This window comes from Streptomyces sp. NPDC048516 (assembly GCF_043199875.1).
GTDB lineage: Bacteria > Actinomycetota > Actinomycetes > Streptomycetales > Streptomycetaceae > Streptomyces.
The window spans coordinates 1-51253 of record NZ_JBICWS010000025.1 but is presented as its reverse complement, the minus strand read 5'-3'; the positions used below and the strand labels follow the sequence as shown (position 1 = coordinate 51253).

General features: G+C 69.0%; 80 protein-coding genes, 1 tRNA gene and 1 pseudogene (1 of these 82 cut by a window edge). 47 read left to right on the top strand and 35 right to left on the bottom strand.

Going from position 1 to position 51253, the window contains the following annotated elements:
• From ACGFR7_RS33215 to ACGFR7_RS33100, 24 genes are all read left to right on the top strand, one after another.
• Positions 1-57, top strand: partial view of a ParB/RepB/Spo0J family partition protein gene (locus ACGFR7_RS33215; protein ID WP_393326465.1) — the final stretch only. Its footprint begins 1146 nt before the window's first position; only the last 57 of its 1203 coding nucleotides appear in the window; the start codon falls outside the window, past its left edge; it ends in the stop codon at positions 55-57.
• 593 nt (positions 58-650) lie between these two features.
• Positions 651-1031 (top strand): hypothetical protein, encoded by a 381-nt coding sequence (locus ACGFR7_RS33210; protein WP_393326462.1) that lies wholly within the window; start codon positions 651-653, stop codon positions 1029-1031.
• A gap of 231 nt (positions 1032-1262) precedes the next feature.
• Positions 1263-1802 carry a hypothetical protein gene (locus ACGFR7_RS33205; RefSeq protein ID WP_393326459.1) on the top strand — a complete coding sequence of 180 codons (540 nt, stop codon included), beginning with the start codon at positions 1263-1265 and terminating at the stop codon, positions 1800-1802.
• A gap of 111 nt (positions 1803-1913) precedes the next feature.
• A complete protein-coding gene (locus ACGFR7_RS33200; RefSeq protein ID WP_393326456.1) occupies positions 1914-2156 on the top strand; it encodes a hypothetical protein in 243 nt (80 codons plus the stop codon).
• 165 nt (positions 2157-2321) lie between these two features.
• Positions 2322-2684, top strand: coding sequence for a hypothetical protein (locus tag ACGFR7_RS33195; RefSeq protein ID WP_393326453.1), 363 nt, complete (start codon positions 2322-2324; stop codon positions 2682-2684).
• 123 nt (positions 2685-2807) lie between these two features.
• Positions 2808-3251 (top strand): hypothetical protein, encoded by a 444-nt coding sequence (locus ACGFR7_RS33190; RefSeq protein WP_393326451.1) that lies wholly within the window; start codon positions 2808-2810, stop codon positions 3249-3251.
• A 20-nt stretch (positions 3252-3271) separates the two neighbouring features.
• Complete coding sequence (locus ACGFR7_RS33185) at positions 3272-3580, top strand: hypothetical protein (protein WP_393326448.1); 309 nt, start codon at positions 3272-3274, stop codon at positions 3578-3580.
• Positions 3581-3628: 48 nt separating this feature from the next.
• Positions 3629-3835: a hypothetical protein gene (locus tag ACGFR7_RS33180; RefSeq protein WP_393326445.1), complete on the top strand. Its 207-nt coding sequence runs from the start codon at positions 3629-3631 to the stop codon at positions 3833-3835.
• A 64-nt stretch (positions 3836-3899) separates the two neighbouring features.
• Positions 3900-4247, top strand: a complete 348-nt coding sequence (locus tag ACGFR7_RS33175) for a hypothetical protein (RefSeq protein WP_393326442.1) — start codon at positions 3900-3902, stop codon at positions 4245-4247.
• On the top strand, positions 4240-4413 hold the full coding sequence (locus tag ACGFR7_RS33170; protein ID WP_393326439.1) for a hypothetical protein: 174 nt from the start codon (positions 4240-4242) through the stop codon (positions 4411-4413). The genes ACGFR7_RS33175 and ACGFR7_RS33170 overlap by 8 nt, the downstream gene beginning before the upstream one ends.
• Positions 4410-4643, top strand: a complete 234-nt coding sequence (locus tag ACGFR7_RS33165; protein WP_393326436.1) for a hypothetical protein — start codon at positions 4410-4412, stop codon at positions 4641-4643. The genes ACGFR7_RS33170 and ACGFR7_RS33165 overlap by 4 nt, the downstream gene beginning before the upstream one ends.
• Positions 4640-5035: a hypothetical protein gene (locus ACGFR7_RS33160; RefSeq protein WP_393326434.1), complete on the top strand. Its 396-nt coding sequence runs from the start codon at positions 4640-4642 to the stop codon at positions 5033-5035. Before ACGFR7_RS33165 ends, ACGFR7_RS33160 begins: the two co-directional genes overlap by 4 nt.
• A complete protein-coding gene (locus ACGFR7_RS33155) occupies positions 5032-5574 on the top strand; it encodes a RusA family crossover junction endodeoxyribonuclease (RefSeq protein WP_393326431.1) in 543 nt (180 codons plus the stop codon). Before ACGFR7_RS33160 ends, ACGFR7_RS33155 begins: the two co-directional genes overlap by 4 nt.
• On the top strand, positions 5571-6656 hold the full coding sequence (locus tag ACGFR7_RS33150; protein ID WP_393326428.1) for a helix-turn-helix domain-containing protein: 1086 nt from the start codon (positions 5571-5573) through the stop codon (positions 6654-6656). The genes ACGFR7_RS33155 and ACGFR7_RS33150 overlap by 4 nt, the downstream gene beginning before the upstream one ends.
• A 42-nt stretch (positions 6657-6698) precedes the next feature.
• A complete protein-coding gene (locus ACGFR7_RS33145; RefSeq protein WP_393326425.1) occupies positions 6699-7196 on the top strand; it encodes a single-stranded DNA-binding protein in 498 nt (165 codons plus the stop codon).
• A 152-nt stretch (positions 7197-7348) separates the two neighbouring features.
• On the top strand, positions 7349-7588 hold the full coding sequence (locus ACGFR7_RS33140; RefSeq protein WP_393326424.1) for a hypothetical protein: 240 nt from the start codon (positions 7349-7351) through the stop codon (positions 7586-7588).
• Positions 7589-7690: 102 nt separating this feature from the next.
• Positions 7691-8098, top strand: coding sequence for a hypothetical protein (locus ACGFR7_RS33135; protein WP_393326422.1), 408 nt, complete (start codon positions 7691-7693; stop codon positions 8096-8098).
• A 25-nt stretch (positions 8099-8123) separates the two neighbouring features.
• A complete protein-coding gene (locus ACGFR7_RS33130) occupies positions 8124-8543 on the top strand; it encodes a hypothetical protein (RefSeq protein WP_393326419.1) in 420 nt (139 codons plus the stop codon).
• 2 nt (positions 8544-8545) lie between these two features.
• Entirely contained in the window at positions 8546-8935 is a 390-nt protein-coding gene (locus tag ACGFR7_RS33125; protein ID WP_393326416.1) for a hypothetical protein, read from the top strand.
• Between the two features lie 133 nt (positions 8936-9068).
• The gene (locus tag ACGFR7_RS33120; RefSeq protein WP_393326413.1) at positions 9069-9407 is read left to right on the top strand and encodes a hypothetical protein; all 339 of its coding nucleotides are present in this window, start codon (positions 9069-9071) and stop codon (positions 9405-9407) included.
• Positions 9404-9913, top strand: coding sequence for a response regulator transcription factor (locus ACGFR7_RS33115; RefSeq protein WP_393326409.1), 510 nt, complete (start codon positions 9404-9406; stop codon positions 9911-9913). Before ACGFR7_RS33120 ends, ACGFR7_RS33115 begins: the two co-directional genes overlap by 4 nt.
• A 113-nt stretch (positions 9914-10026) precedes the next feature.
• The gene (locus ACGFR7_RS33110) at positions 10027-10245 is read left to right on the top strand and encodes a hypothetical protein (protein WP_393326407.1); all 219 of its coding nucleotides are present in this window, start codon (positions 10027-10029) and stop codon (positions 10243-10245) included.
• Positions 10242-10709, top strand: a complete 468-nt coding sequence (locus tag ACGFR7_RS33105) for a hypothetical protein (RefSeq protein ID WP_393326405.1) — start codon at positions 10242-10244, stop codon at positions 10707-10709. Before ACGFR7_RS33110 ends, ACGFR7_RS33105 begins: the two co-directional genes overlap by 4 nt.
• Positions 10706-11317, top strand: a complete 612-nt coding sequence (locus ACGFR7_RS33100) for a nuclease-related domain-containing protein (RefSeq protein WP_393326402.1) — start codon at positions 10706-10708, stop codon at positions 11315-11317. Before ACGFR7_RS33105 ends, ACGFR7_RS33100 begins: the two co-directional genes overlap by 4 nt.
• A 71-nt stretch (positions 11318-11388) precedes the next feature.
• On the opposite strand, the gene ACGFR7_RS33095 is transcribed toward ACGFR7_RS33100, so the two are convergent.
• From ACGFR7_RS33095 to ACGFR7_RS32935, 33 genes are all read right to left on the bottom strand, one after another.
• Positions 11389-11688, bottom strand: coding sequence for a hypothetical protein (locus ACGFR7_RS33095; protein ID WP_393326399.1), 300 nt, complete (start codon positions 11686-11688; stop codon positions 11389-11391).
• Between the two features lie 12 nt (positions 11689-11700).
• Positions 11701-12495, bottom strand: coding sequence for a hypothetical protein (locus ACGFR7_RS33090; protein WP_393326396.1), 795 nt, complete (start codon positions 12493-12495; stop codon positions 11701-11703).
• Between the two features lie 27 nt (positions 12496-12522).
• Positions 12523-12595 (bottom strand) — tRNA-Leu (locus ACGFR7_RS33085).
• 11 nt (positions 12596-12606) lie between these two features.
• Positions 12607-13923: an Eco57I restriction-modification methylase domain-containing protein gene (locus tag ACGFR7_RS33080; protein ID WP_393326393.1), complete on the bottom strand. Its 1317-nt coding sequence runs from the start codon at positions 13921-13923 to the stop codon at positions 12607-12609.
• 184 nt (positions 13924-14107) lie between these two features.
• Entirely contained in the window at positions 14108-14449 is a 342-nt protein-coding gene (locus ACGFR7_RS33075; protein ID WP_393326391.1) for a DUF6409 family protein, read from the bottom strand.
• A 316-nt stretch (positions 14450-14765) separates the two neighbouring features.
• Positions 14766-14891, bottom strand: coding sequence for a hypothetical protein (locus tag ACGFR7_RS33070; protein WP_393326388.1), 126 nt, complete (start codon positions 14889-14891; stop codon positions 14766-14768).
• Positions 14888-15175: a hypothetical protein gene (locus ACGFR7_RS33065; protein WP_393326385.1), complete on the bottom strand. Its 288-nt coding sequence runs from the start codon at positions 15173-15175 to the stop codon at positions 14888-14890. The genes ACGFR7_RS33070 and ACGFR7_RS33065 overlap by 4 nt, the downstream gene beginning before the upstream one ends.
• A 129-nt stretch (positions 15176-15304) precedes the next feature.
• Positions 15305-16354 (bottom strand): PhlD, encoded by a 1050-nt coding sequence (locus ACGFR7_RS33060; protein WP_393326382.1) that lies wholly within the window; start codon positions 16352-16354, stop codon positions 15305-15307.
• Between the two features lie 86 nt (positions 16355-16440).
• Positions 16441-17313, bottom strand: a complete 873-nt coding sequence (locus ACGFR7_RS33055; RefSeq protein WP_393326379.1) for a helix-turn-helix domain-containing protein — start codon at positions 17311-17313, stop codon at positions 16441-16443.
• A gap of 389 nt (positions 17314-17702) precedes the next feature.
• Positions 17703-18551 (bottom strand): hypothetical protein, encoded by an 849-nt coding sequence (locus ACGFR7_RS33050; RefSeq protein ID WP_393326377.1) that lies wholly within the window; start codon positions 18549-18551, stop codon positions 17703-17705.
• Positions 18551-19159, bottom strand: coding sequence for a hypothetical protein (locus ACGFR7_RS33045; protein WP_393326375.1), 609 nt, complete (start codon positions 19157-19159; stop codon positions 18551-18553). The genes ACGFR7_RS33050 and ACGFR7_RS33045 overlap by 1 nt, the downstream gene beginning before the upstream one ends.
• Positions 19156-19545 carry a hypothetical protein gene (locus tag ACGFR7_RS33040; protein WP_393326373.1) on the bottom strand — a complete coding sequence of 130 codons (390 nt, stop codon included), beginning with the start codon at positions 19543-19545 and terminating at the stop codon, positions 19156-19158. Before ACGFR7_RS33040 ends, ACGFR7_RS33045 begins: the two co-directional genes overlap by 4 nt.
• A gap of 106 nt (positions 19546-19651) precedes the next feature.
• Positions 19652-19837 (bottom strand): hypothetical protein, encoded by a 186-nt coding sequence (locus tag ACGFR7_RS33035; protein ID WP_393326370.1) that lies wholly within the window; start codon positions 19835-19837, stop codon positions 19652-19654.
• 177 nt (positions 19838-20014) lie between these two features.
• Positions 20015-20374 (bottom strand): hypothetical protein, encoded by a 360-nt coding sequence (locus ACGFR7_RS33030; protein ID WP_393326367.1) that lies wholly within the window; start codon positions 20372-20374, stop codon positions 20015-20017.
• Between the two features lie 104 nt (positions 20375-20478).
• Complete coding sequence (locus ACGFR7_RS33025; protein WP_393326364.1) at positions 20479-21216, bottom strand: hypothetical protein; 738 nt, start codon at positions 21214-21216, stop codon at positions 20479-20481.
• Positions 21217-21279: 63 nt separating this feature from the next.
• Positions 21280-21636, bottom strand: coding sequence for a hypothetical protein (locus ACGFR7_RS33020; RefSeq protein WP_393326361.1), 357 nt, complete (start codon positions 21634-21636; stop codon positions 21280-21282).
• Positions 21637-21685: 49 nt separating this feature from the next.
• The gene (locus ACGFR7_RS33015; protein WP_393326359.1) at positions 21686-21847 is read right to left on the bottom strand and encodes a hypothetical protein; all 162 of its coding nucleotides are present in this window, start codon (positions 21845-21847) and stop codon (positions 21686-21688) included.
• A gap of 189 nt (positions 21848-22036) precedes the next feature.
• The gene (locus ACGFR7_RS33010; protein WP_393326356.1) at positions 22037-22276 is read right to left on the bottom strand and encodes a hypothetical protein; all 240 of its coding nucleotides are present in this window, start codon (positions 22274-22276) and stop codon (positions 22037-22039) included.
• Positions 22277-22934: 658 nt separating this feature from the next.
• On the bottom strand, positions 22935-23204 hold the full coding sequence (locus ACGFR7_RS33005; protein WP_393326353.1) for a helix-turn-helix domain-containing protein: 270 nt from the start codon (positions 23202-23204) through the stop codon (positions 22935-22937).
• A 133-nt stretch (positions 23205-23337) separates the two neighbouring features.
• Positions 23338-23730, bottom strand: coding sequence for a toxin Doc (locus tag ACGFR7_RS33000; RefSeq protein WP_393326351.1), 393 nt, complete (start codon positions 23728-23730; stop codon positions 23338-23340).
• Between the two features lie 2 nt (positions 23731-23732).
• On the bottom strand, positions 23733-23978 hold the full coding sequence (locus ACGFR7_RS32995; RefSeq protein ID WP_393326349.1) for an antitoxin MazE7: 246 nt from the start codon (positions 23976-23978) through the stop codon (positions 23733-23735).
• Positions 23979-24056: 78 nt separating this feature from the next.
• Positions 24057-24428, bottom strand: a complete 372-nt coding sequence (locus tag ACGFR7_RS32990; protein ID WP_393326346.1) for a hypothetical protein — start codon at positions 24426-24428, stop codon at positions 24057-24059.
• Positions 24429-24489: 61 nt separating this feature from the next.
• Entirely contained in the window at positions 24490-24732 is a 243-nt protein-coding gene (locus ACGFR7_RS32985; RefSeq protein WP_393326345.1) for a hypothetical protein, read from the bottom strand.
• 666 nt (positions 24733-25398) lie between these two features.
• Positions 25399-25746, bottom strand: a complete 348-nt coding sequence (locus tag ACGFR7_RS32980; RefSeq protein WP_393326342.1) for a hypothetical protein — start codon at positions 25744-25746, stop codon at positions 25399-25401.
• A 94-nt stretch (positions 25747-25840) separates the two neighbouring features.
• Positions 25841-26395, bottom strand: coding sequence for a hypothetical protein (locus tag ACGFR7_RS32975; RefSeq protein ID WP_393326340.1), 555 nt, complete (start codon positions 26393-26395; stop codon positions 25841-25843).
• A gap of 148 nt (positions 26396-26543) precedes the next feature.
• A complete protein-coding gene (locus tag ACGFR7_RS32970; RefSeq protein ID WP_393326337.1) occupies positions 26544-26726 on the bottom strand; it encodes a hypothetical protein in 183 nt (60 codons plus the stop codon).
• A 192-nt stretch (positions 26727-26918) separates the two neighbouring features.
• Positions 26919-27896, bottom strand: coding sequence for an FAD-dependent oxidoreductase (locus ACGFR7_RS32965; protein WP_393326334.1), 978 nt, complete (start codon positions 27894-27896; stop codon positions 26919-26921).
• Entirely contained in the window at positions 27893-28456 is a 564-nt protein-coding gene (locus ACGFR7_RS32960; protein WP_393326332.1) for an isochorismatase family cysteine hydrolase, read from the bottom strand. Before ACGFR7_RS32960 ends, ACGFR7_RS32965 begins: the two co-directional genes overlap by 4 nt.
• A 23-nt stretch (positions 28457-28479) precedes the next feature.
• A complete protein-coding gene (locus ACGFR7_RS32955) occupies positions 28480-29643 on the bottom strand; it encodes an XRE family transcriptional regulator (RefSeq protein WP_393326329.1) in 1164 nt (387 codons plus the stop codon).
• Between the two features lie 266 nt (positions 29644-29909).
• Positions 29910-31151, bottom strand: coding sequence for a hypothetical protein (locus tag ACGFR7_RS32950; RefSeq protein ID WP_393326326.1), 1242 nt, complete (start codon positions 31149-31151; stop codon positions 29910-29912).
• A 177-nt stretch (positions 31152-31328) separates the two neighbouring features.
• Entirely contained in the window at positions 31329-31625 is a 297-nt protein-coding gene (locus ACGFR7_RS32945; protein WP_393326323.1) for a hypothetical protein, read from the bottom strand.
• Positions 31626-31826: 201 nt separating this feature from the next.
• The gene (locus ACGFR7_RS32940) at positions 31827-32225 is read right to left on the bottom strand and encodes a GIY-YIG nuclease family protein (RefSeq protein ID WP_190842865.1); all 399 of its coding nucleotides are present in this window, start codon (positions 32223-32225) and stop codon (positions 31827-31829) included.
• Positions 32226-32227: 2 nt separating this feature from the next.
• The gene (locus ACGFR7_RS32935; RefSeq protein WP_318298010.1) at positions 32228-32515 is read right to left on the bottom strand and encodes a hypothetical protein; all 288 of its coding nucleotides are present in this window, start codon (positions 32513-32515) and stop codon (positions 32228-32230) included.
• A 166-nt stretch (positions 32516-32681) separates the two neighbouring features.
• On the opposite strand from ACGFR7_RS32935, the gene ACGFR7_RS32930 reads away from it, so the two are divergent.
• The 17 genes from ACGFR7_RS32930 to ACGFR7_RS32850 all read left to right on the top strand — a co-directional run bounded on the left by ACGFR7_RS32930 (position 32682) and on the right by ACGFR7_RS32850 (position 43595).
• Complete coding sequence (locus ACGFR7_RS32930) at positions 32682-33062, top strand: hypothetical protein (RefSeq protein WP_393326319.1); 381 nt, start codon at positions 32682-32684, stop codon at positions 33060-33062.
• Positions 33062-33361: a hypothetical protein gene (locus ACGFR7_RS32925; RefSeq protein WP_393326316.1), complete on the top strand. Its 300-nt coding sequence runs from the start codon at positions 33062-33064 to the stop codon at positions 33359-33361. The genes ACGFR7_RS32930 and ACGFR7_RS32925 overlap by 1 nt, the downstream gene beginning before the upstream one ends.
• Positions 33358-33540, top strand: a complete 183-nt coding sequence (locus ACGFR7_RS32920) for a hypothetical protein (RefSeq protein WP_393326313.1) — start codon at positions 33358-33360, stop codon at positions 33538-33540. The genes ACGFR7_RS32925 and ACGFR7_RS32920 overlap by 4 nt, the downstream gene beginning before the upstream one ends.
• A complete protein-coding gene (locus ACGFR7_RS32915) occupies positions 33537-33899 on the top strand; it encodes a hypothetical protein (protein WP_393326310.1) in 363 nt (120 codons plus the stop codon). The genes ACGFR7_RS32920 and ACGFR7_RS32915 overlap by 4 nt, the downstream gene beginning before the upstream one ends.
• 10 nt (positions 33900-33909) lie before the next feature.
• Complete coding sequence (locus tag ACGFR7_RS32910; RefSeq protein ID WP_393326307.1) at positions 33910-34098, top strand: hypothetical protein; 189 nt, start codon at positions 33910-33912, stop codon at positions 34096-34098.
• A 65-nt stretch (positions 34099-34163) separates the two neighbouring features.
• Complete coding sequence (locus ACGFR7_RS32905) at positions 34164-34574, top strand: hypothetical protein (protein ID WP_393326305.1); 411 nt, start codon at positions 34164-34166, stop codon at positions 34572-34574.
• Positions 34575-34594: 20 nt separating this feature from the next.
• Positions 34595-34885, top strand: a complete 291-nt coding sequence (locus tag ACGFR7_RS32900; protein WP_393326302.1) for a hypothetical protein — start codon at positions 34595-34597, stop codon at positions 34883-34885.
• A gap of 73 nt (positions 34886-34958) precedes the next feature.
• Complete coding sequence (locus ACGFR7_RS32895) at positions 34959-35165, top strand: hypothetical protein (protein ID WP_393326300.1); 207 nt, start codon at positions 34959-34961, stop codon at positions 35163-35165.
• Positions 35166-35243: 78 nt separating this feature from the next.
• Positions 35244-36449 (top strand): hypothetical protein, encoded by a 1206-nt coding sequence (locus ACGFR7_RS32890; RefSeq protein WP_393326298.1) that lies wholly within the window; start codon positions 35244-35246, stop codon positions 36447-36449.
• 60 nt (positions 36450-36509) lie between these two features.
• Positions 36510-36986, top strand: coding sequence for a hypothetical protein (locus ACGFR7_RS32885; protein WP_393326296.1), 477 nt, complete (start codon positions 36510-36512; stop codon positions 36984-36986).
• 44 nt (positions 36987-37030) lie between these two features.
• Positions 37031-37537, top strand: a complete 507-nt coding sequence (locus ACGFR7_RS32880) for a hypothetical protein (protein ID WP_393326295.1) — start codon at positions 37031-37033, stop codon at positions 37535-37537.
• A gap of 1 nt (position 37538) precedes the next feature.
• Entirely contained in the window at positions 37539-38135 is a 597-nt protein-coding gene (locus ACGFR7_RS32875; RefSeq protein WP_393326293.1) for a hypothetical protein, read from the top strand.
• 127 nt (positions 38136-38262) lie between these two features.
• A complete protein-coding gene (locus ACGFR7_RS32870) occupies positions 38263-40170 on the top strand; it encodes a hypothetical protein (protein WP_393326291.1) in 1908 nt (635 codons plus the stop codon).
• Positions 40163-40540: a hypothetical protein gene (locus ACGFR7_RS32865; protein WP_393326289.1), complete on the top strand. Its 378-nt coding sequence runs from the start codon at positions 40163-40165 to the stop codon at positions 40538-40540. The genes ACGFR7_RS32870 and ACGFR7_RS32865 overlap by 8 nt, the downstream gene beginning before the upstream one ends.
• An 88-nt stretch (positions 40541-40628) precedes the next feature.
• Positions 40629-42899, top strand: coding sequence for a type IV secretory system conjugative DNA transfer family protein (locus tag ACGFR7_RS32860; protein WP_393326287.1), 2271 nt, complete (start codon positions 40629-40631; stop codon positions 42897-42899).
• A gap of 5 nt (positions 42900-42904) precedes the next feature.
• Positions 42905-43087 (top strand): hypothetical protein, encoded by a 183-nt coding sequence (locus ACGFR7_RS32855; protein ID WP_393326284.1) that lies wholly within the window; start codon positions 42905-42907, stop codon positions 43085-43087.
• Between the two features lie 34 nt (positions 43088-43121).
• Positions 43122-43595, top strand: a complete 474-nt coding sequence (locus ACGFR7_RS32850) for a hypothetical protein (RefSeq protein ID WP_393326282.1) — start codon at positions 43122-43124, stop codon at positions 43593-43595.
• A 245-nt stretch (positions 43596-43840) separates the two neighbouring features.
• Here the strand turns inward: ACGFR7_RS32850 and ACGFR7_RS32845 are convergent, their stop codons facing one another.
• Positions 43841-44272, bottom strand: a complete 432-nt coding sequence (locus ACGFR7_RS32845) for a hypothetical protein (RefSeq protein ID WP_393326280.1) — start codon at positions 44270-44272, stop codon at positions 43841-43843.
• 115 nt (positions 44273-44387) lie between these two features.
• Here ACGFR7_RS32845 and ACGFR7_RS32840 point away from each other — a divergent pair, with 115 nt between their 5' ends.
• Both ACGFR7_RS32840 and ACGFR7_RS32835 read left to right on the top strand, forming a co-directional pair.
• Entirely contained in the window at positions 44388-44921 is a 534-nt protein-coding gene (locus ACGFR7_RS32840; RefSeq protein ID WP_393326277.1) for a hypothetical protein, read from the top strand.
• Positions 44902-46467, top strand: a complete 1566-nt coding sequence (locus ACGFR7_RS32835) for a terminase large subunit domain-containing protein (RefSeq protein WP_393326275.1) — start codon at positions 44902-44904, stop codon at positions 46465-46467. Before ACGFR7_RS32840 ends, ACGFR7_RS32835 begins: the two co-directional genes overlap by 20 nt.
• On the opposite strand, the gene ACGFR7_RS32830 is transcribed toward ACGFR7_RS32835, so the two are convergent.
• A complete protein-coding gene (locus ACGFR7_RS32830; protein ID WP_393326272.1) occupies positions 46453-46674 on the bottom strand; it encodes a hypothetical protein in 222 nt (73 codons plus the stop codon). The genes ACGFR7_RS32835 and ACGFR7_RS32830 overlap by 15 nt on opposite strands.
• A 112-nt stretch (positions 46675-46786) precedes the next feature.
• On the opposite strand from ACGFR7_RS32830, the gene ACGFR7_RS32825 reads away from it, so the two are divergent.
• The 4 genes and pseudogenes from ACGFR7_RS32825 to ACGFR7_RS32810 form a co-directional block, all read left to right on the top strand.
• The gene (locus ACGFR7_RS32825) at positions 46787-47608 is read left to right on the top strand and encodes a hypothetical protein (protein ID WP_393326269.1); all 822 of its coding nucleotides are present in this window, start codon (positions 46787-46789) and stop codon (positions 47606-47608) included.
• Positions 47609-47797: 189 nt separating this feature from the next.
• The gene (locus ACGFR7_RS32820; protein WP_393326266.1) at positions 47798-49747 is read left to right on the top strand and encodes a hypothetical protein; all 1950 of its coding nucleotides are present in this window, start codon (positions 47798-47800) and stop codon (positions 49745-49747) included.
• Between the two features lie 65 nt (positions 49748-49812).
• Positions 49813-50559, top strand: coding sequence for a hypothetical protein (locus ACGFR7_RS32815; RefSeq protein ID WP_393326264.1), 747 nt, complete (start codon positions 49813-49815; stop codon positions 50557-50559).
• 106 nt (positions 50560-50665) lie between these two features.
• Positions 50666-51253: pseudogene (locus ACGFR7_RS32810) on the top strand (hypothetical protein); the annotation flags it as partial.

The following is a 51253-nucleotide window of genomic DNA, read 5'->3' as shown; positions in this document are numbered from 1 at the left end:
GAGGCGTATCACGCGCTGCTGCGAGAGCTGACCAAGGAGGGCGCCGAGTCCTCCTGACGGGCCCGATCGCCAAGCGGCCCCGTTCTCTCACCGCCACGGTGGGGGAGCGGGGCCGTTTTCTGCGTTTCGGGCCGGTCGCCCCACCCATCCAGATCACGCCAGACTGCCGGGGTTTCTCCGTCCCCCACCCGAGTGACAAGCCGACCGGCCCCTTCACGTCGGCGGCGAGCCCGGGTTGCTTGGGTGGTGCTGCCTGTCGTGGTGGGGCGGGCGGCCGCGGTAGGGGAGCGGCCCCTACCCCGCCACCCCGCACGTGCGCTGGACGAAAAAGGGGGGATGGGCCCGACCAGCCTGAACCGTATCCGGGCTAGACTGCCGTCACTGACGGGCCACGCCCTGAGGTCTCGCGCCCCCGGCGCTGCGGTAGCTGTTGTCGGCAAAACTCCGGCCACCGCACAGCCGGGGGCGTTCTCATACCCGCGGACCGTCGGCGGCCGGAATCCGTCGCCTGCGTAGTCACAGACGTGCCAAATACTGAGCCCCACCTAACCTGTCGGCCCGCTTTGGTGTCACAGTGGCACTCTGGCCCGGTCTCCGGCAGCACCAGGCCCGACCGACCTCCCTTCCCAACGCTGCCGAGTGGAGAGCCCATGCCCGGACCTGAGGCGGCCGGCACCACGCCACCGCCCACACTCCCGCCCACCGCCATCACGACCGTGGCAACCGCGGATGCCGACGTGATCGACCTCCACCGGCGCACCAGGCGACGCCGCAGCGGCGACACTTTGAGGGTGGCCACCCAACCGTCCGACCCGGCACTGGAACGCCTCGCCGCGCACGCCGAGGCCCTGTACCAGGAGTTCGACCGGACGCTCACGGACCCGGCGACAGCGGAGGCCTACCGCATCGCCCTGCACCTGGCGATCAGCTTCCTCGAGGGGGCGCACGCCCGAGGCACCGTCCCCGACGGAGCCCTCGACGCCCCGCGCAACATGCTCCTCGCGGCGTGCAACGCGCCCGACGCTCTGTAACCCCTTCAGGGCGTCAGTAACCCCTATAGATCCACCCTTTGTGACCGTTTCGCATCAACATTTTCGCCCACCTGCGGACTTGCCCGAAGCCGTTCAATACGCGACTAACTCGTGCCATCATTGAGCATCCGGACGCTAACCGGGAGTGATCAGCTCCGGCCACGGCGCATGCACGCAGCCCCACCTGCCCCCAGTGCGCCCCCAGGCCGCAGGCAGATGGATGGGGACCATATGGGCAACGCAGACACCAGCGCCACAGCAGCGGCCCACATGCGGACCCTGCGAGAGATATCCGGGCCCCTCGCCCGCAAAGGCGACACGAGCCCCAGCCGCGCCAAACCAGCCCACGCGCCGGCCCCGATCGACCTTGGGCTCCTCGACCACCTTGAGGCATCCCGCGCCGAAATCGTCGCCGCCGTACGCGACGCCAACCCGGCAGCCGGGCCCGCACCGCTCGACGAGGGCATCTACCAGTGGATGGTCGACGCCACCCCTCAGCTCGACGAAGACCGGCGCCGCGTCCATGAGGCGCTCGCTTACCGGCAGGGCCTCGAGCACGCACTGCGGGCGGGGGAGGAGAAGGTCATCCGCCGCCATGCCTGCCCTGCCTGTCGGACGTGGGGACTGTTCTGGTCCCGGCCCGCCCAGCGAGCGGCGTGCGTGAACCGGTACTGCTCCGACGCGGCGGGTAGACGCAGCACATGGACGCTGTCCCAGCTCGCCCACCACCACATCGCCACCCAGGCAGAGCGGAGGCGGACAGCGACCTGACGCACTGCCCGCACCACCTGGCACGACTGCTGCTGCACCACACCCGCATTACCCGTTTCGGCCGGCTCGGCGCTGCGAAAACGACGGCCCCCGAAAAGGGAGTAGTGGCCAATGGCCCTGTCCGTCATCACGCCAGAGTCCGTCACCGGCGACCTCGTCACCCTCAAGGAAGCCGTCCTCCTGCTCAAGGACACCGGATACCCGGCGTCGCAGAGCACCTTGAGGCGCTGGATCAACCGCCACGGGGTCCTGACGAAGCGCATCGGGAGAGTGGATTACGTGTGCTTCTCCGATGTCCTGCTGGTGCAGCGGGATGAGTACGAGCGGATGTTGGCGGAGGCGCATCAGCGCTGACCTGCATGGACGTCTGTGATTGAGCCCCGGCCCGGGGGGTGGGTCGGGGCTTTCTCATGCCCATTCGTAGTTTCTGTTGCGATCACCACAGAAAACTGTCATGCTGGCAGAGCCGACAAGGCGAGGACCCAACTCCCCGCCGAGTACTAGCTCCTGGAGCTGACCATGAGCATCACCCTGGACAGGCCCGTGCGCACCCACCGCACCGCCATCTCCCACCGAGACCTCACCCCCATCCAGCAGACCGGCTGGAACACCGTCGAAGAGCTGACCTACGACCTGGAGCAGGCCGCCCACGCCGGCGCCAACGTCGCGGCCGAGCTCGTCCTGGCCCACGCCACCGCCGCCCAGTTCCTCGGCATCGACCTCCCCGCCGGCGACATCCTCGTCCAGTGCTCTTGCATCGACTGCCCGGACGCCTGCGACCGCATCACCGCGTTCAAGGCCTGCGCCGAGTACCTCGACGGGAACGTCCAGCGCCCCCAGTGCCCCGCCTGCGTCAAGGACCACCGCCACTACGGCGACTGAGTCCCACGCCCCCAACGTCCGGCCCGGCCCCGGTCGAACACCCCGCGGCCCCCACCCAGACACCCGCCGGCAGTAGCTCCCCCGGCCGGGCCGGACCACCACCTGCACGAACGGAGACCCGCCATGTCCGAAACCGCCCGCATCCTTCAGCAAGCCGCCCGCCTCATCGGGACCTACGGCCTCCACACCGGCCCCCAATTCGCAGGCCTGAGCGAGAGCTTCAGCTCCCTCCACGCCCCGCTGGACGTCTGCGCCGCCATCTACATCGCCGCCGAAGGCAAGGGCCCCAGCGTGTTCCAGAGGGACGAAGACGCCTCCCTCCGCCTCATCGAGTGCAGCGCCCCCACCATGCAGGCCATCCGCGTCCTCTCCAACGCCCTCGACACCGAACCGCCCTTCATCCAGATCACGGATGACCACACGGTCGCCGAGTACGTGCAGCACGTTTCCCGCTGGGCCAGCACCCCCCAGTTCTCTGACGAGCAGCCGCCCACCGAGGCCGAGGTCATCGGCCGCATCCTCCGCACCGCCGACACCCTCGACGCCCCGCGCGCCCTCGCCGCCTGACACCCGCAGGAGCACCCGCCATGGAGAACTTCGCCTTCACCCTCCCCAAGCCCACCACCCCCGACCAGATCCTCGACGAGCACCTCGGACGCGGCGACGCCAACGACGAGCACCACACAGAGCGCACCACCCTCCCCGAGCTCGAACACCGGCTGGAGTGCTACCGCGACCCCCGCATCAGCGGCACCACCCAGGCCGGCGCCAGCAAGTACACCGCCGCCTACTGCCGCGGCTACCAGGCCTACATCGAGGACGCCTACGCCGCCGAGTGGCTCTCCGCCGACCTCGCCTACACCGCGGCCAACGACCTGTACCAGCCCGCCAGCTGAACCCCGCACCACCACACCCACCCTCAGTGATCAACGGAGATGACTGACATGGCCGCCACCACCCCGAAGAAGCCCACCACCGACACCGCCATGACCCCCGAACTCGCCATGGCCTACGAGTTCGACCGCATCCAGCAGCGCCTCAGCGTCAACGACGGCCGCCTCGCGGAACTGCGTCACTGCCTCGACGCCGACGTTGACACCTGCGTCCAGCTCCCCGGCATCCCGCATCCCGACGAGACCCAGACCGCGTGACCCGAGCCCCACCCGCCGGGCGGCCCACACCGCCGGCACCCGCCCCGACCACCAGGAGCAGCGCATGACCGACACCCGAACGCTCACCCTCCAGACCAGCGCCGGCCCCATTCCGGTCCAGGCGTACCCCACCGACACCGACGGCCTCTACGTCTACCGAAACGGCGCCACCTGGCGACTCGCCCACCACACCGGCTACGTCCTCGCCGACTTCCACTACAACCAGCACCCCTACAACGCCGCCAAGGCCCTCGGCGAGATCACCGACTGGACGCAGACCGCCGAGCAGCTGCGCACCGACGTCAACACGTTCATCTACGCCGTCTTCGACGCCATCCACGACGCCGACGGCACCTGCCTCCTCCGCCCCGACGGGCCCGCCGCGCACGCCCTGGCAGCCCGCGGTGACTGACCACACCGCGCTCCTCCGCGCGGCCGAGGACGAACTCGCCCGCCTCCGCACATGGGCAGCCCTCATCGTCAGCTTCATCCACAACCCCGCCTACGACCGCGACGCCCGCATCGCCTGCGCCCAAACCCTCGGCCTCCCCGAACCGACCAAGGAGCCCGCCCGATGAACGAGCGCGACGTCTCCTGCACCGGCAAACGCTGGTGGCTCACCCGAGCCGCAGCCAAACGCGAAGCCAACGGCATACGCCGCCGAGGCGGCCCCGCACTCCGCGTCTACCCCTGCCGCTACTGCGGCTGCCACCACCTCGGCAACCCGCCCGGCCAAGCCACCTACACCCGCCGCACCCGCAACGGCCCCGTACCACTCCACCAATACATCCAGGAGCGCACCACATGAAGGCCCTCACCATCCGCCAGCCATGGAGTGGCGCAATCGCCCACCAGTCGAAGCGCGTCGAAAACCGCACCTGGAAGCTCCCCGACAAGTACCGCGGGGCCCGCATCCTCATCCACGCCGGCGCTGAGCCCGACAAGAGCGCCACCGTCCACGGCCCGAACCTCGACGTCTACGGAGCCTTCATCGCCGTCGCCCGCATCACCGGCTACCACTACGACACCGGCAACGACCCCTGCTGCTCCGAGTGGGCCTTCCAAGGCACCTACCACTGGACCCTCGACGACGTCCGCGCCCTGCCCGAGCCCATCCCCGCCAAGGGCCGCCTCGGCTTCTGGACCCCCACGGACGACGCCCTCAACGCCGCACGCGCCCAGCTGGAGGCCAACCGGTGACCGCCCTCGCCCCCGAACCCGTCTCCCTCACCTGGGAACACCGCGCAGCCATCGTCATCCACGGCGAACCCGCCGGCCAAGGCGCCATCAGCTTCAACGGCAAAGGCCGCGGAGCCCGCCACACCAACGAAAAGAAGCTCAAGCCCTGGCGCCGAGCCATCATCCTCGCCACCCGCGACACCACCGGCTGCCACGGCTACACCGACTGGGGCGGCATCTGCCTCACCTGCCGTATCCCCAAGCCCGACCACGGTCTCTACGCCAACATCCCCACCGCAGTCGACATCACCATCACCGTCCCCAAACCCAAGACCGCCCCCAAGCGCCGGCAGTCCTGGCCCATCACCCGCGCCAGCTCAGACATCGACCACCACGCCCGCGCCTGCCTCGACTCCCTCTCCGAATCCGGCGTCATCCGCGACGACTCGCAGATCACCGAACTCGCCGTCCGCAAGGTCTACCCCGGCGAACACCCCGAAGCCCTCTCCGCCCCCGGCGCCCTCATCCGCCTCTACACCCTGAACGGAGCCCCGCAATGACCACCGTCGCCCCGCACACGCCGCCCCACGAGACACGCCGCGCCACCGGACGCGCAGAAACCCTTCGCTCGTCTTGGGAGGACCGCTCCGCCTGCTACAACCGGCCCACCCAGTGGTGGGACGACGACGCCCCGAAGGAGCTCCAGGAGAAGGCTCGGGAGGTGTGCATGGAGTGCCCGGTCTTCGCCGAGTGCTTGGGGGATGCGCGGGCCACCGAAGGGGGGGCCGACATCGGCCGCAGCAACGTTCGTGCTGGCCTCACAGGGCGTCAGCGTGACTGGTTGAACCGGCAGGTGCGTCTGCACGGGGAATTCGACGCCGAGGAAGCCAGGCTGCTCGCCCTCGAGTCGACGGTGTCCGGTCGGACGGTGAAGGACCTCGCCGAGCGGGGGGGCGTGGAGGGGATGACGCTGCGCCTGGCGGTGAAGTTGCTGCCCGTGACTGAAGTGGAGCCCGCGCCGGCTCCGGTGGCTGAGGTGAAGCCGCGGAACAAGGGCGAGCGGGTGCTGGCGCGGATGGAAGAGGTGCTGGAGTGGCGGTATGAGGGTGTGTCGCTGGCGGAGGTTGCCGCTCGGTTGGGCGTCTCGGCCCGGACCGCGTCTGACGCCATCAAGAAGTATTTGGGTGACGATCCCGACCAGCCGCTGAAGGTCCACAGCCGGCTTTCGAAGGAAGAGAGGGCCGAGCAGATCACCGGGTTCTGTCAGGGCGGCTTGACCTGGAAGGACATCGACCGGGAGTTGAGTCAGTCGTACGGGACGACGTACCGGTTCGTGGCTCGCTACCGCAGTGAGCTGGAGTCGCGCGGTGAGCCCGTGCCTCGGGAGTTTCAGCGGGACCAGGCGATTCTGACGGAGGCGCAGGTGGTGCGTATCCGGGAGAGGGCCGTGGAGGGCGTGACGGACCTTGAGCAGGCGATGGAGCTTGGGGTGAACCGGAAGGTCGTCACGGATGTGGCTGCGGGTGAGACGTACAAGAGGTTCGGTGGGCCGATCCGTCCGAAGCGGGTGTCGAAGCAGCCGTGCTTGGCGTCGCGGACGTTGTGGCACAACGGGCAGGCCGGGTTCGTCAAGGCCAGCTGAGCAGTTCAACCATTCGATCGATCAAGTAGAGAGAAGAGCAGCATGAGCGGCGAAACCGTGATCACGATCGTGGGCAACCTGGTCGACGAAGTTGAGTTGAGGTTTACTCCGGCGGGCGTGGCGGTTGCCAAGTTCAGGGTGGCGTCGACCCCGAGGAAGTTCAACCGGGATACGAACACGTGGGAGGACGACCGGGACGGTTCGCTGTTCCTGTCGTGCTCGGTGTGGCGGCAGGCTGCTGAGCATGCTGCGGAGAGTCTGTCGAAGGGGATGCGGGTCATCGTGCAGGGCAGGCTGAAGCAGCGGTCGTATGAGGACAACCAGGGCGTGAAGCGCACGGTGTTCGACCTTGATGTGGAGGACTTCGGGCCCAGCTTGAAGCTGGCCACGGCGAAGGTGACGAAGTCCGGCGGTTCGGGTCAGGGCCGGCAGGAGGTTCAGCGGGCGCGGCAGGCTCATGGTGCGGCGTCTGTGGAGGATCCGTGGGCGTCGTCGGCGCCGGCTGCGTCGGGCGGGTACTCGGACGAGGTGCCGTTCTGAGCGGAGTTCGTGCAGGTAGGCCCGGCCCCGTGTGGGGTCGGGCCTTTGTGTTGCCACCCCCTCCGCCTTCTCTGTTGCGATCACAACAGAAAGGTGGGATGCTCTAAGAGTCAGACCACACGGGCCCAGCTCAACAAGTGGAGGTGGCCGCCATGCGCGAGCTCCGACTCATCGACCCCTACGGCGCCACCGTCCCCGGCACCATCCACCTCAACGTCCCCGACGCCAACGCGCCGGCACTGGAGAACCACCTCCGCTACGACGTAACGCCCGTGCACGCCGCAGGCCACGACGGCATCAACGGCTACCGCTTCTACGTCGGCGACTACCGCGTCCAGAACCTCCCCGCCGTACCGCACGGCGCCACGCAGCGCCTCGCGCAGGCCGCCTGACCCACAGTCCGGAGCCCGCCCCGGGGCTCCACGGCCGCCCCAAGCCCCCAGCGAGGGGCGGCCCTCTCTTTGCAGCCCCGCTGACACCGCCAGGAGACCTGCATGCTCGTCACCCTCCCGGACGCCACCACTGTCGACCTCGACCTCAAGAGCTGCGCCCAGTGCGGACGCATCGGTGATCGGTACTTCCTCACCGTGCCCACCGACGGTCTCGGTGGCCCTGAGGTGCACGTGTGCAGTGCCCGGCAGGCCTGCCAGCGCCGGGTCGACAAGGCCCGCAAGACGCAGGCCGCAGTGTCCGCACTGCGCGCCTGCCCCGCCCCCGCGGAGGACGTACCGACCGGCAGCGTGCAGGACTGGAAGGCGCCGACGGGCCGGTGGACTGAGGAGGAGCAAGAGGGCCACTACTGGGCCCTGGCCCTCGCCATCGGCATCGACCCGAGCAGCCGCGATGCCCTTCACCCCCGTGTCCGTGCCCGTACCGCCCGCCCTCGCCAGACCGCTGCCTGACCTCTGCACGTAGAAAGGCCCGCCCATGACCCTCGTGAATGACGCCCGGCTCCACGCTGAAAAGGTGCTGGCGCTGCACATCACCAACCGTGGCCTGCCCGCCGTCCTGCCGATCTGGACGCGGAGCACCGCCCCCGACGGCACCCCGATGCTGACGATCCGCATCGGCGACGAGAAGACCCTCCGCTCCTTCGCGACGGAGGCGACGATCGCCCTGGACCAGCCGGGGGACCAGCGGCCCGCCCTGGACATCACCAGTGTGGGGCTGGAGGTGGTGTGGCGGACGGGCGGCGTGTGGATCCGCATGTGGTCCCCGACCCAAGACGCGCCGCGCACACCCGTCCCGAAGCCAGGGCCTGTCACCGTCCCTGCTCAGGCCAGGCCGTCCGGCCGGCTCCCGTTCACCACCGCCCTCCGCAACCGCCACAACCCGAAGGAGAACTGACCATGACCGACACCCTGGCAAGCGAGACCAGCCTCGCCTCCGAACTCGTCACCGACCTCGCGCAGATGCACCTGCGCAGCATCGCCTCCCCACTGCCGCAGCACCCGGCTGCCTTCGGCTGGCAGGCCACAGCTGGTGGCGTCGCCGCCCTGGCCGCCCGCCTCCTGGACAGCCTCGCGCAGGTAGACCCGGCGCAGGCCGACGCTATCGCTGGCTGGTACGGGGATCTGGTGGACCACGGTTCCGCTCAGATGGGCGTCTATTCGTGGATCAAGCACAGTGTTGCGGCCCCAGCTGGCGCAGACATCGAGCAGTGGATGGACGAGGCGCAGGACCTTGCCGTGCAGGCCAAGGCCGCCACCGAATCCGTCGCCGTAACAGCTGCCGGGTGAGCACCTGCGTGTGGTGTGGCCGGTCCGGTCGGGCCGGCTTCACCGCCCACCGCGGCACCACCGCCTGCACCGCCCGAGGCGCCTGCCTCCACCACTGGACCCGACGCCCCCGAACCCGATGAAGGAGAACACTATGACCGACACCGACCGGCTCAATGCGATCGACGGCCGTGCCCAGGCCGCCACCGAGGGGCCGTGGGGCTTCTACAACGACGGCACTGGCCGCCTGGACATCGCCGCCTGGCTGAGGGAGACCGGTCACGGGTATCGATGCCGCCGCCAGATCGCCCAGACCATTGAGTTCCCGATCGACAATGACCAGTCGCACGAGCACTGGACCGAGGAGGACGATCAGCGGCAGATCGAGGCGGACGCCGAGTTCATCGCTCAGGCGCGCGAGGACGTGCCGTGGTTGGTCGCTCGAGTTCGGGAGCTCGAGGCCGCGTTGCAAGCTGCTGGGGAATCGGCGTGACTGCTCCTGTTGAGGTGGGCTCGTCGCCGAACAGCGGCGGGCCCCGCCCCCTCCTTCCCCGAGTCCAGTTCCGCGTCCTGCGCCTCCTCGCTGAAGGCAGCAAGACCCCCGAGATAGCCGACCAGCTCGGCGTCTCCGAGGTCACCGTCCGCGGCTACGTACTCCGCCTTCGAAGGGCGCTGGACGCGCGGACCACGGCCCAGTGCATTCACCGTGCCCACCAACTGGGCCTCCTGGACGACTTGATGAAGACGCCGGCACGAAGGCTGTTGCCGCAGGAGATGCAGGTGCTGCGCATGGTCGCATCAGGCCGCACCAACTCAGAGATCGCTGCCGTCCTGCGGCGTCCGGAGTACACGGTCGCCGAGCAGGTTCGGCAGCTGCGTGCCCGTCTGGGGGCTCGAGACCGAGGCCATGCGGTAGCTCTGGCCATGGCGCAGGGCGTGCTGACGGCCGCTGATGTCCAGGGTTCCGCCATGCGGCCAGCGATTGGCCGCTCTGCGTGACTGTCAATTGATCGAACTTGGCCTGTAGCGCGGGCCGGAGAACCGTACCCGCCAGTATCTGAGCGGGATTCGTAACCCACCGTCACACCAGCCCTGAAAGGGGTCTACTCGTCATGCCCGAAACCGGGAAGCAGATACTGCAAGAGATCGGCATCGGAGCCGTGGTCGGCGCTATCGCCGCCGTCGTGTGGGTTCTCGTCGTCGGCTCGTCGCAGGTGTCGCCGTGGACGTTCTTCTTCGCCAACGTCATCGTGTTGCTGGCCGCAGGGTCCACTGCGTCGGCCTGGTCCCGGTGGCAGGTTGCGCGGCGATCCAAGGAGGCCCGCCGATGAACCCCCGTGCCGCACAGTTCTCCGCCGCGTACGCAGCACTGACCGCCGCTCACGAGGTTGCCGACCATCTGGTGCAGGTGGACCGTGACGCCGTCGCCAAGGGCCAGCACGGTGTCGAGGGGCGGGTGGCGTGCGCCCGGCACGTCGCCTCGTACACCCTCACCCAGGCCATCGCCCTGGCGGCCGCGGACCGTGGACTGGGGCTGCGCCTCAACTGGCGCTACGCCACCGCCGGGCTCCTGGTCTCCGCCGTCACCCACTACGCCGCGGACCGGTCCGGTGGACGCTGGGCCGAAGACCCCGAGACGCAGCCCACCACGCGTCTCGTCCGCGCAGCGCACCGCGTCGGGAAGGGCGGCTGGCTCACCAGGGACCCGCAGGCCGGCTACCGCATCGACCAGGCCTGGCACAAGGGCTGGATCGCCGTGGCCGCGGGCGTGGTTGCCACTGGGGGTGAGCGGTGACCGCGGGATCCTCTGCGGCCGCGTGGGGCCGCGAGCAGGGGCGCCTGCGCTGGTGGCAGCACCTGGTGGCGGCGGTGGGTGTGGAGACGCCGGAGATGGGCCGCAAGCGCCGTCACCGGGAGCGCTGCGAGGCCGGCTCGATCGGGGAGCAGCGCACCCACGCGATGCTCCAGCCGCTGCTCGGCGAGGGCTGGCACATCCTGCCGGACCGGCGCGTGGGCCGTTCAGCGAACGTCGACCACGTCCTCGTCGGGCCGGACGGGCAGGTGTTCACGCTGGACACGAAGCTGTGGTCGGGCCGGTTCGGGTTCCGGGTGCGGCTGGCCGGTGGCCGGCTGACGCACGGTGATCACGACCGGGACCGGCAGGTCGATACCGCTCTGTGGGAGACGGACCAGGTTTCGAAGGCCCTTGGTGGCGTGCACGTAACGCCGCTGATCGTGGTGCACAACGCCCCGGTGGACGGCGGCGGGTTCCGGGTGCGCGGGGTTGCGGTGTTCCCCGCGGACCGGCTGCTGGAGCTGCTGCGCCGCAACGTTGGGCCGGCGGATCCGTGCGGGGCGCTGCTCCTAGCCCGGCTGGCGGAGGTCCAGTTACCGCCGCGCTGACCAAGGGTGCCGTCTCGAGAGCCCCACTGCCCTTCACGGGGTGGTGGGGCTCGTTTCGTGTGCCGGCCCGGCTACAGCTCGAGAGGCGGGTCGCCGCGGTGTACGACGCTCATCGCGGCCGGGTCCCAGCGGTAGGTGCGGGCCTGGTAGCTGGTGTCACTCTCGAGGTGCACGTCGACCTGGACCGCCCGTCGGCCGTCCTCGTAACGGTGCAACGCGATGACGGGGCAGCATCGCCACTGGCCGCGGATGCGGATGACGAGGGCCGGGCGTGTGGTGCGGGGCCAGGTCTGCACGGCCGGCGGCGGGCCGTCGGCTGGTTTCCAGGGCGGGGTTTCTACGGCCTCAACAGGCTCGGGTTCGGGTGGCACCTGGGCAGTGTGTCAGCCAGTGGCAGATGCAGTGCTGTAGCCGAGGGACTCTGGGCGATCTGGTGCGGGCTTCCGTTTGCCGTTGAGCAGGTTGCACAGGGCTCCTGCGGAGTAGCCGGTCTCCTCGGAAAGGGCCTGGAGGGTGGCTCCTACGGCGCGCATGCCCCGTAGTCGTTCCAGATCCGACATGGTGAGCAGTCGGCGGCCTCGGCAGGCCCCGGACTTGCTCACGATCCGCTGGTCGCGTCGTCTTCGTCGGGGTGGTGTCTCGTGCTCGTACCAGAGCGCGAATACCCGGCCGCGGGCCTTCTTGAGCCGCCCGGAGAACGCGGTCAGCGTCAGTCCTAGGGAGTCGGCGGCTTCCTGGTGGTCGCCGGTGAGAGCGAGGGCCATGACGGCTTGCTGCTGGGCGAGGGTGAGGTGCGGCCAGATCTGCGCGAGGGTTAGGGACTCCACTAGGCGTTCGTCCCAGGGGGTGTGGCCGGATTGCTGCCAGTACCGCTGATATCCGGGCAGTGCTCGGGGGCCGGCGGCTGCGTCGCGTTGGTCGTAGCCGTGGTGGTGCATCTGGGTGCGGACGTAGCGGTTGGCTGCTTGCCTGCCGCAGGCGATCAGGTCGCCGCTGGCGGGCGGCTGGTCCGCGGTGAGGATCTGTTCGGTGATGGCGAAGTGGATGGCGGCGTATCGGTCTGCGGTGTTGATGTCGTTGCGCCAGCGGTCGATGACTAGGGCGGTGCGGGTGAGGCGGTCGAGGTCGTCGAGGGAGTAGCCGTGTCGGAGGATTTCGGTGATGGGGTTGAGGCTCAAGGTGTCCTCCTGGGGCGGGGTGGTGGGTGCCCGGGGCGGGATTCGAACCCGCGGGGGTCCGCTTTTAAGGCGGTCGCGTCTGCCGCTGCGCCACCCGGGCAGGTCTGTCGATCAGGCTGCGTCTGCCAGTGATTCGCCGAACAGAGACAGCTGTTTCACGACCTTCACGCTCGGCTCGATGACTGGCGGGGACTTTGGCTCTGGCCCTATCTCGCGCTCTGCGGCGGCCGCCAGTCTCTGAAACGCCAGCTTCTCCCGTACCTTGCTGGCGATGCTCTGCCACACCACGCCGCGTGAGGGGTCCTCTGGCTTTGCCGGCTCGCCGCGGATACCGAGTACCGCAGATACGGTGTCGCCGACCGGTGCTTGGTTGCGGTGGACGAGGATCACCGTTGGGGTTCCGTGGCCGGGAATGTAGGCGCCGGCCGTGTCGATCACCCAGCGCAGGTCCTGTCGCGGCAGGTACTCCTCAACGAATCGCCGACCGAACTCCCGCTTCATGAAGGAGTTTGCGGTCAGCTGTGCGCACCACCCGCCCGGGACGAGGAGGTCAGTCATTAGCTGGTGGAACGGCAACGACAGGGCGTACTTCATATGGCACACCTGTGGGTACGAGGCACGCACCGCATCTCGCTGCTCAGCGGTCTTCGGTGTCACGTATGGCGGATTGCCCACCACGACGTGATATCGGCCGCGCTCCAGCAGGGGCTCGGTCCGGTCCAGAAGGGTGTCCGCTGCGGTCACGTTGACCGGCCAATCATCGGGCATACGGTCCGGCAGCGTCGGATGGTTAACGCGATTCGCACTCAGCCACAGGGTGGCCGCGGCGACCAGCCGCAGCCTGGCTATCAGCACCGCATACGGGTCCAGGTCCACCCCGTGCACCACGTGGAGGGCACGCTCCAGCCGCTCGCCGGGCTGCATGAGACGCTCGGTTCGGCGTCCGCCAGGCGTCCACGCCTGCGCAGCGGCCAGCATCTCGTACAGGATGTGACCTGTTCCGCATGAAGGGTCGATGGCCTGGAAGCTGTCCATGCCCCAGCGGGCTGCGGCAGGGTGGAATGCCAGGTCCAGGAGCAGGTCGGTGATGTAGCGCGGGGTTTGGGCCAGTGCGCGGTGCTTGCGGGACTCCTCGGACAGGGCCTGGTAGGCGTTGCCGAGTAGGTAGCCATGTGGCCTGCATGGAGGGTCCGCTGGAGGGTGTTTTTCCCACAGTTCGTGGATCGCTTGCGCCTCAGTGTCTTCGATGCCTGCGTTCCATAGGGCGGTTTGTTGCGGGTCGGCGAACCCATTGAGAGATGGGTGTGCTTCCGCGAGGCGTTTGACGCCTTCGCGTATACCGTCTGCGGTTGACGCTGGTGTAGCGCCGGGAAACAGATTGTGCGAGTTGGTCCACCACAGCACGGCTCCCGCGTGGACCCAGGACACTGCGGCTTGGTGGCCTATGCGGCGCGCGAGGTGGTCTACGAGACGCCCGGCCAGCCGGTCCGTGGGGTGAGGGAAGCCCGCGTGACCGTGCTGTTCTGGGGTTCCATTCAGGGCTCCCATACCGCTCCTTGATGCCAGTGGCTGATAGAGACGCCTGCCCCTGGGGGCAGGCGCCGGGGCGCGATCAGTAGCCGCGACGAGCGCTGGCCTTGCGGAGGCGGAGGGTGCTGGCCTTCATGCGCAGGGCGTGGGCGCCTGAGAAGTTGCGGCCGTCGCGCTCGAGGTTGAGCAGGGTGCGCTCGGACATGTCCTCGATCGTTCCAACGGGGGTGAGCTCGCGCTCGAAGGCGAGGGTGAGGGTGCCGGTGTCGGCGGGGCCGGCGGTGTAGAACCAGACGCCGTATCCGCTGTTGGGGTCGTTGGGGTTGAACAGGCCGAGGACGACGGCCTTGCGGGTGCCCACGATCTGACCGTCGACGCGCTTGGGGCATCGGACGATGGTGCCGGTCTCGATGGTGGCGGTCATGTGGCCCTCCCCGGTTGGTGGTGCTTCTGCTGATCAGAGGTGGTTAACCACCTTGATGTGCTTAGAATGACACACGCTTGACGGGTGGTCAACCACCCTGCGAGGATTCATTCCATGGCCAACGTGCACAGCGAGAAACTTCGTGGGATCCGTCGGATCCCTGACCAGCTCTGGAAGGACTTCGGAGCAGCAGCAGCAAGTGTCGACAGCGACCGATCGGCCGAACTGCGCTTATTCATGGAGTGGTACGTCCGACGCCCCGACGCGAACCCTCCATGTCGACCGGAACCTGACACCGATAGCTGAGCCAACCGCCTCAGTCGGCCTTTGCAGCTTGGGCGATAACCCAGTCGACGGCGGCGCGTGCCGCGGCCAGGGTGAGGACGGCGCCGGCCGTGACGCCGATGAGCGCGCCGACGAGGCTGCACGCACGGTCACTCACCGCTGCTCCCCGCTGGGTCCGTTGAGTGCGGCGAGGAGTTCGTTGCGGGCTGCGGTGCGGCCGCTCATGAACTCCCAATCCCGGGCGACGGCCTGAACCCGGTCGATGGCGGCCAGCGCATCGGAGCGCTGCTCGCTGGGGATTGGGGCGGAGGCGCGCGCCTCTTCGGCGTACCGGGCGAGGAAACGGCGGGCGCGGTCCTCGGGTATGCCGCGGTCCATGGCGAGGAGGTCGACGAGGGTTTCGTGCCAGTCGCCGGGCTGTGGTTCGGGGGAAGGGGCCATGCTTCATGCTGGCGCGGATTCGGCCGGGCATTGCCCCTGTGCGTGGTGGGGCCCGGCGGTCGCATCGGCTTCCTTCGGCGCGGTCCCGCCGGGCAGTGCCAAGGGTGGCACAGGGCGCCGGCGGATCGGTCAGGCGGTCCAGGTGCCGGTGAGTGCGGCGGTGGTGAACCCGGGCCCGTAGGCCAGCATCACGCCCTTGTCGCGGTTGGCGGGTGGGCTGGCGTACGTGCGGGCGAGGACGTCCAGGACGCTGATACCGCCGAGGTTGCCGACCTCGCGGAGGCTGGCCCGGGAGTGGGCGAGCTGGGTGTCGGTGAGGTCGAGGCCTTGCTGTGCCGCGGTGAGGATGGCGGGCCCGCCGGCGTGGACGACTGTCCAGTCCGGGTTGGTGGCGTCGCGGCCCTTCAGCCACTCCACCAGGGCGGGCATAGCGTCCCCTGGTGCCTCGGTGGCGGCGCGGGTGGAGTCGAAGTGAATGCCCAGCTCGTCGATGCGACCCCAGTAGCGGTCGCGGGAGTTGGGGAGGAGGTATTCCCAGGTGTCTTCGATGCGCATACCGGTTGTGAGCTGGTCGGCGGAGACGACGCAGGCGCCGGCGGAGTCGCCGAACAGAGCCTTGTAGATCATCGACTCCAGCGCGCTGTCCGCGTGATGATAGATCGTGGACAGCGCCTCGGACACGACGACGAGGACGCGGCTACCCGGGTGCGCCGCAACGAGGTCCGCGGCGCGGGTGAGGGCCTGGGCGCCGCCGATACAGCCGACGGTGGCGAGGGCGATACGCCGGACGTCGGGGCGGAGGCGGAGGGTTTCGACGAGGTGGACGTCGAGGCCTGGGCTCGCCCAGCTGGTGGTGTTGCTGGTGACGATGGCGTCGATGTCGTGTGGCCGGAGGCCGGCGTTCTCGAGGGCCCGTGTCGCGGCCTTCTCGGCGAGGGTGGCGGCGTCGTTCCATGCCTGCTGGTTGCGGTCGGCGATGCCGAGGCTGCCGGAGATCTGCTCGGAGTCGAGGGGGTGGTGGAGGTAGCGGGTCTCGACGCCCGTGTTGCGGACCAGGCGCAGCGCGGTGCCCAGTTTGGGGTGATCCGCGTGGTGCAGGGTGATGTTGTCGCAGGTTTGATCAGCGGTGGCCAGGTGCTTGGCCTTGGCTATTGCGGGGCGTGAGACGTGAGTGGGCATCAGGGGGCACTCCGCATCATGTGTTTAGCGAGGGTTTTACCCTACGGTTGAAAACGATACGGAATGCCCTTGGCGAGGTTGCAGGTTCACGACACCTTGGCGTAAAGGTGCGGGAGCCGGCCGTGGGATTGCTCTTCGCCCGGGTACACCATCACGATCATGAGGCGTGAGTTCGGAGACGACAGCGGGCCCGCGGCGCAGATGTTGACCCAGCTCGGGCCCAGCGTCGGGTGCAGCAGGGGGCGTTCGTTGCCGTCGGGGTGGACCTGGGTGGCGGTGCCGGATGCGTAGATGGGTCCGGTGCGGGGGTCGTCGCGGACGTCGTGCTCAATGGCCTTGAGGATCGGGTCGTCGGGCATCAGCGCGCGGGCGGCGAGGAGCTGGGGCAGGACGTAGGGGGCCCAGACGGTGGCCCAGTCGGTGAGGATGCCTGGCCGGGCGGTGCTGCCGCGCCTGGGGTCGGGGAGGGTGCCGCGGAACGTGTCCTCGAGGAGCATGCCCCGCATCATGTTGCCCGGCGGGCCCGTCTCGGGGAACAGGCCGGCGAACGCCTGGTTGTGGCACAGCAGGTTGTAGGAGCAGTCCGTCACGTACGCCATGTGGGAGATGCCGTCGACGGCGTCCTTCCACATCCCGGGCACGATCTTGCCTGAGCGGGGGCGGAGAGCTGAGGGCGGGTCTTCGCCGCGCGCGTAGCGGCACAGAGCCACCCACTCCTGCTCGGACATGACGAGGATGAGGGCGACGTCGCGGAGGAGTTCTATGGACGGGTTCTTGTGGCGGCCGGCTTCGAGGCGGGCGTAGGTGCCGCCGGTGCGGTGGAGGAGTCCGTCCATCTGCTGCTGCGAGAGCCCTGGTGCGCGGCGGCCTTGCCGGGTGGGGCGGGACAGGCCGTGGACTTCGGGGTCGATGAGGCTGCGGTGCTTGACGAGCAGGGTTTGGAGGGACGTGGCGTCCAAGGGTGTTCTCCCGTTATCACGTGAGGCCTGTTGGGCGGTAGGGGTGTTTGTGGGGCGGTTTTTCCGGTGAAAACCCGCCAGATGTATTTGGTTGATTGTTCATTCATGCTTGGGGTGCGGCGGTCGCGTATGCCGCTAGCCGCCCGGGTTCAGCAGTCTCGGGCGGTGGTCTGTCCGCTTGGGCGGGTCGTCGGTAGTTCGCAGCCTGCCGGTGGCCCGCCAAGCGCACGTAAGGGGTGTGGCGTGAAGTGCACCTGTCTTATTGACTAGATGTATCACCCAGCCTTCGCCTGATTCCATCGCTCGTTCGAGTGGAGCGGTGGCCATCACGGGATTCACACCCACCAGGGCCCGGCCTGCACGCGAACCCCGCACATGACACTGGGGCGTTACATGCCGCCGCCGGTATCGACACTGCTGACCAGCACGCGAAGGCGCCCACGCTTCACCGCGGATTCAGGCGCCGGCCAGTCGTCTGCGCACAGTCCGTACGACGGGACCGTCCAGCCCGGCAGATAGTGCCGGTAGACCGTCTCCCAGTCCGCCTGGAAGTAGCAGCCCAACAGTCCGCCACGGTTCGGGATCGGCTCGGGAGCCTGCTCGTTCTGCTCACGGACCTGTGCGGCGACGCGGTCAGCGTGGCCCTTGTGCCGCTTGCAGAACCAGTGCGGAATCGTCCAGCCGGTGCGCGGGTCTTTCTCCAGAACACGGTGGTGAGACTGGGCGCCGCATACGCCGTCCTCGGTGCGCCAATCCCGCGGCGGGCGGTGGGTTACCCCGCCCTGCGCTTGAAAGGCGGCAACGAAGGCCGCGATGTCAGGCGGGATGACGGGCTGCCGGATGGGTGTGGGCTCGGGCAGTGTCGGGTCGGGCTTGTTGTGCGGAATGTAGCCCCGGGGCTTGTACGGGCGGAGGCGCGGCGCCTCACAGGTTGGCGCTCCGGACGGGCCCCAGTTACCGGCTTCGCGCGGTGGTTCGTAGCGGGGGGCGTCGGCTTTCACGAGCAGCCTGTAGCGGAGCTGGCCGGCACTGTCGCGGCCCAGGACTCGGCGGGCGGTCTTCAGGGGGTTGACGCCGCTCTCCGCCGCCTGCTGGATGCCGTAGCTCACAGCGAGCAGCAGTTCGCGGGCTTCGTGGCCGACGCGGGGGTCCTCGTAGATGGCGCTGATCCGCTCCGCGTAGCTGCGCTTCGGCCTGTCCGCCTTGGCGGGTGCGGGCACTGACGTCAGGCGGGCCATCAGGCCTCCTCGGGTTCGTAGTCGTGCCAGGCGTCGTCGCTGCCCTTCGCGTCGCAGGTCTTGCAGAGGCCGACGGATACGGGCTCGTCGGCGTCTTCGTGCTCGTCCTGCGGGTGCCCGCATTCGGCACACAGGGGCTGCTCGGCTGGCCCGTCGAGGGCGCGGATGGTGGCGCACTGGTCGTAGTCGACGGGCGAGTTATCGGTTGACCCCTTGCCGTCCCAGGCGGAGCAGTCAACGCAGATCGTTCGGCCAAGGTGCTTGACGGGACGGTGCAATGCGCGGGCCCGGTCGATGGCGGCCTTAGCTGCTGCCAGATCCTGGTCGTAGCCATCTACCTGGTCCCGGGACCTGCGGATGTTCCGCTTGAGGTAGTCGATGTTCCGCTCCAGTTCCTCTTCCCGCGCCCGTGCGTTGTCGAGGATGCGGGAGCAGGACAGGCAGGACGTTTCCCAGACGATGGCGTTCCGGTAGTGCAGCAGCTCGTCCAGTTCGGGCTGGACGGCGGCGAGGGACGCTTCGGCGATGGCGCGGGAGCGGTCGCGGTTCTGCTGGCCGTAGGTGTCATAGAAGGCATCGGCGATGCGCTGCCGCAGGTCGTCGGTCACTGCTGCTCCTTGCCGTGGTCGAGGATTTGACGCAGGCCGGCTTCCACGTCGATGACCTCGTCCAGGTGCTGCAGGAGGGCCTGGTTGCCGTCGGCGAGGGTGTTGTGGATGCGGATGGCGCTTGCGAGCCGCGTTGCTTGGGCGGCCGCGACGCGGTCTCCGGGGAGTTCGCGTGCGGCGTCGAGGGCGTCGTCGGGGCTGATGGGTGCGTACTGGGCTTCGAGATCGGTGTCGAAGCTGGCGTAGTCAGCGAAGCGGGAGGCGTCGTAGTCGTAGTAGTCGAAGTTCTGGACGCAGACGATGGTGACCTTGTTGTCGCGGTCGAGGTAGCGGCGGTAGTGGACGCTGGGGTTGTGGCGTGCGTCGCCGGTCATGTCGAGCGGCATTCGGGGCTCCTTGGGGCGGGTGTCCATGGTTTCGCGGTATCGCGCGGGTGTTGCCCGGGTCTGGGTAGACCTGTGCCCCGGCTGGGGGAGTCCGGGGCACAGGGGTTCAGGCTGCTTCGGCCCACAGGCGGTCCGCGATCAGGCCGTGGGTGCGGGCGAGGATGCGCCTGGCCTGGCGGCCGCCGACCTGGGCCGAGAGCTGCGCGTGCAGGTCGGTTCCTGCCGGCTGGTTGATGACGAGGTCGATGAGCTGTTCGGGGGTGGTGGGCAGGGGCTGGAGGGCGGTGGTCATGGGTGCTCCTTGGGAGGGGTTCATGGTTGCGCGGTCCGGCGTGGTGTGTTGCCCGGTTGCTGCTTGTCTCGACTCTACCTTGTTTATGTTGTGATCGCCACAGAAATGCAGGCACGGGTGGGTACACGAAAGCCCCCACCCGCCGGGCAGGGGCTCAACGCGAACAATCCAGGCGCGCTACACGCCCTCCACCACAGGCCCACACGCGCCCGCCAGAGCCTCCACCACGCCCCGCAGCTCACCCCGAGCCACCACCAACGCCTGCCTCGCGTTCAGCAGCCCCCGCAGCGGCACCGAAGCACCCCCGTCCGTACCGCCCGCACCGTCTCCCTCAAGGGCCTGCTCCTCCAGGGCGCGAATGCCGGCCGACAGCTGCTCCAAGGCCTGCGGCAGCTGCTCGACGGCGAGGTGCAGGCCTTCGGCGACGTCCCGCACGTCCGCTGTACCCGTGAACGCGGAAGGCTTCTCCGTGGCCGCGTTCAGTGCGTGGACCTGCTGCGCGAGCTGGTAGGCGAGGGCGGCGGGATCGTCGGTCATGGCGCTGTCCTCCGGTTCGGGGTGTTTGTCCGAAGTATCGCAGCGGCCACTGACAGCGGACCTGGGTGCGGGGCGCCGGGCCGGGGCTCGGGTTCGGGCGGGATTCAGCTGACGCCGAGGGCGGTGGCGTTGGCCAGCAACTGCTTGATGCCGTTCAGGTCGTACGGGGTGAGGGTGCCGGCCCGGGAGTCCTGGTAGCCCCCGTTGGGGCTGGTCATGATCGGGCTGACGCCGGTGGTGTCCTTGACCGTCTCGTAGGAGGCGATGGCGCCGTCGTTGTTCATGTCGCTGTTGCAGTGGTCCAGGCCCAGCGTGTGCAGGAGTTCGTGGACCAGCGTGTTCTTGAGCTTGATGGTGGTGATGGTCCAGGTGCCGTCCCAGTACTCGGTGTCGATCAGGACGTAGCCGCCCCAGACCGCGTTGGTGGCGGTGTTGTAGCAGGGGAGGCCTTGGCTGTATCCCGCGGTTCCGACGGGCCGGTACGCCTCGCCGTACTGGATGTGCCCGAGGGGCGGCACGGTGGAGTAGTCGGGGGTCTCCACGCCGCCGATGGCCAGGTTGACGCCGGCGGTGACGAGCTGCGCGACGGCGGCGGTGAGGTACGGGGTGTAGCGGTCCTTGAGGGCCTGCGTGGGGAACGTGATCGTGTACTGCTGCGACGGGCTGAGGCAGTAGACGCGGCACTGGGTGGTGATGCGCCAGCCCGTGCCGGCGAACACCGGGCCGTTGGCGACGAGGCCGCCCGCGCCGGTGCCGGTGGTCGCCGTCCGCGGGGTGGTGGTGCGCTGGAGGGGGAGGCCGGCGGCGTGGGCGGGGGAGAGGTGCGTGGAGAGAGTGGGCATCCGTCCATGCTGGCTCGGATCTGCCGGGGTGTTGCCCCTGTCCGGTGGTCTCCCAGCGGAGCGTCAGTCCTGGTGGCCGATGGGACCGAGTCCGCTGTGTGCGCGAGAAAGGGCAGCCCCCAGCCGCTCGGCGAGATCCCGCGCTTCACGCAGACCGTCGTACGCGTAGGCCAAGTCCTGGTCGAGCGTGCCCTTGTCGCTGCGTAGGTGCCCGGACTCTTCCAGGTCGCGTACGAGGCGGTGGGTCTGCCCGATTGCTTGGGGCAGGCGCGCGGCCAGTTCGGTGAGGCTGCCGATCGTGGTGTAGGCATCGCCGGGCTGTTCCCAGCCGTCGCGTTTGCTGAGGGTGGCGTGGTTGAAGGCGCGCAGGGCGTCCGCGGCGGCTTGGGGGAACTGGGCGGGGGCGTCGTTGTCGGCCATGCCAGCATCCTGCCGGAGTTGGGCCTGGCTCGGCGCTTGAATGCTCGACTCAGAACAGGCTCGACGCCGCCCACATCACGAGCGCGTACAGGCCCGTCCCGACGGTGCAGAGGATCGCCAGCCACACCAGGGCGCTGGCCGGCCACGGGGCGGGCACCTCGGGTTTGGGTGGCTTGATGGGGCAGCACTTTGAGCAGTGGGCATCGGGCATGGCGTCATCTTGGCGAGCTGGCCGCGGGCCGGGTAGATGCAGACGGGCCGAACATGCGCACGGCCGCGGCTGGTCGGGTGCCGCCGGTGATGGTGAGCGCCAGGGTGGCCTTGCCGGTGCGCGGGCTGCCGGTGACGCGCTGCACCCCGGACGAGCTCCCGCCCGGGGTGCAGCGCGCTCAGGCCTGGGTCACATACGGCTCTGGAGCCAGTGCTGGATCCAGGGGGTCAGCAGGGTGATGGCGCTGCCGCCGGCCGTGTACAGGGCGCCACGGAGGGGTTCCTGCCACAGAGGGCGCCGTTGCCACGTCGGGAGGTTCTGCCGCGTCGGGCGCCGGCGCCACTGCAGGGCGCGGCGCAGTCGCTGGTAGTAGCGGGCGCGGCGGTTGCCGTTGCCCTCCCCGGGCGGGGTGGTACCTTCGGGTTTCACGGTGTACTCCAAGAAATGTTGGGGTCCTTGCGGACCTCGTGGAGTGGCGCATCGCATGGAGAGCCCGTTCTCGACCCGGTTCCTAGGCCATTAGTCGAGAGGGCTCTCTTCTGCGTTGCGGCGTCGCGGTGAGGCGGCGTTGCCCCGATCCTACCGACCCGCAGGGCGAACACCTTTTGTCTCGGGCCTAGTTGTGGATGACTGGTCGCGTCGGCCGGTTTCACGATTCCGCGAATGTTGCTCTGAGGGAGCCAGGTTGAGCCCTTGACCTTGAAGCTCCCTCTCGCGCTTTTGTGAGCGACGTCACAACGCGTGCTCTGCACGAGGCGAACAAGGCGAGCGGCGTACCGATGATGAATCCACGAAGTGGTGCTGAACACGTGCCCCTCGGCACAACGTAATTGCCACCGCCCGCCGGGTCAGGGGCCGCCGGTGCCCCGTCAATGTATTGAGGGTTGGAAAGTCAGGACCACCGGCACGCGCCAGGCCTCGCCCGCCGTGCGGGGGTCAGAGGCTGCTGGTGTCCAGCTCGAGGCCGAACGGCTCCGGCAGCGCCACGGCCGCAAACCTCATTTGCACGCCCTGCAAATCCCCAGCTCAAAGCACGAAGCGGCCCGCCACCCCGAAGGGCAACGGGCCGCCAACCACCCCCGAACACCTAGTCGGCGGTCGGCTCACCCTTCAGGGCCTGCCCGATGGTCGCCTCGCTCAGGCCGGTGGCGCGGGCGAGAGCGGTCTTGGTGACGCCACGGGCGGCCGCGGCGCGGATGGCGCGGTTACGGCGGGCGACGTGCTGCTGCCGCAGCCGGTCCCCGGCCACTGTGCGTTGCAGGATGCGCGCCCAGGCGAGGAGCGCCCGGCCCTGCCATCGGCGGACGGTCTCGGCGAGTGCACGTGGGCGGGGTGCGGGTGTCGTGGTGCCGGCCAACGGGTCCCCCAAAGGTCGTCCAGTCGTGAACGACACGGTGGGGCCGGGCGCGGGGAGCGGCAAGGGCGCCGTTTCGGCCGCGGTGTGTCAGCCACTCCTGCCGTTGTGGCTGTGGCACAGCGGGCATCGTCGGTCATGGTGCATCCCCCTGGCCAGTCCTCATGGACCGCAGCCGGTCGGCGACGTCGTAGACGGTCACTCGTAGCGCGCGGATGTCCCTGATGAGGTCGAACCAGGGCTCGATGGTGGCATCCACGGTTTCGCCGGAGGCGCGGATGTAGGCGACCGCGACGCCGTATCCGAAGTACTCGTTGCGGGCCGGCAGGGGGCGCAGCAGCACGATCTGCTCCAGGAGTGCGGCCGCCCGCCAGTAGGCGTCGGGTTCACCCAGCTCCAACTGTGGGGTGTTTACGCGGTGCCGGGCGACGGCGGCGACGAGCGCGGAGTAGTCGAGGACGCCGAGGTCTTTGCCGAGGAGTTCTTCTTGGCGGTCGAGGAGCCAGCGGATGTCGATGTGGAGGTGCAAGGTCAGGCCGCCCGGTGCGCGGAGGTGGGCGTGGGTAGGCCGCCGAACTCGGCGTCGAAGGCTTCGGCGATGCCGGGCTGCGCGATGGCTTCCCGGAACGCGGCGGTCGCTCTGCCGAGGGCGATCTGGTTCTCTTCGTCTATGGCGAGCTCGGCGAGGTAGGCGCGGACGCTTTGGCCGCGGGCGGCGGCGATGGCCGCGAATCGGTCCCGGGTCTCTGTGTCGATCTTCACGGTGGTGTCAGCCATAACCCCAGTATGCGTCAGGGAATACCTCGGTGAATACCTTTCCCGCGCGGGCCCACGATGGTGCCGCGTAAGTGCAGGTCAGCGGCTCGTAGCCGTACCCGGATCCGTCACGCTGGGGGAATCCGTGACGGCTACGCGTACCCGCTGGCCGGCCCTGCGCCGGGCTCGGTACGCGGCCTGGCGACACGCATGTCCGCAGTACACCGCGTCCTGGCGGTGTCCGTGGCCCAACGCAAACCGTCTTCCGCACACCGGGCAGCACGCTATGTGCTCGTCGTCCAGGCCATGGATGAAGGCGATGCCGATCTCGACGGCCTCGGCGTAGTGGTGGCGCCAGCGGCGCGCGGCGGCTTTGTGGGCGGGGCAGCAGTACTGCTTGTCGCTGCGGGCTCCTGCCGGCAGCGGCTCGGAGCAGAGGATGTACGCGCACCGCGGCGCCTGCCCGGCCATACCTCCACGGTACGCCCGGCGCGGCAACGCCCCCGGCTGAAGCCAGGGGCGCTCAGCAGCGTCAGGCCAGCTTTCCCCAGCACCGGATCGCTTCGGGCAGAGGCACCGTGCTGACGCCGACGAGGTATCCGTCGGTCCGTCGCGGGCAGTGCTGCCGGCCGCACCGCAGGCCGATGACGCGGCCTGCGCGGACGCCGGGGTGGGGGTGGCCGGTCCAGGTTCGGCAGTGCGTGCACCGGACCCACAGGACGCTGCGGTCGGCGCTGTAGTAGCCGGGGAGGACGGGTGGCTGGGTTTCGGGCATGGCGGTCTCCGTGGTGTGTGGGCAGGGCTACGCGGCCCCAGGGCGGGGCGGCGCAGGTGAGGCGAGACGGGAGGCACAGGGCGCTGGCCGGTCTCCGATTGGTTCTAGGGAGTCGGTTGCCTAGCCCCGCAAGTCGCGGGCTTCGACGCCCGGGGGCGGGGTGGGGCCGGTGCTCTTCATCTAGGACGTCGGTGTCACGGCCGCCCAATGTGTGCGGGCATGCGAACGCCCCCTGGGCGACTGCCAGGGGGCGTGGGCCTTGAGAGGGTTACGGGTCTTCGAAGCCTGAAGGTGACGCGCGACCTACAGAGGTGAGCGGGTCGACCGTCCGCCTCGGTGGCGGCGTGGTCGGCTGGCCGGTGTCGTCACGGATGCGCCTTTCGCCGTGGCCGTCTCGGCTCGGGCGGGCGTCTCTCGGCACTTGGGAGCAACGCTCGGCACTCTAGTTCCGCGATGTAGGCGTCCACGGATTCCACCCGCGCCACGACCCTCTTGCCGAGAACGAAGGCGCGCGGTCCCTTCCCGGCCATTCGCCATTTCCGGTAGGTGCCTGGGGTGATGCCGAGACGGGAGGCGATGCCAGGCCCGGCTTCGGTGTCTTCGATCCAGAGGAGGCCGGGTGGGGGAGTCCGGCTCATCGTTGAGTCTGTTCGCGGCACGGCTCCATCACTTCTTACGGCGAGCGGCGGAGCGAGCTTTCGCGAGACGGGACGGTTGCGCTGGCACCCGGCACATGTCCTGGATCGCCCGCAGCTCCTGCGGCCCAAACCGCTTTGCCTTTCCCAAGCCGATGTACGGGAAGCCGTACTTGTTGCAGCCGTCGAGGAGAAACCGTTCGCCGCAGCCCAGCGCCTTCGCGGCTTCCTTCGGGGTGAGGGTCGTGTTGCCGTTGTTGAGGGCTCGGGCGGCAGCCTCGACGATGATCTCGCGCATTTCGCTGTCGCTCAGCGCGTCGAGGACTGCCTTGACGGCCGGATCGCGCTCGGCCTCGGTGAGGGTGTGGGGAAGTGGCACGGGGCAATCCTGCCGGGGCCGACGGCGCCGAGGGGGCGGACACGCCAGAGCCCCCAGCCGAAGCCAGGGGCGCTGGTTTATTCCTTCGGGACAGTTACGGGGCGGGCGTCGCCTTCTTCTGCTTAACCTCTTCGATCTGCTTGCGCACCGCGGCCTCGACCTCGCCCAGCAGATGGTCAGGAACTGTGGCCTTCACTGCGCGCATCACCCCTTGGAAGAGCTCAAGGGTCTCTTCGCGGTTCTGCTTTGCGCGCTCTGCGTGCGCCTCGTCGACCTTCTCGCGGGTCACCTCGGTCAGCCCGGCCGACCAGGCCGTGCTTGCGAGGTCTGCAACAACCTTGGCTGCCGTCATGGTGCCGTGCAGACAACGACGGAAGGTTGCCTCCCCTGGGTGCGAAACGCCTTCAGCTCGGGTCAACTGGTCCAGCACCTTCAACGTAGCTGGTCGGTCCGTGGGGGGAGTGTCAGTGCATAGCTGTCCGCGCCAAGTGGCATTGAGCAGCCCGTAGTGCAGCGCGGACGAGGCGGAGCTGACCATTTCCAGGTAGTCGAGCAGGCCCTGCTGATCGTTGACCTGTTGGGAGGCGTCCATGATCTGCTTGCCCAGTTGGTGTTCGAAGGTGCTTTCGGTGCTGGGTTCAGTGCTCATGCGGTCCTTTGTGGTGGTCGGCGGGGTTCGGTGCGGCCAGTATTGCGGGGCGGCTTGGCGGGGGCCGGGGGTTAGCGCACAGCGAACGGCGAGCGCCCGGAACTGGTGGAGGCCACGGACGCCGGCCGCGCCGCACTCGTTTGACGGCCTATCGCACGCCGAGCCGCATGCAGATGAGGCCGCCGATGGCCTCCGCGGTGCGGAGTACCAGCTCCAGGTGCTGAAGTTGTTCGACTGGGAGTGCGGCGAGGGCGAGGAGGAGCAGGCTGTAGGGGCCCCACGGTGCGGGGGTGTTGGGGTGGCTGATGGCGGTCGGGTTTTGGCTGGTCATGATCTGCCTCCAGGCGGGTGTCGTCGGGCACAGTTGCCCTGGCCCTACGACCCATGTGGAGACGGGGGTTTGTGGTTGTGCGACACTCTGGTCGCTGTTAGCGGCAGCGGCCGGGGTGTCCACGCCCCACAACCTAGCGTTCCCTCTGTTGTGATCGCAACAGAAAGCTCGGAGAGTTTTCCCGGTCCTGGGCTACTCGTCAGCCTTCCCGGCCTCGACCATCGCGATCAGATCGCGGCTCACGTCCACCGCCGAGGCCCGTACTGCCCGCGAGGCCAGATTCGCCGCAGGTGCCTTCGCTGCGTAGTAACGCTCGAGAGCAGCTTCCGCGCCGGACCCCTGAGCAGTGACGATCCGCTGAAACCGACCCGACCTCAGGTCACCAGCGGTCAAGATGCGCGGATGTTGCTCGGTCGGAGGGCAGTAGCCAACCGGATCTTGGACGAGCCCGTCGAGAGCTGCGGGAAGGCTCCCGAGGTTGCTCACCAACGTGTCCACGGCGAACGTGCGGCGCCCCTCCGGTCCCTCGACAACCACCTCGTAGCCGTCGCCGTACCGCTCCCGCGCCACCGTGACCCGGTCGGCGAGACTCAGCCGGACACGGTCGTCGCCGCGCACTTCGTCGGTCTTGTAGTGATCAGCCGCCGGGTACAGGACGTGCAGCCGACGAGTGACGCCAGGGTGCGACCGCAGCCACGTCCCGAGAGGACGGTCGCCGCCAAGGACGTAGGTGCGGCCCCGCAGTTCCTCCGGCCGGGCACGCCACAGAGGCGGCAGGTCCAGGCCGTCGGGCGCAGCTATCCAGTCGGCTGTGGCGGGGGTGACGGCGGCAACGCCTGTGGCGACGATGACCGCGGCCGCGGCAAGCACCTGCCCGTCCTTGAGGACAGCTTCGGCCCGGTCGTCATGCCCGGCGACGCTGATCGCCCGGCCCTCGATCAGCGTGCAGCGCCCGGAGTGCTGGATCCGGGCGAGGTCCGCGGCGAGGGCCTGCGCGAGTGCCGGCCCGGTGGCCCAGGCGCCGGGGACGTTCTCCAGGGCGCTGATCTGGTGGAGCTTGCCGCCGACCTTGTCGGTTTCGACCACGGTGACGTGCTGGCCGAGGCTGGCGGCCATTACCGCGGCCGCGCATCCGGCGGGGCCGGCGCCGATGACGATGAGGTCGTTCATGCCGCCTCCACCGTGGCGGCTGTCAGTCGGCACAGCACTTCATTGGTGGTGACGAGCTGCTTCCGGCCGAGGTTGCGGCCGGCGAGGAGCAGCGCGGCTTCGTGGTAGGCGTTTCCGCCGGTGGAGGCGCAGGCGTCGGTGACGAGCCAAGGGCGGTAGCCGGCGTGGTAGGCGGAGACCGCGGTGTCGTAGACGCAGGAGTCGGTGTCGATGCCGCAGATCACCAGATCCGTCCAGCCGGACCGCTGGATGAGCTGGAGGCAGTCGGCGGTGAGGGCGCTGGAGGTGGGCTTGTCGATGACCGCGGCCGCGGACGGGAGGTACGGGGCGAGGTCGGCGACGATGCTCTGCTCCTCGGCGCTGCGGAGCCGGGTCCAGCCGGTGAATCGCTCGTACGGCGAGTCTGGGGCGTTGTAGAAGCGGGCGAAGACCAAGGGGGCGCCGGCCTTGGTCCAGGAGTCGACGAGGCGCTGTACGACAGGGACGGCGTGCTGGCTGCGGTCGTTGACGAAGCCGTTTTGGACGTCCACCACGATGAGCGCCGTCGTTCGGGGATCCACTCGCTTCGCCTTCCGTCGTCCGGTCAGGGGCTGCTGTCACGCAAGGCGTCCTGCGCTGATCGAAGCCGGTAGGGCAGCTCCGACGTTGCCAGGATCGCCTCGCGCATGGCGCGGTGCTGGGCGGTTTCGACTGGTCTCGCCGCCGTCAATCGAGAGTACGCGCCCCGTAGGTAGCGCCACCCGAAGTCCCCCGGCATGACCGGATCCTGTCCGGCTTCGACCATGGCGAGGATGTGGGAGGACAGGGCCCAGAGAGCTTGGGCGTCCAGCTCCAGGGCGACGATGTCGGCCATCGTCAGTGCGCTTTCCTCGGCGTGGGGGTGGTAGGCGACGCCGGACCAGCCGGCGAAGCCGAGGGAGCTGGAGGCGCCGCCGCTGAAGGGGATGGCTTCGGGGTGCTGCCAGCCCGCGGTGAACCTCTCCGCCTCGGTGCCGGAGGCGAGTGGGACGACGTTGTCGGGGTCTTCGCGGTTGACGAGGACGGACGGGGTGGTGAGCAGCTGGAGCGCTGTCTCGCGGCCGGTGTCGTCCCAGGCGTGGTCGCGCAGTTCATAGGCGGACAGGACGTAGTGCGGCTCGCAGGCGCCAGGGCCGTGGCCGGGCAGGAGCGTTGCGAGTTGGCGGCCGGCCCAGGCCCGGTCGGTGAGGTACGACCGGTACCGCCACACCGCGAGGTCGGTCAGCGTCTCGAGGCGGTGGTGCTCCTCGAGGTGCACGACGGCAACTCCGCATGCGTAGGAGTGCACCGTCGCGGCCTCGGCCGTGCGGTGCTCGACGCTCAGCGTCCGCTGCTCGAGGCCGCCCGGCCCCGGCCGCTGGTCCTGGCCAGCCCCGAACGCGGCCGCCAGGCGTTCGCCGACGTATACGGGCAGGAACTTGTGACTGACAACCACGCACGGCGCCGGAAGGGCCCCTGAGGCGGCGGGAGCCGCGCTCTGAGCCGGGACGGTCGGGGAGAGGCGGGCGTAGAACGCCTCCCGCTCCTCGTCGGTGCACCGATCGCGGAGCGCGGAGTCGAGGATCTGCTGCGTGGCCGGCAGCGGCACCAGCTCGGCGCCCTGCCGCCGCCACTTCATGACCGTGCCGAACGAGACACCCAGCACGCGGGCGAAGTCACGATTCGACAGCCGCATCACGGACTGGAGCAGCACGGCCTCACGGCCCGTCCACTGCTCGACCGTGACCATCCGTCAAACCCCTCTCCCACGCCTCGTAGACGGCTTCTTGTGCAGGTTATGCCCGCTGATGCACCGGCAGTGAATCACCAGTGCATCACCAGCGAATCTTGCCCAGACGCGACCCGCAGCAGGCTGGTTCACGGGCCGAACGGACCGGAGCCAGAGGGGGCGAGATGCACGAAAAGCTTGATGCACGCGCCGCAACTGACCACCAGGTCTGTACCTGCCCATCGCCCGCTGGCGCCTGCACCGCAGCGCAGGCGCCAGCGACACCCTCAGAGCTTCGCCGAGGACCGATTGGCTCGAGCCTGTTCACGAGCGGCCCTCCACTCATCTGCCCGCTCCTCGAGGGAAACAGCAGCTACCTGCTCCGGCACGTACGCCGCGGGCTGCGGTGTCTCCTCGTCAGCATCGGTCTGGTCGGCCGGCTTCCCGGGGGAGCGCTGGGCGTGGAACTCTGCCCGCTTCTCGACGCAGATCCGGCACTCCTCCTCGCGGTCCAGGTCCATCCCGTCTTCACACCGCACATTGCCGCCCTCGCACCAGGATGGAGCGATCAGGGCGTACAGCACGGCAATCGACTCATTAATCCCCTGCCCGGTCAGCGACAGAGCGTCGTCCTCGTAACGGGCCCACCTGCGGCTAATCCGAGCCTGCACCTCGTTCACTGTCCGCGGTTCCTCGAGGGCTTCGGTAACTCGCTTGTGCACCGTTCCAGGCAGGCCAGCCGGGAAGTCCCGCTCGAGGAGAAGAGCCAGCGGACGGGGAACCACCCCGAGAACGGCGCTGATGTCGCCGTACGGCAGCGGCTTGCTGTCTGCCTGATCGCGCTCGCTTGCTGGCGCGGCGAAGCCGCTACCCCCGTCAGCCCCCCTACAGGGGGTTGGCCTACGGCCGTCACCCATATTCGTCTGGTCGTTTGGGTCGTCCTGGTTCGTACCCGTTGCAACAGGTTGGTGGTTACCCGTTGCAGCGGGTACGGGGCTACCCGTTGCAACGGGTACGTCGGAAGAGTTGGAGCTACCCGTTGCAACGGGGTGGTTCGAGGCCTCTCTCTTGGCCCTGCTCTTGGTCACACGAGCACGCTTCTTCGCCGCGTACGGGGCTTCAGCCGCCTCTACTTTGGCTCGCTGGCCTGCCTTCCACGCCTTGAACCCCTTCGGGTCCTCCCTCTCCCACTTGTCCGCTGCGAACGTGTTAGCAGGGCCCTCCCATCCGGTCGGCGGCCACAGCGGCAGCTCGTACTTCGTCCTCATGCCTTTACGGGCGTGTATGACGATCAGGCCCAAGGTGGCAAGGGCACGGACGTACGGGTCGACGTCGTCTGGTTTCTTCAACCCAACGTCGGCAGCCAACCTGGCGCGGCTGGGATCTACCGTCCGCTCGTTGCTGGTGTGGTGAAGACGCTTGGCCATGTGCTGGTAGACGGCCAGCTCCATGCCATTCGCGCCCGATTCGGTAGCCCACTCGGGAACCTTGGTGTAGTGCGGCTCCTTCGGCCGATCTGGGGCTGTCATTGCGCCACCAGTCCGGACGTGGACTGCCCTGTGCTGACGGAGTCAATGCCGTCGGCTACTCTCATCGAGAGCGCCTTCCTTTTGCCGGGGAGTGCCTTCATCAGCGAGCAGCCACTCGCTGTACTGCTTGAACGGCCAGCGGACCTGCGAAATCCGCTGGCCGTTCGTGCGTTCTGGCTACGTGGCGCCTTCATCGGACTCTGGCCGCGGGCGCTGGTAGACGGTGCGAAAGAACTCAAGGAACGGCTCGGTTGCCATAAGCACCGCCGTGCCGGCCTTGCCGTACGGGTGTGGCTTATCAGGACCAAAGGGCCATTCGTCCCTATACAGGTCCGATGTCGAGATGTGCCGGACACCTTCGCGCGTGATCCGTTCGACGATGCCCAGACGCGTCAGCAGCTCAGCGCCGGAAGTGAAAGTCACTGCGGGCGGCAGGCGTGTGTCTTGCTCGTCTGCGGGGCCGGAGGCCGTCATGAGGCAGACTCGATCAACTCAGCACTTGGCGGAGCGCCAAGCGGAAGGGTTACGCTCACAAGGAACCTCTCTGACAAGGGCTGGTTCATTTCCGTCGACCGGCTGCGAAGGTCGACGTTGCTCAGGGCGGGCGGCTGGTCTTCCACACCAGTCGTCCGCTCGCGCGCTCAAGCCCTCAACGGAGGCCCGCGCGCGGGTTGGCTAGTCGTCGCTGCACCCCGATCCACTCAGGCGGCGCTGAGCCCTTCGCTCGGCTTGCAGTGCGGCATTGCGCTTCCGGGTCTCGGCGTACTTGGCCACCGTGTAGCGCCCCCAGCCCGGCCGGCCGTGAATGTTGTGCATGGGGGATTCCTCCCGAATCGCGCGCCGCTCCGCCTCTGCCGCCTCTGTGCGAGTGTCGAACCAGAGCACGTCGAATGTGGCCACATTGCTCCACCACGCGTGCTGCTCGGCATGCGACGCCCAGCGGCCCATCGGGTTGCGGCCCATGCCGACGTAGAGCAGGTGCCCTGCTCGGTCCCGCAAGCGGTAGACCGACGTCTGGTCGCCGGCGCCGACCCCTGGGTGGGGGACAGCTCCTGCGGACGGCGCGTTCGTCAACCTCAGTCCTCCCTGTCTGTACGGCGTCGGGGAGTCTTGTCGGGCCCGCGCCCGCGACTCTCCCTCTGCTCGAAGAACTCCTTGATGGGCTCCCAGGGCATCGCCCAGGCGTTGCCAATTTTCATCCAGCGGTCCGCAGGCACAGGCCACGCCGGATCCGTCTCGGCGATGTGGCGGACGCCTTGCCGCGTGATCGGTCTCGAGACGAGGTTCCGGTCGGTCACGCGCTTTGCGATCTCTGTGAACGTCACCATTTCCGGGACTTCCCTCCTTTCGTTCGACTCCTTCATTTGCTCACCTCTCCATAGTACTTGTCAATGCGCCAGTACTGCTCTAGTGTCGGAGACAGCAAGAAACCCCGGTCGGTTCTCGGCCGACCGGGGCCTCTCATATCCCGAACGGCGCGCCAACGCCTGGACGGACCGGTCAAACCCCTGCGTAACCAGGAGGTCAACCATGTTCGATGCTACTTGCGCTTCGACAAGGAGCGCCATCACCCCGCGCATTACGCGCCCGGTGGTCCCGATCCGGCCCCAGGCCGACGATCTGCTCCTTGAGCACGCTGTCGCCTTCGCTCGCCTCGTGCAGGCCGCCCTCGACGCCGCCCCCGCTGGGGAGCTGGGGGAGATGGCCGCCAGCCACGACATCGCCGACCCCGCCACCCGCACCACCGTCGGTGGCGCTTCCGGTCTCCCCGCGAGCGTCGTCCGGACCCTGACCCGCGTGTTCAACGACGCCGCGGATCGCCTGGCTGGCGATGACGACCTGACCGCGGTCATGGACGCCGTCGCCGAGCCCGCGCAGCGCCCGCGCCTCGTCGCCGTCGGAGGTGCCTGATGAGCACCAGCACCCAGGCCACCTGGCCCGAGGGCGTCATCGCCCGCTACCTGACCGTCGCCGGTACGGCCGACCCGACCGCCTACGTCGAGATCACCTACACCAGCCACAGCGGGTACCTCGTCGCCACCTGCGCAGGCTGCGGCGACGACGAGTACACCGAGACCCACGGACGCCTCGATGACCCGCCGGAGCGGGAGGCCGAGCGTGTCGAAGAGGCGCTGCCCGAGAGCCGCGAGTGGGCCCAGGCGCACGCCGAGAAGTGCCGCGCGATGCCCCGCCCGGACGGCGCCCGATGACCGGATTCCCCGACGCCGGGTACCCGCCCCAGCTGGTCGCCGAGGTCAACGCCTTCTTCGCCGTCGGCATCGACTACGACGAGATCGCCATCGACCTCATGGACAACGCGCCCAACGTCGAGATCGCGTTCACCGCGCTCCTCGCCCTCGCGCCGCACCTCGGCATGGACCTCACGTGACCGCCGCCCTGACGGCCACCCCGGACGTCACCGCCGACCTGCTGACCACGGCCGACGAGCTGTACGGCACGAGCACCCCGCTCGACCAACTCCTCAACTCCATCCTCACCATCCACCACACCAGTCACGACTCCGACCAGCTCGCCAACCTCACCGCCAGCCTCTTCGCGGAAGACGGCGCCCTCGCCCTCCTCGCCCTCGCGGTGAAGGCGAAGGCCGACTCCCCGGCCGTACAGAACCTCCCCGCCGACCGCCGGCACGCCGCCAAGGCAGCCCTCCGGCAGATCGCCGCCGAACTGACCGACCTGAGCCGCAGCGGACTCGCCGAGACCGCCGCCTACAACCTCAACCCCGCATAGGAGACCCGCCATGGAGCCCACCAACTGGACCATCAGCCTCATCAACGGCGACCCCATCAAGCGCAGCGACTTCACCGACGACGACAACGTCCAGCTCCACGTCCTCGGCCACGGCGTGATGGTCCGCACCCTCTACCCGACCCGCGAGACCACGTACCCCTGGCACACGATCGCCCAGCTCAACACCGCCAAGGACTGACCACCCTCCCGGGGCCCGTCGGAGCCGACACGGCGGGCCCCACCCCAACCACGAAGGAGCAGCCCATGAGCAGCAAGGAAGACCGAGCCGCCAAGCGGCAGGCCATCGCCGACCTCCGCGCCGCCGACAAGGCCCTCAACGACAACAGCGACCGCGAACGCCGCGCCGGCATCCGCGAGGAGACCCCCGAGTACCAGCGCCTCAACGCCGCCGCCAACGCGGCCGCCGCGAAGGTGTCCCGCTGGCGCGGCGGCACCAAGCGCGGCAACTGGCCACCCCTCCCCGCGGGGCCCGCACCCTCCGCAGACCACGAAGGAGCAGCCATGGACCTCACCCGCTACCGCGTCGAAGACGCCGACGGCACCTTCCTCGACCAGTTCACCACCAACGCCCCCGACATCGCCGACCAGCGCATCGCACACACCCGCGAGTTCCACCCCGACCTCACCGTCACCCAGACCGCCGACAACCGCTGACCAGAACGGAGAAGAACCCGATGAGCGCCACCGCGACGCCAGCCAGCATCGAAGCCGACAACCAGCGCCTCAACGCCCAGGTCAGCGAACTCAACGCCGTCATCCGCGAACTGTGGCTGCGCGTCGCCGACGCCGGAAGCCTCATGGACACCACCTGGGTCCGCGACGCGCTGGAAGGCAGCACCGAACTGTCGGACCAGGACTACGTGCGCAACGCCTTCAAGCTCCCCGCCCACGTGCGTGACGCCCTCCCCGCCCATATGCCGCAGTCCCGAGTCCGGATCAACCTCACCGGCAAGCGCGACAAGTAGCCACCGCCCGCGGGGGCCCGCCGGAGCCGACACGGCGGGCCCCACCACCCCCAATCGCATTGAAGGAGACCCAGTGCTGCCCAAGGCCGAAACCAAAGCAATCGCCGCCATCGACAACCGCCGCACCGCCCTCGCGGAATCCGGCGCCTCCCACGACCCCGCAGGCATGACCGACACCGACATCAACCGCGTCGTCGAAGCCGCCTACACCGCCCGCGACGCGATCGACGACGCCGGCGGACCCCTCAAGAACGCCGCAGACACCCTGCGCAGCAACTAACCCCCCATCGACCGGGACCTGGTCGAGCCGACAGGCCAGGCCCCGCAGCACCACCACACCGAAAGGACCGACCCGCCCATGCTTTCCCAGACGCTGAACGCGGTCGCGCAGGTGCCCGGAGAGGCATGGGCCGTCCTGCTCGCCCTGTTCACCCTCGCCTTCGGCTACCGCATCGCCAAGACCCGCGGCCGCACCGACCGCAAGAAGCCCCGCGACGCCAAGAAGCGCCGCAGCCTCATCGGCTTCCTCGGCATGAGCCTCGTCGCCGCCGCCGGCCTCGCCCTCTCCACCAACACCTCGGCCCGCTTCGCCCAGAAGCGGCTCCACATGGAGTCGCCGCTTCACATGACGGTCGGCCTCGTGCTCGAGGCAATCGTCCTCGGCCTGTCGCTGTACGCCTGGGCCTTCAACGACAAGGGCTCAACCCGCACCGCCTACTTCCTCGTCTTCGCCCAGGCGATCGGAGCCGTCGAGGTCGTCCGGCAAGAGCACGAGGACCTTGGCACCGCGTTCGTCCGGATCGTCGGCCCGGTGATGCTCGCCTATGGCCTGCACAAGCTCCTCGGCCTCGAGGCGAAGCTCGGCAAGATCCAGGTCAAGTCCGACAGCATGCTCGCCCGCGCGTGGCGCGACCGGATGAAGCGCCTCGAATCCAAGCTCGGCATCGGAACCCGCGGCGCCGACGCCCAGTCCATCAGCCGCCGCAACGCACAGGACAAGATCGTCGCACTGGCCACTCTCGGTAAGCCCTGGTGGCTCGGTGGCAAGCTCGGCCAGCGCCGCTACGAGAAGGCCCTGATGCGCGCCGGCGACGCCTCCTTCCACGGCCTGAACGACACCCTCGACCAGCTCGGCGTCGAGATGCAGATCACCACCCGCATCGACCGCATGGGCGCCTTCAAAAACCTCCCGGAACGGGCCGAGACCTACGCCCTGCGGTCCCTGCGCCCCGCCAGCGACCCGCAGGGCGCACCGGAGGCCACGCCCGACGACATCAGCGCCCTGACCAGCGGGGGCGCATCAGGGCGCACCCAGGGGCGAGAGGAAGGCACGCCCGAGGCGAACCCCGGCGAGGCGAAGGCGAACAAGGGGCCCGACACGGGCACAGCGGACCGGCACAGGCTCGCCTTCGACCTCTACTTCGACCTCCGCAAGACCGGCCCGGCCCCCTCGCAGAACGCCTTCGAGAAGGCGTGGCGCGATGCCGGATACGGGCTGAAGACCGACGACATTCGCGCCCTGTACAAGGACGTCCACACCAAGGTCACCGGCAACAACGCGTAACCGCCAACCGCTCTGAACCGCCCATCACAAGCCACCCACACCTGACCGAAGGAGCCCGACATGACCACCGTCGCCCAGCCGCTGTCCACCGACGAGCTCATCGCCGACCTCGCCGCCAACCTCCACCAGGTCGCCGAGATCAACGAACGCATCACCCCCTTCACCGTCATCGAATACCTCCGCGGCGCCGGCCAGCCCACCGTCGGCTACACCGACGCCTACAACGCCCTCCACGCCCTGCACAGCAGCGGACGCCTCCACGAGACCGACCGCAGCGCCGTCTACGCCCTCCGCCCCGACCTCCCCACCAGCGGAAACGGCCACGTCTGGCTCCGCATCAACAACCGCGCCCACGCCCCCGTCGAGGTCATCGCCACCCGCCCCCGCCCCACCGACAACCGCGACACCGGCGAGGAATCCGTCCGCTGGACCTGCCACGGATGCGGCCAGGGCCACGTCATCGCCTGGTTCGTCAACGCCGTCAAGCACGCCCAGGAGCACGCTGACCGGTGCTACGGCCAAGCCCTCACCGGCTGACTGACCAGCGCAAACACCCCAACCTGCACCGGAAGGAGACCGCCATGAGCAGCATCGACCAAGCTGTACGGCCAGCGCCGGCGACCGTTGTGCCGCTGCCCTCGAAGTCCACGCGGCAGTTGGTCGACGAGGCCCTGCGCGGGCTCCCGACGGCCCCCGAAGCCCCGTCGTGGGGGCACCGCCTCCTCCCCGCCACCGTCCGCGGTCTGCTCGCTGACCTCGGCTGGTGGCAGGACCCCACCCCCCAGAAGCCGTCCGCGCACCTCGACCAGACCCTCGCCGTGCTCCGCCGCTACGGCTGGTGCCAGTCCCTCGACACCAGCCCCACCGGCCGGCTCTGCATCCGCGGCGCCCAGCAACTCCTCGAAAAGACCGGCCACGTCACCCCCCAAGCCCGCGACCGCGCCACTCACTACATGCAGCAGACCCTCGCCCAGGCCGGTGTCCGCATGCAGTTCTTCGCCTGGAACGACCTCCCCGACCAGCAGTTTCCCGCCGTCCAGACCCTCCTCGAAACCGCCGCCCGCACCGCCCGACAAAACGGAGAGTGAAATGCCCGCCCCCGACCCCGAATTCGACCGAATCATGAACCAGGAATTCCCCGTGAACCACCCCGCCGAATACGTCGACAACACCCCTTACGGCGGCCCCCACCACACCACCAAGCCGGGCCTGACCAAGCGCGGCAAGGTCGCACTCGGAATCGGCGCAGCCGTCATCGCCAGCAGCGGACTGGTCGGCTACCAGATTCACGCCGCCAACGAAGTCAAGGCACAGGAAATCGCCCTCAAGACCCAAGAACTCGAACTCCAGAAGATGAAATGGAAAGACCAGGTCAACGAGGCAGGACGGAAGGCGCAGAACAGTCAGGCCAAGAACCGCCAGGCCTCCATCGACTCGTGCGTGAAAAGCCACGACGACCAGGTCGGCAAGGTCCTCGGCACCACCTACCGCGACGTCGTCGAAGCGTGCCAGACCCAGTACGCCGACACCCTCAACGGCAGCGACATGGAGGCCGCCGCCTCCTCCCAGACCGCCGGCGACAGCAGCAGCGGAGGCGTCAACCAGGGCCTCCTCATCGGCGGCGGAGCCCTCGTCCTGTTCCTCGTCTACGCCGCGAAGAAGGGCACGCGCAGTAACCCCGCCTAGTTCCTACTACTCATCCCACGGCCCGAAAGAACCTCCTCGCACCCCCTGAAGCCCGCCCGAAGAGGCATTTTCGGGCCGTTGGACGAGTAGTAGGAACTCAAGTCAGCTACCGAGAGTGAGGAGTGTGATGGCAACCGCCACCGTCCCCGCGGCCGTTCCCGACCCGAACGACCCGGCCAACACCAGCCCCAGCGCCGCCCCCTCCGGGCTGCTCGCATCCATGCTCGCCCCCGTTGAACCCGCCCGCCCGACCACGTTCGACCTCACCCCCACCACCGGGGAAGGCGCCACCGACGCCCCCGTCACGGGCGCCTCCAGCGCCGTCTACCACGGCAGCGACGAAGCGAACAGCACCGGCCCAAAGAGCAGCACAACCGCCGACAAGAAAGGCATTTGGCGAGCCTGGCTCCTCGCCGGCGCAGCCCGCTGGGCAAAGGGCGGAGGCGCGCACAACAAGCGCCTCGACATGCTGAAAGCAAAAGTTGCAGCGCATCAAGTGAAAGAGGCGCGGCAGATTTCCGTGAACCGCTCCGGCGGCCTGCTTCCCGGAAAGGGCTCTGCGGGTTCGGCTGCCAATGGGAACTCGGGCGGCGGAAAGGGGTCTTCTGGTGGCGGAAAGGGAAGTTCAGGTACGTCCGGGAAAGGCCCCGCCAAGGGCCCGGCGAAGAGCGAAGGCCATTCCAACGGGAACGCTCACAAGGGGTCGGGAGGCCGGTCCGGTGGTGACGCCGGCGTCGGCGGCAGGTCGGGGGGCGGCCGCGGTCCCGCTGGCAGTGGGGCCGCTGGGGGCAACGGCAGTGCCAGCCGCGGAGGTGGCGCCACGCCGAAGGGCCCCAAAACGGACGGGGGCAAGGAGGGGCACGGCCCGAAGCCCTCGAAGACCGACCTGACCAAGGACAGGGTCAAGGGCAAGGACCGCAGCCACGGCGGTCGCGACGCAGGAGCCAGCGGCGGCAAGAACGGCGCCACCGGACCGGCAGGCGCCACCGGCAAGAGCGGCACCACCACCAACGGCGGTAGCACCAAGGGCACTGGTCCCGCCGACGCCGGCAAGGACAGCAAGACCCCCAGCCCGAAGGCCAGCCGCGACAAGACCGGCACCGACAAGGCCAGCACCAAGAACAGCAAGGCCGGAAAGGTCGACCTCCGCAAGAACGCCGGGGCGAAGCCCGGAAACCCCGCCCCGGCCCGGCCGGACACCACCACCAAGCCAGACAAGACCACCAAGGACAAGGCCAAAACCGACGACGACGGCAACGCCAGCAAGGACGCCAAGCCCCAGGCCGCGACCACGCCCGGCAAGAAGACCGACGGCAAGCCCTTCTCGACCAAGGAATCCCGCGAGACCGGATACCGCGACGGCACCCGAGCAGCCAAGATCGTCGCCCACGCCAAGGCCTACCGCGACGGCGCCAAAGACGGCTGGACCGACACCACAGAAGCCGCCGAACGGCAGAAAGCCCACCTCGACAAGGCACACCAGGAACGCAACAAGGCCCAGGACGCAGCCCGAGAAAAGGAGCAAGACGTGAGCGGAGCCGGCAGCAGCGCCGACCACCACAAACCCCAGCCCATCGAAGTGAAAGGCATCGACGCCGACACCGTCTGGCTGGGCGAAGGCGCCGACCGGAACTCCCTCAGCCGCGGCGAGGTCCGGTCCCTCAAACACTTCGAACGCCGCCTGGAGACGAAAGTGACGTCCATGAAGAAGGCCGCGGAAGGAACAAAGCTGCTGAAAGCCCACGCGGAGGCGCAGTCCCAGAAGGCCACCGCGCTCATGGAGGCCACCAAGTCAGTCAAAGGCGGGGAAAAGCTGATCGCCTCCCTGGTCAAGACCGCGGACGACGCGAAGGTCCAGGCCGACCTGGCCGAGGAGACCCACAAGCGGGCCGTCCGCGCCGCCGACGGCTGCGCCGCAGTCCTCGCCAACGCTCAGACCCGATACGGCGCCATGTACAAGGCCGTCGTCGACTCCGACGAGGAAGTACCCGGAGAAATGGACTTCTACAAGGACGGAGCCACCACCCATGGCTGACATCACCTACAAGCAGCTCAAGGCCGCCGTCGAAGGCCTCGCCAAGGAGGTCAGCCGGGCCTCAGACGCTATCCGCGGCAGAGCCCAGCAGATCGACGAGGAAGCCAAGGACACCGCCCGCATCGCAGAGATGATCGCCGGGATGGGCGTCGACACCGCCACCGTCGGCGAGACCCGCGACCTGTCGCGCCTCATGAACGGCGTCTCCGAAGCGGCCATCGCCTACGCCTCCGCCGGCGACAACACCGCCAAATCCGCGGCCGCCGCCGCCATCCAGGCCAACACCACCCACGGCGGTATTCAGGAGGCATTCTCCCGAGCCGCGTTCGACATGAGCCACCTCGACCGGAATTGGCTCCGCCAGGACTAGCTGCAAACCCGACGGGCGGGACCGGGAGGCACCCCGGTCCCGCCCTCTACCTCTCGGATCACTACAACCCGCACCCAGGAGTATCCCCGTGACCACGCCCGCCGCCACCACCCCCCGCGCGACATCCACCGAACGCGCCGTCGCCTTCGCCACGACCGCCGCACCCGTCGCCGTCGGCGTCCTGGCCCCGTTCCTCGACGGCGGCGCCGCGTTCACCGCAGCCGTCGCCTACGGAGGCGCCGCAGGCTTCATGGCCGCCAACTATATGAACCGCCTCCCGCGCGGCCTGGCCGCCAACGTCCCCGCCGCGGACATCATGCAGGCCCACCGATCCCCGATGTTCATCAGCACCCTCACCACCGGCATGGCCCTCGGCATGGGCACCCTCATGGGCCCCGAGGGCGCCGACGCCCTTATGGCCGGCGCCCTCGACCAGCCCTCCATCCCCGGCATGGTCTCCCTCGGCTGGTGGGCTGCCGTCGGCCTCGTCCCGTGGAAGCTCCGCAACGTCCTTGGCCGCAAGGCGCGAAAGGCCGTCGTGTCCGAGACCGCGGCCGCGGAGCTGGCGACCGCGCTCGCACCGACCGACGCTGACGACATCCTCAAGCAGTGGGCCCAGCACATCTCCCACCCCCAGGACGGCACCCACAAGGGCCAGGAACTCACCCTCCGCACTCTCGGCCCCACCCGCTGGACCGGCACCATCACCGCCCCCATCGGAGAATCCGTCACCGTCACCGCGGAGAACGTTTCCTCCGTCTACCGCAAGGACGCCGCCTGGATCACCTTCAAGCCCGGCGCCCACGTCGGGGAGAAGCACATCACTGTCAACCTCACCCCGCCCGCCGAGCTCGACCCCTCAACCCTCGCCGGCGCCTGGAAGAAGTACGTCGCCCCCTCCGTGATGAAGGGCTCCCACCTCGAAGAAGTCCAGACCGACCCCCACACCGGCGGCGAAGTCGCCGTCGTCGTCGCCAACGAAGACACCGCCCGCCTCGTCACCCCCAGCCAAGACGACCTCGCCGGAGCCCTCCGCACCACCACCCTCCTGTGCTCCTACTCACCCACCCCCGGCAACCCCCGCCGCGGAGAGATCCGACTGATGCAACACAACCCCCTGGAGGACGGCACCCCGTTCCCCGGCACCGACGTCCTGAAAATCTCCGAAGGCGGCTACGTCCAGATCGGCCGCCACGTCTCCGGCTTCCCCGCCCGCATCCAGTTCACCGACCCCGTCAGCGGCGCCAAGCACGTCTTCGTCGCCGGCGTCACCGGCTCCGGCAAGGGCGGCCTCGTCCAGATCATCGCCCTCGGCGACCACGTCAACGGCCACGCCATCATCTACGCCGACCCCAAGGGCTCCTCCAACCCCGACGTCGAAACCATGGCCGCCTACTCCGGCCTCGGCGAAGACGGCTCGATGGGCGCCCTCCGCGTCGCCTACGCCCTCATGCAGTGGCGCATCGAAGAATCCGCCCGCCTGAAGATGAAGAACTTCCAGGCCACTCCCGAACGGCCCTGGGTCCGCTTCATCCTCGACGAGGCCCACGTCCCCCTCTCCGAGCTCGACCACCACAAAAAGGAAGCCCGCATCATCCTGGAAGCCCTCGCCGCAAAGGCCCGCTCCCTCGGCATCTGCCTCTGCGTCGTCAACCAGGCCGTCAACGCCGACAAGCTCGGCGGCTCCACCGCCCTGCGCACCAACGTCATCCAAGGCGGCAGCCTCGTCATGCTCCGCACCGACTCCGACCAGCAGCACCTCGCCACCACCGGCTTCGAAGGCGTCGACCCCGGCCAGATCCCCGCTGCCTGGGACGTCGACCGCCCCCTCATCTACGACGAGAACGTCGCCCTCCAAGACCCCCGCTCCACCTTCGGCCTCGGCTACACCCTCGGCCCCGGCGGCGCCGCCGAAATGATGCGCACCTTCATCCTCGAATCCGCAGCCCCCTACATCGACCCGAACGCCGTCGCCTACCCGGTGGACTGGCCCGACTGGGAGAACCGCCACGAGATCGCCGCCACGTCCATCCTCGGCGAGGACGGCGCAGACGGAGACTTCAGCGACTCTCCCAGCCCTTTCTTCGGTGGATTCGAAGCCCCCAAGAAGCCGGCCAGCACCGATGAGAAGATCCTCCAAGCCCTCGAAGACACCGCTGACCCGCTGGGCATCGACGTCATCTACAAGCACAAGGACGAGATCGCCAAGCTGGCCGGCGCATCCGGACAGACTTTCGACAACGCTCTGACCCGCCTCAAGAAAGCCGGAAAGATCCACGGGCAGACCCAGGACGGCAAGCCCATCCGCGGCATGTACGGCCTCGGCCCCGCCCCGGACGAAACAGCCACGGGGGAGTAGCCCACGTGCCCCGCACCACCCCGGCCCCCGAACCGGACCGCACCACCGACGTATACGCCGCCCGCACCGACGATGGGCGGCTCGTCATCGCACACCTCGTGCACGACCCCCTCAGCCCCCTCCAGCGAGCCCTGCGCGCCGCGCACCTCACCCCTGACCACGAAGTGATCAACCGCCCCGCCTCGTAAACTGACTCGCTCCCCACCGGAAGGACTGCCGCACATGCACCCGCAACGCCTCATGGAATTCGTCGCTACAACCCTCGGAAACGCCCCCGAGGTCCAGCGAACAGAGGTGTGGCAGGAAGGCACCACCCGGCCCTTCGGCGTCCAGGCCACCTTCGCCACCGGAGCCGAAATGTGGTGCGGCGTCGTGGGCGCCTCCCCGCCCGGCGGATACTCCGAGAAGCCAGTCACCGAGGCACCTCCCGCCGAGATCCCCGTTCCCGACCTCCTCCAGAACGGAAAGGTCACACCAACCTCCGCCGAGGCGTACATCGCAGCCATCCTCAACAACTCCGGCAACGCAGAGATCAAGCGGACCTACCCTTATTCCGCCGGCGACACCCCCACCGCCCACCCCGGCGTCGGCCTCGAATTCCACGACGGCGCCCGCGGCTTCCTCCCCTTCATCCACACCGCCCGCCCCGGCCAAGGCAAGGGCAACCGGCCCTTCGACCTGCAAGACGCGTTCTGACCACACCCGCCGGGTCGCCGCCAGGAGCACCGGGGCAATACACGTCGGACAAACCCCCAGATGTGCAGCAGCATCATCAGTGCACGGCCCGGGACTCCTTAGTGTCCCCGCGCCGAGGAACCACTGGGCCGTGCACCCCCAATCGTGCGCCCGTCATCCCCCAGACCAGGCGCACCGCCCGGCAGGCAACGCACCCCCCCGGGCCGGCCCCGCCCACATCCCCCGTGGCGCGGGGCCCCTTCACGTCAGCGGTTCCCCCGCAACCAGGCGATCGCCTCCTGGATCGGCTGCGACACCGCGAAGCTGTTGCCCTTCGCCCCCAGGTTGTCCCGACCGTAGTGATCCGCCCGCCGGGCCGCCTCCTCCAACGAACCGATCGGCTCGGCATACCGCGTAGGGCTCTCCGCGACCATCGCCACCCGCAACTCCTCCGCCGCCGCGAGCTTTGCCGCCATGAACTTCTGGCAGGCCGCCGCATCCGTACAGCCCGAGGACGTCACCTCGCCGTACCGCTCCAGCGCCTCCTCCACCGTCAGGGCCGGCGCCGACGACCGGACCGACGGCGAAGCCGACGCCCTCCCGCCGCCCCCGCCATCGCCGCTGTCCGAACACCCCGACACCAGCACCAATGCCGTCGCGACCAGTACCGCGGCCCCCACACCACCACTACGTCTCATGCCCGGAGGATCCCACCACCAGCGGACAAGGGGGAAGGTTCAACCAAAACCGCGGGATCATCAAGACAGGCGCGGGGCCTGAGCACGACAACGACACAGCGGGAGCCCCACCGCCATGCCCCGAAACAAAGCCGAACAAGCCGAGGTCGCCGACCGACGCAAACACCTCGTCGCCCTACGCCGCCAAGGCGTCCGGTACGACGACGAACGCATCACCACCCTCGGGTACGCCACCCCCGGTGCCGCCCGCAAGGACTTCATCCGCGCCCTGGAGCAGGCCCGCGACGAACAGGCCGCCGAGGTCTCCGTCTACCGGCAAGAAGAGAACGAGCGGTTGGACGCGCTCCTCGAGGCCGCCTGGCCCCGCGCCACAAAGCCCCACCCGGTGTTCGACAAGGAAGGCAACGTCGTCGCCGAGGAGATCGACATGCGCGCCGTCGACACAGTCCTGCGCCTCATGGACCGCCGAGCCAAGCTCAACGGCCTCGACGCGCCCGTCCGCACCGAACTGTCCGGACCCGACGGTGGCGCCGTGCCCCTCGGCAACGGCTCCCTCGCCGAACTCAACGCCCTCATCGGCCTAGCCGGCCAGGCCTCGCCCGCGGCCGCCGAAGACCAGGACGCTGACGGTGACCACAGCGACGGATGACCTCCTCGAGGACGCCCTCCTCCAGCACTACCGCACCCTGCCCACCGCCGACCGCCGCCGCATCGCCGAACGAGCCGGGCCCGAGGTACGCCTCCGCCTCGCCTGGGTAGAGCGGCAGATGGCTATGGACCGCTCACCAGGAGCTCTCGCCGCGGTCCTCACCGAGGGACGGGAGAAGCAGGCCCGCCATCTCGACCTGATCGACGGCGTCTTCCAGCGCATCGCCGCAGGCGAGCGGATGCAGGTCATGCTGACGATGCCTCCTCGACACGGAAAATCGCAAAGAGCGTCGCGATGGGGACCGCTCTGGTATCTGCGGCGCAACCCGACCGCCCGCGTCATGCTTGCCTCCTACGGGGCAGATCTCGCCGACGACCACGGCCGGTGGGTCCGCGACCAGCTCCGCGAACACGCCGACACCCTCGGCGTCCGCCTCGACGATGCCTCCCGCGCTGCCAACCGCTTCGACCTCGCAGCCCCCCGCGGCTCCAGCATCCGCGGCGGCATGGTCACCGCCGGCGTCGGGGGGAGCTTGACTGGCAAGGGATTTTCGCTCGGCATTATCGATGATCCATTTAAGGGCTCCGACGATGCGAACAGCCCTGCCCAGCGAGGACGCGTCTGGGACTGGTACCAGTCCGTCTTCTACACCCGCCGCGCACCCGGCGCCTCCATAGTCTTGATCAACACACGCTGGCACGAGGACGACCTCTCCGGCCGGATCCTCGCCACCGAGCCAGAAAACTGGACCCTCATCGACCTGCCGGCACTGGCCCTCTCCGAGGACGACCCCCTTGGCAGGCAACCTGGCGACGCCCTGTGGCCCGAGCAGTACGACGCCGAGGAGCTCGCCCGCACCAAGCGCGCCGTCGGTGAACGCGTCTGGTGGGCCCTCTACCAACAGCAGCCCCGCCCCCTCGAAGGCGGCGTATGGCAATGGGCCTGGATCACCGACCACCGCACCAGCCCCATGGCATTCCGCGGCGTCGACCTCACTCGCGTTGTCGTTGCCCTCGACCCCGCCGGCGGCGACAGCGCCACCAACGACGAGAGCGGCATCGTTGCAGCCGGCCGTGACGCCGCGGGGGAGTACTACGTCCTCGCCGACCGCTCCGGACGCCACGGCCCCAACGACCGCGGCCGCGAAGCCTGCCTCCTCGCCCTCGAGCTCGACGCCGACGCCATCGTCGTGGAGACCAACTACGGCGGCGACATGGCTCGCCAAGCCGTCGTCCAAGGCTGGGAACAGCTCCAGCGGGAGAACCTCACCAAGGGCCGCACGGCGCCGCGGATCATCGAAGTCAACGCGAAGAAGGGCAAACGCCTCCGCGCCGAGCCGATCGCCCAGCTATACGAGCAGGGACTCGTCCACCACGTGGGGGAGCTTCCACAGCTGGAGACGCAGATGGTCACCTGGCTCCCTGGCCTTGACTCCCCGGACCGGATGGACGCGGCCGTGCACGCCCTCACCGAGCTTGCAGACCCCGCCGCGGCGGCAGTCGGGACGCTCGCGTACACCGACAGGCGACTCTCAGGCCGTCGTTGAAGTCCCCTGTTCTGCGGCCTTCATGAGCAGCCGGATCTGCTCGCGTGTCCATCCGGTGATGCGGACAACTTCTGCCTGGTCGCCGCGCTTGGGGTCCTGGCGCATCGCGGCGACAGCTTCGGCGCGGAGGTCTGCCCTGGCTGCATCGAGTGCGGCTTCCGCTTCGCGGTAGCGCTGCGCCGCGAGTTCGAGCTTGGCGGTATCCATGCCGCCATCATGCCATCTACTTGGCCAAGCTGCTAGGCCGAACCACTTGACAATGCCAAGTTGCTAGGCCAACCTTAAGGGCATAAGGGAGTGGCGAGCAGGGGAGACCGAGATGAAGCGCGAACGCGAATGCTGCAACTACTGCATGTGGTACGGCCCCGTGAACCAGGACGGCACCATGCGCAAGCACCGCCCGGCGACACGCGAAGACAAGTGGGGCCGCCCGAACTCCGTCCAGGACATGGCCGCCGCCCCATGCCCCGGCAGCAACAAGCCCTACGCCCACTTCGGCACCACCGAAGAGACCATCGAAGACGCACAGGAGACCACCGTGACCGAGCCCGCCATCACCAGCACTGACTCTGATGAGTACGTGCCGTCGAGTGACGCCGCCATCGCTGCCGCCCGCATCGCCCTGACTGAACTGAAGGTCAATGGCTGGAAGACGAACCCGATCTACTGGGTTGGCCGACTGGAGGCGGCGCTTGAGCAGACCCTTAAGGCGATCGACAAGGCCGAGGGCCAAAAGGCGCAGGAGAACAGCGCAGACGAGGTAACCGAGGCCGCCCGCCAAAGCGAGACCATCCGTCAGCGCCGCGCGACATGCAGCAGCCAGACCAACTGCAACGCCCACAGCATCGAGGACAAGCGCGGCGGCCGGGCGATCGAGCTCGGCACGATCCCGGCATGCGAGCCCGGTACCACCTACGGCGCGTGGTCCGAGGGCGCGGGCGGCTTCGTCTACTCCGGCGACTGCGCCACCGATGTCGCGAACTGGGCGGCGGACGAACTCGGGCAGCTCGCCAAAGAGGACGAGACCGACAAGATCGAGATCCTTGTCGTCTGCCACGAGCACGAGGAGCAGCCAGCGGTCGGCTGCGAGGAGTGCGCCACCGAACCGACCGACGAGGGTGAGGCGGACGACGACGAGTGAGTGGCCAAACGCAGCGGTGCCCCGGCTGAGGAAAGCAGCCGGGGCGCCGTCCGTACCGTACCCGAGCGGAGAAGCGCCTCCACGCCAACCGCCCCGCAAGACTCCCGCCCCGGCACCGGGGGCAACGCCCACACGATCCGCCCGTACCCTGTGATCAGGCGCGGGGCCTGAACGTGGACGGAGACCACTGTGGGCCTGCTCGGGCGAAGCCGCGAGGTCGTCATCCATGCCTGGTCATGGCTGAACTACAAGCCGATCTACAGCAGCGACACGAACGGCATGCCCAACCGCCGCGCCTTCACCGAGGCCCACGCCATGTGGGTGCCCGCCGAAGACGAGAAGCGCCTCGCCGCCTACAAGCTCCTCGCTGCGTACGACCAGAACCAGGCCGCCGAGCTCGCCGCAGTCGGCGGGGACATCCACGCGCGGGACCGCCGGGAGTTCGGCGACCCCAGCATGCTGATCGACACTGTCATGGCCCACGTCCTGGGGCGCGAGCAGACCATCACCGTGCCCGGAGCTGAGCACGAAGGTTCCGACGCCGCCGACGCGGACACCGCGATGGCCGCGAAGGTGCAGGAGCTGCTGCGCGACTGGTCCGAGGCCGAGCAGCTCCCGATGCGCCTTCAGCAGGCCGAACGCAAGGCGGTCTCCCTCGGCGACGGCGTCTACCGCCTCGCGTGGGACCGCGGCAAGAACCGGCCCACCCTCCGCGTCCACGACCCGGGCTTCTACTTCCCGGTGATCGGCGAGGACGACGACGGTGGCGAGTTCCCCACCCGTGTCCACTTCGCCTGGGAACTGCCCGAGGACCCCAAGCGCGGCCTCAAGGCCCGGATCCGGCGCATCACCTACGAGCTGGACTGGATCCGCCCCGCCACCGCATCCGGCGTCGACCAGGCCGGCCGGGCCGTGCGCGCCCCGCTCCCCGTCGAACTGCCCGAGGACGCCGTCGAAGGCGAGCAGCCGCCCCCGCCGCTTGGCCCCGGCGATATGTTCGACCCCGGCAGCGGTGCCATCTCCCGCATGTACGCCTGGAACGACCAGCCATCCTTTGCCACCTGCTACCTGACCGACGCCACCTGGAACCTGGGCGACATCAAGGGCCCCTGCGACGTCGACAGTCTTCCGCTGGGCGCCGCGACGTTCGCGACCCGCTCCGACGGCGAAGTCCTCGACCACCTCGACCTCCTGCTGGACTTCATCCCGGTCATCCACCTCCCCAACACGGTGCCCCCGGCGGAGGAGCACTGGGGCCAGTCCTCCCTCGCCAAGGTCCTCCAGGTCCTCGACGAGCTCGCCGGCTCCGACACCGACTCGGCCCGCGCCTCCGCCACCACCGGATCCCCGCCCATCGGCATCTGGGGCAAGGCCGCCACCGGCAGCGGCGTCCTCGAGGAGGTCGGCCCAGGAATCGTCTACACGCTGGGGGAAGGCGGCGGCATGGTCGCCGTCGACACCAGCCGCAACCTCGCCGAACTCCGCAACCACGTCCACGACCTCCACGACCGCACCGCAAACGTCGCCCGCATCCCCGCCGTCGCCCTCGGCACCATGGACCCCTCCAAGGTCCCGTCCGGCTACGCCCTCCAGCTATCCCTCGGACCGCTGGACTCCCTCGTCGCCGCCATGCGCCTGGCCCGCGACCACAAGTACGCCCTGCTCCTGAAGATGGTGCAGCGCCTCTTCCTGGCGGGACAGCACCCCGACTGGGCCGGCATCCAACCGCAGCCCGCGAAGCTCACCTTCGGCGCCTACACCCCCACCGACAAGACTGCGGTCCTCGAGCAGGTCACCACCGGCGTCGAGAAGGGCGTCCTCTCCCTGGAGACGGGTGTGCGCATGCTCGAGGACGCTGGATTCCCGATCGACGACGCTGCCGAGGAGATCGAGCGCATCCAGTCCAGGCAGTTCGACGCCGCCAAGGCCCTGGCCGATGCCACCGGCGACAGCGGCGCCGTCGGCGACTACCTCGGCCTCGACCTCAACCCCGACCCCGTCGCCCCAGCCGTCGTCCTCCCGGCGCTCCCCGGAGACCAGGCCGCAGCTGACGATCAGGCAGCCGCCGACGGGACCCAGGCGGAAGCCGTGACCAGCGGAAACGGGAAACCCGGGCAGGATAGGGGGAATACCCGATGACGAATGTGCCTACCCTGATCACAGGCGCGGGGCCTGACGACTCTCCTGTGGGAGGACTACGCCCCATGCGCCGCCCCGCGCTGCACCACCCGCACACTGCCGCCGCGCACGCGGCCGGCTGGTCGCACCCCTACGCCACGAACTCACACACGTTCTACGCCGACGGCGGCGACCCGCCCACCGAACCGGCGCCCGCCTCCGAGGCTCCCAAGCCCGCCCCGCCCTCCACCAAGGTCTTCACCCAGGACGAAGTTGCGGCCCTCGCCGCCAAGGAAAAGTCCCAGGGTGAACGCGCCGGCGCCCGCAAGGCCCTCGAGGACTTCGCCACCGCCAACGGCTTCAGCAGCGCCGACGACGCCAAGGCCTTCATCGAAGCCGCCCGCCAGGCCAAGGAAGCAGCGCTCTCCGAGGAAGAGAAGCGCAAGGCCGCCCTCGACAAGCGCGAGCAGGAGCTCGCCGCCAAGGAAGCCGCCGCCGTAGCCCGGGAACGCGCCGCCAGCCGCCGCTCCGTCCTGGTCGGACTTGGTGCGACCGGCGAGGACCTTGAGGACGCCGCGGCCCTGCTGCGCGTCGCCGACGACGCCGACGATGCCGCGCTGGCCGAGGCCGCGGAGAAGCTGAAGGAACGCCGCCCCGAACTGTTCGGCGCCCACCCCGCCCCCCAGCCCGCGACCGCGCTGCCGCCCGCTCCCGGCGGATCCCCCGCCGGCGGACCGCCGCCGCGCACTCCAGCCACCAAGGACAACGTCAAGGCGCAGGCCCGCAAGCGCGCCGAGCAGATGGGCTTCCGCACCCGCTCCGACGCCGCCTGACCCGCACCACCCATAGAGCCAGGGACCACGCCCTCCCCACGTGGACGCGACACCCCAGCGGTGAAGCCGAACACATCCCGCGATCATCGCGAAAGGGGAGGACGGCGTGGACATCCAGCCGACCACCACGAGTGAGACCGTCACAGCGGACCGGCCTTGGCTGCTGTCCCTCCACGGCTCCGAGACCAACAAGACCGTCACCCTCGACCTGACGAAGTTCTCCGAGAACGTCCACTGGGTCGAGGGCACCGCCTACCAGCCGATGCGGCGCCTGAAGTCCGGCCTGCCGCTCGGCAAGGTCACCTCCTCCGGCCTGTACGCGCCGTACGCCGGTGCCACCAACGAGGTCCAGACCGTCACCATCACCGGGTCGCCCACGGGCGGCACGTTCACCCTGACCTGGAACTCGCAGACCACCGCCGCCATCGCCTACAACGCGACCGCCGCCACCGTGCGCACCGCGCTGGAGGCCCTGTCCAACATCGCGCCCGGCGACGTCACCGTCACCGGATCCGCGGGCGGCCCCTACACCGTCACCTTCGGCGGCGCGAACCTCGGCGACGACGTCGCGCAGATGACCGCCTCCGGCGCCTCCCTCACCGGCGGCTCCAGCCCCGCCGTCTCGGTCGCCACTACCACCGCCGGAGGCGCGGCCGGAGCCTCCGACGGCACCCAGGTCTTCGCCGGCCTCCTC

Excerpts from the sequence above, each read along its gene's own strand:
- ACGFR7_RS33210 (WP_393326462.1), top strand. The coding sequence starts at position 651 with ATGCCCGGACCTGAGGCGGCCGGCACCACGCCACCGCCCACACTCCCG.
- ACGFR7_RS33205 (WP_393326459.1), top strand. The coding sequence starts at position 1,263 with ATGGGCAACGCAGACACCAGCGCCACAGCAGCGGCCCACATGCGGACC.
- ACGFR7_RS33200 (WP_393326456.1), top strand. The coding sequence starts at position 1,914 with ATGGCCCTGTCCGTCATCACGCCAGAGTCCGTCACCGGCGACCTCGTC.
- ACGFR7_RS33195 (WP_393326453.1), top strand. The coding sequence starts at position 2,322 with ATGAGCATCACCCTGGACAGGCCCGTGCGCACCCACCGCACCGCCATC.
- ACGFR7_RS33190 (WP_393326451.1), top strand. The coding sequence starts at position 2,808 with ATGTCCGAAACCGCCCGCATCCTTCAGCAAGCCGCCCGCCTCATCGGG.
- ACGFR7_RS33185 (WP_393326448.1), top strand. The coding sequence starts at position 3,272 with ATGGAGAACTTCGCCTTCACCCTCCCCAAGCCCACCACCCCCGACCAG.
- ACGFR7_RS33180 (WP_393326445.1), top strand. The coding sequence starts at position 3,629 with ATGGCCGCCACCACCCCGAAGAAGCCCACCACCGACACCGCCATGACC.
- ACGFR7_RS33175 (WP_393326442.1), top strand. The coding sequence starts at position 3,900 with ATGACCGACACCCGAACGCTCACCCTCCAGACCAGCGCCGGCCCCATT.
- ACGFR7_RS33165 (WP_393326436.1), top strand. The coding sequence starts at position 4,410 with ATGAACGAGCGCGACGTCTCCTGCACCGGCAAACGCTGGTGGCTCACC.
- ACGFR7_RS33160 (WP_393326434.1), top strand. The coding sequence starts at position 4,640 with ATGAAGGCCCTCACCATCCGCCAGCCATGGAGTGGCGCAATCGCCCAC.
- ACGFR7_RS33150 (WP_393326428.1), top strand. The coding sequence starts at position 5,571 with ATGACCACCGTCGCCCCGCACACGCCGCCCCACGAGACACGCCGCGCC.
- ACGFR7_RS33145 (WP_393326425.1), top strand. The coding sequence starts at position 6,699 with ATGAGCGGCGAAACCGTGATCACGATCGTGGGCAACCTGGTCGACGAA.
- ACGFR7_RS33140 (WP_393326424.1), top strand. The coding sequence starts at position 7,349 with ATGCGCGAGCTCCGACTCATCGACCCCTACGGCGCCACCGTCCCCGGC.
- ACGFR7_RS33135 (WP_393326422.1), top strand. The coding sequence starts at position 7,691 with ATGCTCGTCACCCTCCCGGACGCCACCACTGTCGACCTCGACCTCAAG.
- ACGFR7_RS33130 (WP_393326419.1), top strand. The coding sequence starts at position 8,124 with ATGACCCTCGTGAATGACGCCCGGCTCCACGCTGAAAAGGTGCTGGCG.
- ACGFR7_RS33125 (WP_393326416.1), top strand. The coding sequence starts at position 8,546 with ATGACCGACACCCTGGCAAGCGAGACCAGCCTCGCCTCCGAACTCGTC.
- ACGFR7_RS33120 (WP_393326413.1), top strand. The coding sequence starts at position 9,069 with ATGACCGACACCGACCGGCTCAATGCGATCGACGGCCGTGCCCAGGCC.
- ACGFR7_RS33110 (WP_393326407.1), top strand. The coding sequence starts at position 10,027 with ATGCCCGAAACCGGGAAGCAGATACTGCAAGAGATCGGCATCGGAGCC.
- ACGFR7_RS33105 (WP_393326405.1), top strand. The coding sequence starts at position 10,242 with ATGAACCCCCGTGCCGCACAGTTCTCCGCCGCGTACGCAGCACTGACC.
- ACGFR7_RS33075 (WP_393326391.1), bottom strand. The coding sequence starts at position 14,449 with ATGACCGCCACCATCGAGACCGGCACCATCGTCCGATGCCCCAAGCGC.
- ACGFR7_RS33065 (WP_393326385.1), bottom strand. The coding sequence starts at position 15,175 with ATGGCCCCTTCCCCCGAACCACAGCCCGGCGACTGGCACGAAACCCTC.
- ACGFR7_RS33060 (WP_393326382.1), bottom strand. The coding sequence starts at position 16,354 with ATGCCCACTCACGTCTCACGCCCCGCAATAGCCAAGGCCAAGCACCTG.
- ACGFR7_RS33050 (WP_393326377.1), bottom strand. The coding sequence starts at position 18,551 with ATGGCCCGCCTGACGTCAGTGCCCGCACCCGCCAAGGCGGACAGGCCG.
- ACGFR7_RS33040 (WP_393326373.1), bottom strand. The coding sequence starts at position 19,545 with ATGCCGCTCGACATGACCGGCGACGCACGCCACAACCCCAGCGTCCAC.
- ACGFR7_RS33035 (WP_393326370.1), bottom strand. The coding sequence starts at position 19,837 with ATGACCACCGCCCTCCAGCCCCTGCCCACCACCCCCGAACAGCTCATC.
- ACGFR7_RS33030 (WP_393326367.1), bottom strand. The coding sequence starts at position 20,374 with ATGACCGACGATCCCGCCGCCCTCGCCTACCAGCTCGCGCAGCAGGTC.
- ACGFR7_RS33025 (WP_393326364.1), bottom strand. The coding sequence starts at position 21,216 with ATGCCCACTCTCTCCACGCACCTCTCCCCCGCCCACGCCGCCGGCCTC.
- ACGFR7_RS33020 (WP_393326361.1), bottom strand. The coding sequence starts at position 21,636 with ATGGCCGACAACGACGCCCCCGCCCAGTTCCCCCAAGCCGCCGCGGAC.
- ACGFR7_RS33015 (WP_393326359.1), bottom strand. The coding sequence starts at position 21,847 with ATGCCCGATGCCCACTGCTCAAAGTGCTGCCCCATCAAGCCACCCAAA.
- ACGFR7_RS32995 (WP_393326349.1), bottom strand. The coding sequence starts at position 23,978 with ATGGCTGACACCACCGTGAAGATCGACACAGAGACCCGGGACCGATTC.
- ACGFR7_RS32990 (WP_393326346.1), bottom strand. The coding sequence starts at position 24,428 with ATGGCCGGGCAGGCGCCGCGGTGCGCGTACATCCTCTGCTCCGAGCCG.
- ACGFR7_RS32985 (WP_393326345.1), bottom strand. The coding sequence starts at position 24,732 with ATGCCCGAAACCCAGCCACCCGTCCTCCCCGGCTACTACAGCGCCGAC.
- ACGFR7_RS32975 (WP_393326340.1), bottom strand. The coding sequence starts at position 26,395 with ATGAGCACTGAACCCAGCACCGAAAGCACCTTCGAACACCAACTGGGC.
- ACGFR7_RS32970 (WP_393326337.1), bottom strand. The coding sequence starts at position 26,726 with ATGACCAGCCAAAACCCGACCGCCATCAGCCACCCCAACACCCCCGCA.
- ACGFR7_RS32965 (WP_393326334.1), bottom strand. The coding sequence starts at position 27,896 with ATGAACGACCTCATCGTCATCGGCGCCGGCCCCGCCGGATGCGCGGCC.
- ACGFR7_RS32955 (WP_393326329.1), bottom strand. The coding sequence starts at position 29,643 with ATGGTCACGGTCGAGCAGTGGACGGGCCGTGAGGCCGTGCTGCTCCAG.
- ACGFR7_RS32950 (WP_393326326.1), bottom strand. The coding sequence starts at position 31,151 with ATGACAGCCCCAGATCGGCCGAAGGAGCCGCACTACACCAAGGTTCCC.
- ACGFR7_RS32945 (WP_393326323.1), bottom strand. The coding sequence starts at position 31,625 with ATGACGGCCTCCGGCCCCGCAGACGAGCAAGACACACGCCTGCCGCCC.
- ACGFR7_RS32935 (WP_318298010.1), bottom strand. The coding sequence starts at position 32,515 with ATGAAGGAGTCGAACGAAAGGAGGGAAGTCCCGGAAATGGTGACGTTC.
- ACGFR7_RS32930 (WP_393326319.1), top strand. The coding sequence starts at position 32,682 with ATGTTCGATGCTACTTGCGCTTCGACAAGGAGCGCCATCACCCCGCGC.
- ACGFR7_RS32925 (WP_393326316.1), top strand. The coding sequence starts at position 33,062 with ATGAGCACCAGCACCCAGGCCACCTGGCCCGAGGGCGTCATCGCCCGC.
- ACGFR7_RS32920 (WP_393326313.1), top strand. The coding sequence starts at position 33,358 with ATGACCGGATTCCCCGACGCCGGGTACCCGCCCCAGCTGGTCGCCGAG.
- ACGFR7_RS32910 (WP_393326307.1), top strand. The coding sequence starts at position 33,910 with ATGGAGCCCACCAACTGGACCATCAGCCTCATCAACGGCGACCCCATC.
- ACGFR7_RS32905 (WP_393326305.1), top strand. The coding sequence starts at position 34,164 with ATGAGCAGCAAGGAAGACCGAGCCGCCAAGCGGCAGGCCATCGCCGAC.
- ACGFR7_RS32900 (WP_393326302.1), top strand. The coding sequence starts at position 34,595 with ATGAGCGCCACCGCGACGCCAGCCAGCATCGAAGCCGACAACCAGCGC.
- ACGFR7_RS32890 (WP_393326298.1), top strand. The coding sequence starts at position 35,244 with ATGCTTTCCCAGACGCTGAACGCGGTCGCGCAGGTGCCCGGAGAGGCA.
- ACGFR7_RS32885 (WP_393326296.1), top strand. The coding sequence starts at position 36,510 with ATGACCACCGTCGCCCAGCCGCTGTCCACCGACGAGCTCATCGCCGAC.
- ACGFR7_RS32880 (WP_393326295.1), top strand. The coding sequence starts at position 37,031 with ATGAGCAGCATCGACCAAGCTGTACGGCCAGCGCCGGCGACCGTTGTG.
- ACGFR7_RS32875 (WP_393326293.1), top strand. The coding sequence starts at position 37,539 with ATGCCCGCCCCCGACCCCGAATTCGACCGAATCATGAACCAGGAATTC.
- ACGFR7_RS32870 (WP_393326291.1), top strand. The coding sequence starts at position 38,263 with ATGGCAACCGCCACCGTCCCCGCGGCCGTTCCCGACCCGAACGACCCG.
- ACGFR7_RS32865 (WP_393326289.1), top strand. The coding sequence starts at position 40,163 with ATGGCTGACATCACCTACAAGCAGCTCAAGGCCGCCGTCGAAGGCCTC.
- ACGFR7_RS32850 (WP_393326282.1), top strand. The coding sequence starts at position 43,122 with ATGCACCCGCAACGCCTCATGGAATTCGTCGCTACAACCCTCGGAAAC.
- ACGFR7_RS32845 (WP_393326280.1), bottom strand. The coding sequence starts at position 44,272 with ATGAGACGTAGTGGTGGTGTGGGGGCCGCGGTACTGGTCGCGACGGCA.
- ACGFR7_RS32840 (WP_393326277.1), top strand. The coding sequence starts at position 44,388 with ATGCCCCGAAACAAAGCCGAACAAGCCGAGGTCGCCGACCGACGCAAA.
- ACGFR7_RS32830 (WP_393326272.1), bottom strand. The coding sequence starts at position 46,674 with ATGGATACCGCCAAGCTCGAACTCGCGGCGCAGCGCTACCGCGAAGCG.
- ACGFR7_RS32825 (WP_393326269.1), top strand. The coding sequence starts at position 46,787 with ATGAAGCGCGAACGCGAATGCTGCAACTACTGCATGTGGTACGGCCCC.
- ACGFR7_RS32815 (WP_393326264.1), top strand. The coding sequence starts at position 49,813 with ATGCGCCGCCCCGCGCTGCACCACCCGCACACTGCCGCCGCGCACGCG.